The organism is Peribacillus sp. Hz7, from assembly GCF_042136355.1.
GTDB classification, from domain to species: Bacteria; Bacillota; Bacilli; order Bacillales; family DSM-1321; genus Peribacillus; species Peribacillus asahii_A.
In genome coordinates this window covers 1-57671 of sequence record NZ_JBHHJV010000020.1, presented here as the reverse complement: position 1 = coordinate 57671, position 57671 = coordinate 1, and the positions used below count along the sequence as shown (strand labels likewise).

45 protein-coding genes, 1 tRNA gene, 3 rRNA genes, 2 pseudogenes and 2 riboswitches (1 of these 53 running past the window's edge) are annotated in these 57671 nt (G+C 38.8%); of the genes and pseudogenes, 10 read left to right on the top strand and 41 right to left on the bottom strand.

Annotated features, from left to right (window positions below):
• The 9 genes from ACE199_RS19465 to ACE199_RS19425 form a co-directional block, all read right to left on the bottom strand.
• A 16S ribosomal RNA gene (locus ACE199_RS19465) occupies positions 1-47 on the bottom strand; its annotated part reaches 24 nt to the left of the window's first position; the annotation flags it as partial.
• Between the two features lie 406 nt (positions 48-453).
• Positions 454-1755: an NCS2 family permease gene (locus tag ACE199_RS19460; protein ID WP_375351233.1), complete on the bottom strand. Its 1302-nt coding sequence runs from the start codon at positions 1753-1755 to the stop codon at positions 454-456.
• 103 nt (positions 1756-1858) lie between these two features.
• Positions 1859-1960, bottom strand: a riboswitch (purine riboswitch).
• Between the two features lie 323 nt (positions 1961-2283).
• A complete protein-coding gene (locus ACE199_RS19455) occupies positions 2284-2433 on the bottom strand; it encodes a hypothetical protein (protein ID WP_053594876.1) in 150 nt (49 codons plus the stop codon).
• 377 nt (positions 2434-2810) lie between these two features.
• Positions 2811-4331 (bottom strand): glutamine-hydrolyzing GMP synthase, encoded by a 1521-nt coding sequence (gene guaA, locus ACE199_RS19450; protein ID WP_375351236.1) that lies wholly within the window; start codon positions 4329-4331, stop codon positions 2811-2813.
• A gap of 171 nt (positions 4332-4502) precedes the next feature.
• A riboswitch (purine riboswitch) is annotated at positions 4503-4604 on the bottom strand.
• A 29-nt stretch (positions 4605-4633) separates the two neighbouring features.
• The gene (locus ACE199_RS19445) at positions 4634-6772 is read right to left on the bottom strand and encodes a transglutaminase TgpA family protein (RefSeq protein ID WP_375351232.1); all 2139 of its coding nucleotides are present in this window, start codon (positions 6770-6772) and stop codon (positions 4634-4636) included.
• The gene (locus ACE199_RS19440; protein ID WP_375351235.1) at positions 6762-7913 is read right to left on the bottom strand and encodes a DUF58 domain-containing protein; all 1152 of its coding nucleotides are present in this window, start codon (positions 7911-7913) and stop codon (positions 6762-6764) included. Before ACE199_RS19440 ends, ACE199_RS19445 begins: the two co-directional genes overlap by 11 nt.
• Positions 7913-8869 (bottom strand): AAA family ATPase, encoded by a 957-nt coding sequence (locus ACE199_RS19435; protein WP_375351231.1) that lies wholly within the window; start codon positions 8867-8869, stop codon positions 7913-7915. Before ACE199_RS19435 ends, ACE199_RS19440 begins: the two co-directional genes overlap by 1 nt.
• 424 nt (positions 8870-9293) lie before the next feature.
• Positions 9294-9488, bottom strand: coding sequence for a hypothetical protein (locus tag ACE199_RS19430; RefSeq protein WP_252282906.1), 195 nt, complete (start codon positions 9486-9488; stop codon positions 9294-9296).
• 40 nt (positions 9489-9528) lie between these two features.
• Positions 9529-11010 (bottom strand): aldehyde dehydrogenase family protein, encoded by a 1482-nt coding sequence (locus ACE199_RS19425; RefSeq protein WP_375351230.1) that lies wholly within the window; start codon positions 11008-11010, stop codon positions 9529-9531.
• A gap of 279 nt (positions 11011-11289) precedes the next feature.
• On the opposite strand from ACE199_RS19425, the gene ACE199_RS19420 reads away from it, so the two are divergent.
• A complete protein-coding gene (locus ACE199_RS19420) occupies positions 11290-13140 on the top strand; it encodes a sigma-54-dependent Fis family transcriptional regulator (RefSeq protein WP_375351229.1) in 1851 nt (616 codons plus the stop codon).
• A 33-nt stretch (positions 13141-13173) separates the two neighbouring features.
• On the opposite strand, the gene ACE199_RS19415 is transcribed toward ACE199_RS19420, so the two are convergent.
• Together ACE199_RS19415 and ACE199_RS19410 are read right to left on the bottom strand one after the other, a co-directional pair.
• Positions 13174-13389 (bottom strand): hypothetical protein, encoded by a 216-nt coding sequence (locus ACE199_RS19415; RefSeq protein ID WP_375351228.1) that lies wholly within the window; start codon positions 13387-13389, stop codon positions 13174-13176.
• A 95-nt stretch (positions 13390-13484) separates the two neighbouring features.
• Positions 13485-14990: a DHA2 family efflux MFS transporter permease subunit gene (locus ACE199_RS19410; RefSeq protein ID WP_375351227.1), complete on the bottom strand. Its 1506-nt coding sequence runs from the start codon at positions 14988-14990 to the stop codon at positions 13485-13487.
• Positions 14991-15154: 164 nt separating this feature from the next.
• Between ACE199_RS19410 and ACE199_RS19405 the strand changes: the two genes are divergently transcribed.
• Positions 15155-16027: a TetR/AcrR family transcriptional regulator gene (locus ACE199_RS19405; RefSeq protein ID WP_252288637.1), complete on the top strand. Its 873-nt coding sequence runs from the start codon at positions 15155-15157 to the stop codon at positions 16025-16027.
• 262 nt (positions 16028-16289) lie between these two features.
• On the opposite strand, the gene pyc is transcribed toward ACE199_RS19405, so the two are convergent.
• Positions 16290-19724 (bottom strand): pyruvate carboxylase, encoded by a 3435-nt coding sequence (gene pyc, locus ACE199_RS19400; protein ID WP_375351226.1) that lies wholly within the window; start codon positions 19722-19724, stop codon positions 16290-16292.
• 57 nt (positions 19725-19781) lie between these two features.
• A complete protein-coding gene (locus ACE199_RS19395) occupies positions 19782-21458 on the bottom strand; it encodes an L-lactate permease (RefSeq protein ID WP_375351234.1) in 1677 nt (558 codons plus the stop codon).
• Positions 21459-21718: 260 nt separating this feature from the next.
• Between ACE199_RS19395 and ACE199_RS19390 the strand changes: the two genes are divergently transcribed.
• The 4 genes from ACE199_RS19390 to ACE199_RS19375 all read left to right on the top strand — a co-directional run bounded on the left by ACE199_RS19390 (position 21719) and on the right by ACE199_RS19375 (position 25521).
• Positions 21719-22447, top strand: a complete 729-nt coding sequence (locus ACE199_RS19390) for a FadR/GntR family transcriptional regulator (RefSeq protein WP_375351225.1) — start codon at positions 21719-21721, stop codon at positions 22445-22447.
• 178 nt (positions 22448-22625) lie between these two features.
• Positions 22626-23342, top strand: a complete 717-nt coding sequence (locus ACE199_RS19385) for a (Fe-S)-binding protein (RefSeq protein ID WP_375351224.1) — start codon at positions 22626-22628, stop codon at positions 23340-23342.
• A 35-nt stretch (positions 23343-23377) separates the two neighbouring features.
• On the top strand, positions 23378-24802 hold the full coding sequence (locus ACE199_RS19380; protein WP_375351223.1) for a LutB/LldF family L-lactate oxidation iron-sulfur protein: 1425 nt from the start codon (positions 23378-23380) through the stop codon (positions 24800-24802).
• A gap of 2 nt (positions 24803-24804) precedes the next feature.
• The gene (locus ACE199_RS19375; RefSeq protein ID WP_375351222.1) at positions 24805-25521 is read left to right on the top strand and encodes a LutC/YkgG family protein; all 717 of its coding nucleotides are present in this window, start codon (positions 24805-24807) and stop codon (positions 25519-25521) included.
• Positions 25522-25677: 156 nt separating this feature from the next.
• Here the strand turns inward: ACE199_RS19375 and ACE199_RS19370 are convergent, their stop codons facing one another.
• The 18 genes and pseudogenes from ACE199_RS19370 to ACE199_RS19285 form a co-directional block, all read right to left on the bottom strand.
• The gene (locus ACE199_RS19370) at positions 25678-26451 is read right to left on the bottom strand and encodes an IclR family transcriptional regulator (RefSeq protein WP_375351221.1); all 774 of its coding nucleotides are present in this window, start codon (positions 26449-26451) and stop codon (positions 25678-25680) included.
• 133 nt (positions 26452-26584) lie between these two features.
• Positions 26585-27727, bottom strand: a complete 1143-nt coding sequence (locus tag ACE199_RS19365; RefSeq protein ID WP_375351220.1) for a CaiB/BaiF CoA transferase family protein — start codon at positions 27725-27727, stop codon at positions 26585-26587.
• A 279-nt stretch (positions 27728-28006) separates the two neighbouring features.
• Positions 28007-28813 carry an enoyl-CoA hydratase/isomerase family protein gene (locus ACE199_RS19360; RefSeq protein ID WP_252288630.1) on the bottom strand — a complete coding sequence of 269 codons (807 nt, stop codon included), beginning with the start codon at positions 28811-28813 and terminating at the stop codon, positions 28007-28009.
• Positions 28814-28826: 13 nt separating this feature from the next.
• On the bottom strand, positions 28827-29885 hold the full coding sequence (locus tag ACE199_RS19355) for an acyl-CoA dehydrogenase family protein (RefSeq protein WP_375351219.1): 1059 nt from the start codon (positions 29883-29885) through the stop codon (positions 28827-28829).
• Positions 29882-31027, bottom strand: a complete 1146-nt coding sequence (locus ACE199_RS19350) for an acyl-CoA dehydrogenase family protein (protein WP_127758822.1) — start codon at positions 31025-31027, stop codon at positions 29882-29884. The genes ACE199_RS19355 and ACE199_RS19350 overlap by 4 nt, the downstream gene beginning before the upstream one ends.
• Positions 31028-31519: 492 nt before the next feature.
• On the bottom strand, positions 31520-32572 hold the full coding sequence (locus ACE199_RS19345) for a HupE/UreJ family protein (RefSeq protein ID WP_375351218.1): 1053 nt from the start codon (positions 32570-32572) through the stop codon (positions 31520-31522).
• A 98-nt stretch (positions 32573-32670) separates the two neighbouring features.
• Positions 32671-34209 carry a CehA/McbA family metallohydrolase domain-containing protein gene (locus ACE199_RS19340; RefSeq protein WP_375351217.1) on the bottom strand — a complete coding sequence of 513 codons (1539 nt, stop codon included), beginning with the start codon at positions 34207-34209 and terminating at the stop codon, positions 32671-32673.
• Between the two features lie 509 nt (positions 34210-34718).
• Positions 34719-35486, bottom strand: a complete 768-nt coding sequence (locus ACE199_RS19335; RefSeq protein WP_375351216.1) for an ABC transporter ATP-binding protein — start codon at positions 35484-35486, stop codon at positions 34719-34721.
• Positions 35487-35616: 130 nt separating this feature from the next.
• Complete coding sequence (locus ACE199_RS19330) at positions 35617-37971, bottom strand: ABC transporter permease (protein ID WP_375351215.1); 2355 nt, start codon at positions 37969-37971, stop codon at positions 35617-35619.
• Between the two features lie 633 nt (positions 37972-38604).
• Positions 38605-38919 (bottom strand): annotated as a pseudogene (gene groEL, locus ACE199_RS19325) (chaperonin GroEL); the annotation flags it as partial.
• A 21-nt stretch (positions 38920-38940) separates the two neighbouring features.
• Positions 38941-39702 carry a twin-arginine translocase subunit TatC gene (gene tatC, locus ACE199_RS19320; protein ID WP_375351214.1) on the bottom strand — a complete coding sequence of 254 codons (762 nt, stop codon included), beginning with the start codon at positions 39700-39702 and terminating at the stop codon, positions 38941-38943.
• Positions 39703-39940: 238 nt separating this feature from the next.
• Entirely contained in the window at positions 39941-40147 is a 207-nt protein-coding gene (locus tag ACE199_RS19315; protein WP_127758817.1) for a twin-arginine translocase TatA/TatE family subunit, read from the bottom strand.
• Positions 40148-40242: 95 nt separating this feature from the next.
• Positions 40243-41997, bottom strand: a complete 1755-nt coding sequence (locus ACE199_RS19310) for an alkaline phosphatase D family protein (RefSeq protein WP_375351213.1) — start codon at positions 41995-41997, stop codon at positions 40243-40245.
• 801 nt (positions 41998-42798) lie between these two features.
• A complete protein-coding gene (locus ACE199_RS19305) occupies positions 42799-43356 on the bottom strand; it encodes a DUF5381 family protein (protein WP_375351212.1) in 558 nt (185 codons plus the stop codon).
• A 13-nt stretch (positions 43357-43369) separates the two neighbouring features.
• Positions 43370-44167, bottom strand: a complete 798-nt coding sequence (locus tag ACE199_RS19300; RefSeq protein ID WP_375351211.1) for a hypothetical protein — start codon at positions 44165-44167, stop codon at positions 43370-43372.
• Positions 44168-44176: 9 nt separating this feature from the next.
• Positions 44177-45424, bottom strand: a complete 1248-nt coding sequence (locus tag ACE199_RS19295) for a glycine zipper domain-containing protein (protein ID WP_375351210.1) — start codon at positions 45422-45424, stop codon at positions 44177-44179.
• Positions 45425-45685: 261 nt separating this feature from the next.
• Positions 45686-45853 (bottom strand): hypothetical protein, encoded by a 168-nt coding sequence (locus tag ACE199_RS19290; protein ID WP_157831085.1) that lies wholly within the window; start codon positions 45851-45853, stop codon positions 45686-45688.
• A gap of 35 nt (positions 45854-45888) precedes the next feature.
• Complete coding sequence (locus tag ACE199_RS19285; protein WP_268572502.1) at positions 45889-46191, bottom strand: WXG100 family type VII secretion target; 303 nt, start codon at positions 46189-46191, stop codon at positions 45889-45891.
• 398 nt (positions 46192-46589) lie between these two features.
• Between ACE199_RS19285 and ACE199_RS19280 the strand changes: the two are divergent.
• A pseudogene (locus ACE199_RS19280) lies at positions 46590-47432 on the top strand (tyrosine-type recombinase/integrase); the annotation flags it as partial.
• 73 nt (positions 47433-47505) lie between these two features.
• On the opposite strand, the gene groL reads toward ACE199_RS19280, so the two are convergent.
• Both groL and groES read right to left on the bottom strand, forming a co-directional pair.
• Positions 47506-49137 (bottom strand): chaperonin GroEL, encoded by a 1632-nt coding sequence (gene groL, locus ACE199_RS19275; protein ID WP_375351208.1) that lies wholly within the window; start codon positions 49135-49137, stop codon positions 47506-47508.
• 63 nt (positions 49138-49200) lie between these two features.
• Entirely contained in the window at positions 49201-49485 is a 285-nt protein-coding gene (gene groES, locus ACE199_RS19270) for a co-chaperone GroES (protein ID WP_119118294.1), read from the bottom strand.
• Positions 49486-49789: 304 nt separating this feature from the next.
• Between groES and ACE199_RS19265 the strand changes: the two genes are divergently transcribed.
• Positions 49790-50512: a CPBP family intramembrane glutamic endopeptidase gene (locus ACE199_RS19265; protein WP_375351207.1), complete on the top strand. Its 723-nt coding sequence runs from the start codon at positions 49790-49792 to the stop codon at positions 50510-50512.
• Positions 50509-50715: a YdiK family protein gene (locus ACE199_RS19260; RefSeq protein WP_127758811.1), complete on the top strand. Its 207-nt coding sequence runs from the start codon at positions 50509-50511 to the stop codon at positions 50713-50715. Before ACE199_RS19265 ends, ACE199_RS19260 begins: the two co-directional genes overlap by 4 nt.
• 121 nt (positions 50716-50836) lie before the next feature.
• Here the strand turns inward: ACE199_RS19260 and ACE199_RS19255 are convergent, their stop codons facing one another.
• Positions 50837-51523: a redox-sensing transcriptional repressor Rex gene (locus ACE199_RS19255; protein ID WP_375351206.1), complete on the bottom strand. Its 687-nt coding sequence runs from the start codon at positions 51521-51523 to the stop codon at positions 50837-50839.
• Between the two features lie 405 nt (positions 51524-51928).
• On the opposite strand from ACE199_RS19255, the gene ACE199_RS19250 reads away from it, so the two are divergent.
• Positions 51929-53851, top strand: coding sequence for an ABC-F family ATP-binding cassette domain-containing protein (locus tag ACE199_RS19250; protein WP_375351205.1), 1923 nt, complete (start codon positions 51929-51931; stop codon positions 53849-53851).
• A gap of 379 nt (positions 53852-54230) precedes the next feature.
• Here ACE199_RS19250 and tsaD read toward each other — a convergent pair whose 3' ends face one another.
• From tsaD to ACE199_RS19215, 7 genes are all read right to left on the bottom strand, one after another.
• Positions 54231-55247: a tRNA (adenosine(37)-N6)-threonylcarbamoyltransferase complex transferase subunit TsaD gene (gene tsaD / locus ACE199_RS19245; RefSeq protein WP_375351204.1), complete on the bottom strand. Its 1017-nt coding sequence runs from the start codon at positions 55245-55247 to the stop codon at positions 54231-54233.
• Entirely contained in the window at positions 55244-55696 is a 453-nt protein-coding gene (rimI, locus tag ACE199_RS19240; protein WP_127758807.1) for a ribosomal protein S18-alanine N-acetyltransferase, read from the bottom strand. Before rimI ends, tsaD begins: the two co-directional genes overlap by 4 nt.
• Positions 55689-56417: a tRNA (adenosine(37)-N6)-threonylcarbamoyltransferase complex dimerization subunit type 1 TsaB gene (gene tsaB / locus ACE199_RS19235; RefSeq protein ID WP_375351203.1), complete on the bottom strand. Its 729-nt coding sequence runs from the start codon at positions 56415-56417 to the stop codon at positions 55689-55691. The genes rimI and tsaB overlap by 8 nt, the downstream gene beginning before the upstream one ends.
• Positions 56414-56869 (bottom strand): tRNA (adenosine(37)-N6)-threonylcarbamoyltransferase complex ATPase subunit type 1 TsaE, encoded by a 456-nt coding sequence (gene tsaE, locus ACE199_RS19230; RefSeq protein ID WP_375351202.1) that lies wholly within the window; start codon positions 56867-56869, stop codon positions 56414-56416. Before tsaE ends, tsaB begins: the two co-directional genes overlap by 4 nt.
• Positions 56870-57139: 270 nt before the next feature.
• A tRNA-Met gene (locus tag ACE199_RS19225) sits at positions 57140-57213 on the bottom strand.
• Positions 57214-57365: 152 nt separating this feature from the next.
• Positions 57366-57481: ribosomal RNA gene (rrf, locus tag ACE199_RS19220) — 5S ribosomal RNA — on the bottom strand.
• A gap of 65 nt (positions 57482-57546) precedes the next feature.
• Positions 57547-57671, bottom strand: a 23S ribosomal RNA gene (locus ACE199_RS19215); the annotation flags it as partial.

The following is a 57671-nucleotide window of genomic DNA, read 5'->3' as shown; positions in this document are numbered from 1 at the left end:
GCACGCCGCCAGCGTTCGTCCTGAGCCAGGATCAAACTCTCCGATAGAATTTGACTTGCTCATGTTGCACTTTTTTATAGTGTGTGCTCACTTAAAAAATTAACGTTGGCGCTTTGTTTTGTTCAGTTTTCAAAGAGCAATTTCCGCTATCTTGCAGAAGCGACTTTCTAAATATATCATTTACTCGAAATTAAGTCAACACTTTTTTAGAAGTATTTTTCTTAAATATTGTCTCGTAAACGCTGTTTTAATAAGATAACATTTTATTTTCACTCCGTCAACCGAAATTTAAAAAAATCTATCCATTTTATATTTTCATCATTCTTACATTAATAAAATTTTTGTTTTCAAAGCATTATGTTATCCACAATAAAAAAGGGAATTGAATAGAGAAAACTCGCAATTTCCTTGCGTCTCTCCATCCAATTCCCTTTTAAAAACGTTTTTTTCGTATTATTTCAAGAAGATGAAATATAGAACAAAGACTACAAACAGTCCATACATGATTGGGTGTACTTCTTTCGCTTTCCCTTTCATTATCATTGTGATTGGGTAAAATACGAAACCACAAGCAATACCAGTAGCAATCGAATAAGTTAATGGCATCATAACAACTGTGAAGAAGGCTGGAACAGCTACTTCAAATTGATCCCATTTAATTAAACGAAGTGATGAAACCATCAGTATCCCAACAATAATCAACGCCGGAGCTGTTACAGCTGATGTAACAACCGCTAATAACGGAGCAAAGAATAAGGCTAAAATAAAACAGATACCTGTTACAATTGCTGCAAAACCACTACGAGCACCTGCTGCAACACCAGAAGTTGATTCAACATAAGACGTTGTTGTAGATGTACCAAGAATTGAACCTGATACAATGGCAAGTGAATCTGCAAGTAACCCTTTACCCGCTCCCGGAAGTACGTTATTTTTCATAAGTCCCGCTTGTTGAGCAACAGCTACTAATGTACCAGCTGTATCAAAGAATGAAACAAATAAGAATGTTAAAATCACGACTAGTATATCTACTGTAAACAAGCTATTTACATCAGTAAATGCTTCAAACGCCGCTCCAAAAATTGGAGCAAGACTCGGAGCAGTACCTACAACCGCTTCAGGAGTAGAAACCAGTCCAAAAATCCCTCCGACGATCGCTGTAATAACCATCCCAAAGAAAATACCGCTCTTAATTCCTTTTGTTAATAAAATAACCGTAATCACAATACCGAATATAGCTAGTAGTGCATTACCTGTTAACTCTCCAAATCCAAGCAATGTATCTGGATTATCTACGATAATTCCTGAACCTTGAAATCCTACAAATGCAATAAATAAACCAATCCCAGCCCCAACCGCATGTTTTAATTCTGCTGGAATCGCGTTAATGATTTTTTCACGAATACCTGATACTGATAAAAGAACAAACACAACCCCAGAAATCAGTACCCCTGTTAAAGCCGTTTCCCAAGGAATTTTCATTCCCAGGACAACACCGAATGTAAAGAATGCATTTAGCCCCATACCTGGTGCAAGTGCAATTGGGAATTTTGCAATTAACCCCATCAGTATGGAACCGATTGCAGCTGCTAAAGCGGTTGCCGTAAATACCGCTCCTTTATCCATGTTAGCCATTCCTAATATATTAGGGTTAACAGCCAAAATATACGCCATAGCCAAGAACGTCGTAATTCCGCCGATAATTTCACGGCGATAATTCGTACCTAGTTCTTCAAACTGAAAGTATTTCTTCATTCCCTAGTCTCCTCCGCAACGTCATATACGAAAAAAGCTCCGTTCTCTACCGAACGGAGCTTAACTACATGTAAAAGAGGGGCTTTACAAATGCTACATCTATACCTAAATTCTTTTACATCGTAGTCAAGCTGTTCACGGCAGCTTGGTAGAAACTTTCGGACCATATTTCCGATATTATACGACGAAACATTATTTTAATTTAATAAATATAGGCATAGTGTAACAATTCCTAATACACACGTCAATATTCAAGACGAATGTTCAGATAATTAAATCTTCTATCGTTCGTGATTAGATTATTTTTCCTCTTTAAACAAGAATAATATACGGAATTTATAAGGAATTAACCCTATTATTCCCACTCAATTGTTGCCGGCGGCTTACTCGTAATATCATACAGCACGCTCACTAACCATTGATACATAAGTGTTTTACGCTTTTTATCAAAACAGAAAAATCCATTCAATTCATGTAATTCTTGTACTCAATTGTAGCAGGTGAACCTCTTGTATGTTTTCATTCATATTATTTATCTGTTTGCTCTTGCTTCTTTTTCAAATACTCCGCACGTATTTTTTCAAGTTGCTGCTTTTTATCAAATTTGGCAGGCTTGTGTTTTTCATGATACTTTGTCACAGCTACCTTACCTTTGGTATCCAATTGATATTTCCCCACTTTGTTCACCTACTTTTCTTGTCCTTAAAGAGAATCTATTCAACAAATATAATATACCTTATTAGTGTACTGCTAACCCTGCATATATGCGTAAAAACATTAAAAACTTAGTAAAATAATTCATCGCCAAATAGTCATTCATTATACTTATCTTTACGACCTTGAATTTGCTGATTCATTTTAAAATCATCAATCAAATCACTAATTTTGACCAAAATAAAAACTCCCCTTCTAGTTATTTGTTATAAATAACTAGAAGAGAGTTTAATTTTTGAAATATAAATAGTTGTACGTTAATCACAATATTAGTACTTAACAATTCAACTTAGACATTAGTATGACTGCGTAACCTATTTAGATTATATTATTCGCAAGTCCTACTCCCACTCAATTGTTGCTGGCGGCTTACTCGTAATGTCATACACCACGCGGTTTACATGAGCTACTTCGTTAACAATACGTGTTGAAATCGTTTCAAGTACCTCCCACGGAATACGCGCCCAATCAGATGTCATCCCATCAATAGACGTTACTGCACGAATACCGATTGTGTAGTCATACGTACGACCATCGCCCATAACACCTACACTACGGATGTTCGGAAGCACTGTGAAGTATTGCCAAATGTCGCGATCTAAGCCTGCTTTTTTAATTTCATCACGCAGGATAAAATCAGATTCACGAACAATCTCCAGTTTGTCTTCTGTAATTTCGCCTAAAACGCGAATACCTAGACCTGGACCTGGGAATGGTTGACGCCATACAATCTCATCTGGAATACCTAGTTCTGTTCCAAGAGCACGTACTTCATCTTTAAATAACGTATTAAGCGGCTCAATTAACGTAAACTGCATATCTTCAGGAAGCCCGCCAACATTATGATGTGATTTAATCGTTTGAGCAGTCGCCGTTCCACTCTCGATAATATCAGTATATAGTGTACCTTGAGCTAAGAAATCAATACCTTCTAATTTCGTTGCTTCATCATCGAATACATAAATAAACTCATTACCGATAATTTTACGTTTTTTCTCTGGGTCTGAAACGCCTGCTAGCTTGTCTAAGAAACGATCAGCTGCATCCACTTTAATAACATTCATATGGAAGCCTTCGCTAAAGGTTTTCATTACACCTTCTGCTTCCCCTTTACGAAGTAGACCGTTATCAACAAAGATACATGTTAGTTGATCACCAATGGCTTTATGGATTAACACAGCCACAACGGAAGAATCTACTCCACCGCTCAATGCACATAGAACTTTTTTGTCGCCAACTGTTTGACGGATTTTCTCCATTTCCACTTCAACAAAGTTCCCCATAGACCAATCGCCTTTACATGCACAAACTTCAAATACGAAGTTTTTCAAAATATCGTTTCCATATTCTGAATGGCGTACTTCAGGGTGGAATTGTACCGCAAATAAGTTACGCTCACGATCGCTCATCGCTGAAATCGGACAAGACGCACTTGTTGCATCTACTTGGAAACCTGCTGGTGTTTCAACAACTAAATCACCATGGCTCATCCAGACAGTTTGCTCTTTTGGTAAGTTAGCAAACAAACCTGAATCATTTTGAACATTAAGAATCGCTTTTCCATATTCACGATGCTGCGCTGGCTCTACTTTCCCACCATAATATTGCGTCATCAATTGCATCCCGTAACAAATCCCAAAAATCGGTAACCCTAATTCAAAAATCGCTTCATCGCAACGGAAAGCTGACTCATCATATACGCTGTTTGGTCCACCTGAAAAGATAATTCCAGCTGGATTCAATTTTTTAATTTCCTCAGCTGTAATCGTATGTGGATGTAATTCACTATATACACCAAATTCACGAATACGACGTGTAATCAATTGGTTATATTGACTTCCGAAATCAAGTACTACGATCATTTCTTGGTTTATTTCTGTTTTCCCCGGCACTATCGTCACCTCAACTAATGTATTTTCACTTGAGTCTTTCGAATCAAGCAATTACTTTTACTATTTCCATAACCAGAATATTATCATAAAAAAAACTAGAAATATGCCTTCATCATAACAAAAAGGCAGATTTCTAGTTTACACGTTGAAATCCGCCTTCATAGTCAAATCATTTCCGGTGATTTGGTAGATACTTTCGATCCGTATTATCGAGGATATATGAAGGGTTCTATACGTTTTACGGTCATTGTATCAGTATAATAAAAACAAGGTCAAGAGCTAGTTTTTCTCATTAAGGTTTCCCAGCTCTCTTGAAGCTCCCTCCATGCTTCTCCTTCTTCATCTCCTCTATAAAGAATTATTTCATAGCGACGTGTCAGTTTGGTCATTAGATTTGTATCATAGACCGAATCAACATAAGCAGCATATTCACGAAATGTTTGCCCATCAAGACGCTTTAATCCCGCACCATGCAGTTGTTTAACAAGCACTTCATATGCTTCAGAAAAACAAATGGATTTTCGTTTATAACGAGCAATCAGTAAACGTGGCACCCATTTTCGACGAGTAAGAAATAAGCTAATTACAACGATAACTACAGTCCCTAAGCTTATCCAAAATGGCTTCATACTCGCCATAAATTCCCCATTCGCTCCTCTTTGTTCACTGACAGCATTCTTCTCTTCTCGCTGCAGTGTTTCGGCTTGATCCTCACGTACAGTAGAATGTTCCGTATCACGATGAGTTGTCCTGTCTGAATTAATAAATTCCGATTCACTCGAAAATCCTTTCGTTGGTTCAAAAGGAACCCATCCAATCCCAGAAAAATACACTTCCACCCAAGAATGTGCATTATTATTCGTTACTTGATAAATAACCTCCCCTTCTTTAACCGTTCGCTCCCCCTCCGTATACCCCTTTGCCCATCTAGCTGGAATACCTGCCGCTCGCAGCAAAACAACCATTGAAGTCGAATAGTTATCACAATAACCAATCTTTGTTTCAAATAGAAACTGATCAACATAATCTTGATCCTTCGCTGGATAAGGAATGTCCTCTTTTGAATAGACAAATTCCGGTTGATCGAAATAATCTTCTACAGCCTTCACCTTATCGTACCAATTTGATTGATTCTCTGTCAGTTCCTTTGCTAAATCATACACTCGACTCGGGATACTATCAGGCAGCTGCGTATATAAGTCCATCAATACATCCATCGTTTCATCAGCCTCTGTTACTTTTCGGAATTGCGACAAATCATAACGCGGCTGCTCATAATTCACCATATACTCACTTATATCTTGTACAGTTCCATCCGCCGTCTGAGGTGTTAGTTTCTTTAGATTCGGTTCATATAGAAAAAATGAGACCCCATCCGCCTTCACGTTTTTCAAATAACTCCCTGCCGGATAAAGAATATGTCCTTGATCCTCCATAATAGATATTGATGCCGCAAGTGCTTTTGTGGCTACCTGCTCCGGCCCCTCGTAATTCTCTAGCTCTGTCAGCTCGTCGCCATTAGCTAGCGGGAAGGCCGTTCCTTCTCCAACCGATGAAATCCATCCTTTCCCGGTATATACATTCTTACTTTCTACCTTCCAATAATCATTCGTCGTTGCTGTATGATAAAACACAACGGACGAATCCGGCTCAATAGAACCCCCAAGTTTTGAATCATCCTCACTATATCCAACCTTACTAACGGAAGCTGCACTGTCCTCTCCCTTTGCCTGCTCAGAAAAGGATTGAATAAAAGGAATGGGGTCTGGCCACTGTGGACCAGGCTTTGGCAAGAGAAGACCCATTGATACAAAAAAGGCTACCATAACAATAAGCGACATAGACCATTTCCCTAACAGGCGGAGCGACAACGCTGGAAACAGATGAACTAGTTTCATTACTCCCAATATCATAACCCCTGCTATGACGACTCTAACGATGGCTGCGCTCGCATTATAAAAAGTAAAAGTGTCCAAAATCGCTAAAAGAATAACCGTCATACTAAAAAAGAAAAACAGATTGCTCTTCATATAAATCCAATAATGAATCAAGTACGTCACAAGCCATAACAGTGCAAAAAATAATAAGGTCCGAAACGAATTGGTCATAAGTACCCAATCGCCACTCCATACATAAGCTATATTGACTTCAAGCTCTCTTATCGAAAACAGTGTATCATCATATAACATATATACAACTGCAGCTATATACCCTATTAACACAACAGAACGGGCAAGCCAGTGAAGAGAAAAGAAGTGAACAGCTAATGATAAAATGATAAACAGAATAAACACTTTCATATTCCCTGTATCCGTTAGTTCCGAGACCGGACGCATCCATTCTGTAAGGAGAAAAAATGAGAATACATAGATGAATAGTTGTATTATATTTTCGATTCGTTTAGGCATCATTCTTACTCGCTCCCCCGGTTTGCGATATCACAAACTGAACCTGTACGCCTTGTTTCAAAGCTACTTCCTGCACTATGTAATCTTCATCTTTTACCTGTTCCTTCACGACAAAACAAGTAACCGCTTGGTTATTCCTATACGCATATATGTGTTCAAGCTTTTCAAAGGTTAACTGAGTCGTCATCACAATAAGCTTCGCTTGATGCATCCCCATTCGAATATCGCGGGGTAAACTTTGATTCAAACTCGGCTGTATACGAGCTAAATCATAAAAAATCTCTCTCTTATGCCTCTCCCCTTTACTTGTTGGCAAATATACATTCTGCATAGAATCAATCCAGCCAATCTGTATCCCTCGCTTTAGCGCCGCATGAACAAAAGAAGCAACGAAGGACACCATTTCCTCAAATGAGTCCGTATAACTTTGATCTAAAATAATATAAAAAATTTCCTTCCTTTGCTCATCGAATTCTTTCGTCATGAGCTTATTCGCTTTTGCAGTCGCTTTCCAATTAATCCAAGAGAGCTGATCGCCGGCCTGATACTCTCTCACACCAGAAATGACGGATTGGCGGGAGCGCGCTCTTTGTGAAAAGCCTTGCTCACCGCTCCATAATCGATTAAATTCCCGATAACTTAGCTCATGATAAGCCGGAAAAACAAGAATGGTATCCTCTGTTTTAAACATTTGTTCCTTGTGAAACAATCCTAGTACATCACCGGTATGTAGACGTATCCCTTGAAAAACGTGCTCCCCGCGCGGAACATGTTCTAATGTATACTGCCAAGTTAACGTTTTTGTAAAGCCAACAAATAAAAGAGATTGCGGCGGCCTAAGCGATGCCCCTTCTATCTGCTCCTCTACTAATAAATACAGAAGAGGAAATCGGCTTTTTCGTGTCACTGTAATGTAAACATCCACTGCACTTCCAACTGAATATTCTTTCTTGGTAATCTTTCGCTCCACCGTATATACATGAAATGAATGAAAAGACAACGCCAGTGAATAAAGAACAAAAGGGCACACCGCATAAAACAAAAACCAACTGACAAAACTACCTTGAAACATCGTAAATATAAACATAGCTAGAAGCAAACTAAACAGCCCTATCACTTTTGTATATCTTTTCACGTTCTTCATCACGTAGCCACTCTCTTCACTGGCACTGAAGTCGTCGAAAGAATATCTTGAAGAATAAACGCAGCATTTTCTGCAGAATATTGTGCTTCCGGTTGTAAAATTAATCGATGACCAAACACAAATGGCGCTAAATACTGAATATCATCCGGAAGCACATAATCCCGGCTGCGTAATAGCGCATAAGCTTGAGCCGCCTTCATTAAAGCTATCGATCCACGCGGACTCACTCCTAAATAAATACGGAGATCATTTCGTGTTCGATGCGCAAGGTCAATAATATATGCTTTCACTTTATCATCTACCACGACGTCCTTTACCTCTGCTTGCAGCTGTAATAACTCCTCTAAACGAAGTACTGGCTGCAGCTCCTGAAGCGGTGAATAAGAGCCTGCCCGTCGCAATACTTCCATCTCTTCCTCCACAGTCGGATATCCCATTTTCAGTTTTAATAAAAAGCGATCAAGCTGCGCTTCCGGAAGCGGGTACGTCCCTTCATGTTCAATCGGATTTTGCGTCGCCATTACGAAGAATGGCTGCTCTAATTTCCTCGTTTCTCCATCAATCGTAACACTGGCTTCTTCCATTCCTTCTAGCAGTGCTGATTGCGTCTTCGGTGAAGTTCGATTAATTTCATCAGCTAAAATAATATGTCCCATAATCGGCCCAGGACGAAAAATAAATTCCTGTTCCTTTGCATTAAAAATAGAAATACCTGTTACATCAGATGGCAGCAAATCAGGTGTAAACTGGATACGTTTAAACGTTGCTCCAATCGATTTCGCAAGAGCCTTTACGAGTACAGTTTTTCCCACACCCGGCACATCCTCAAGCAGTACATGCCCCCCTGCTAGTAAAGCAACTATACTTAATTCAGCGACTTCCCTTTTTCCACTCACAACTCGATCAATATTGTTCAGCACTTCTTCTAGTTTCAGATGTATTTGTTCTTGCATCATATTCTCCCCCCTGCCCTCTTAAACTAGTTCGACTAGCCCCAAACATAATCCTCCATACAGTATGGCTATAACTATACAATCTTATTTTTCTATTAAGCCTATCTCCTCCACTTTATTTTGTATTTGGCTTTATTAAATAACGTTGTTAATTTTTAAAACATAGAATGGACCGCGAATAATAGAATCGATGTTCTTTATTCGCGGTCCATTCTATAATAGATATTTTTGACAACAGGCAGAATACTAACGAAAATACTTTGCATAACGAATGTACTTTTACTTGATTCACCTCTGTATAAGCACAATTGCAAAATTTAATTAAACGTTTGATTAAATACTTCAACTGGAAGAATCAATTAATTAGTAGAAAACCCCGGGAAAAAGAGTAATCCTCACCTCTTTTTCCCGGGGCTTGTCTTTTCCCTTAAACACACTTCTGTGAGACTAAGTACCGCTTAACTACTTCTTCTGTTTCATCTTCTGAACTCAGTCCAAATTCATCTTTCATTGTTCGAGTAACCGCAATGATTTGGTTATCTTCTATCCCAGCCTTGATAAATGCATTGACTACGTATATAACGGTTTCACTACTTTCTTTTTTCCATACCCAGCTTGTCATTTGAATGAAACAAACCCCTCCAAATCATCAAAAGGTGATATTAATTTAAGTTAATCCACACACTCTTCACTTCCGTATAATTATCAAGCGCATAGCTTCCCATTTCTCGGCCAATTCCACTTTGTTTATATCCTCCAAAAGGAGAGGCAGCATCAAAAACGTTATAACAGTTTACCCATACCGTACCTGCTTTTAATTGATTCGCCACATAGTGAGCCTTCTTCACATCCTGTGTCCATAAACCAGCTGCTAAGCCATATTCAGAGTTGTTTGCGCGACGGATGACATCGTCTAAATCTTCAAATGGCATAGCAGACACAACCGGTCCAAAGATTTCTTCTTTCGCAATTGTCATCTCATCATTCACATCAGCAAAGATCGTTGGTTCAACAAAATATCCTTCTCCTTGACCATAAACACCACCCGCTACAACTTCTGCTCCTTCTTGTTTTCCTAATTCAATATATTTCCCTACTCGCTCTAATTGCTCCTGAGAAACTAATGGCCCGATTTGGGTAGAAGGATTAATCCCCGCCCCCTGCTTAATGTTTTTAGCATGAGCAGCTAAATCTGCAACTACATTATCATAAGATTTCTTTTGAATATAAAGACGTGAACCGGCACAGCAAACTTGGCCTTGGTTAAACATAATACCCATTAAAGCTCCAGGTATCGCTTTACTCATATCCGCATCCGGTAAAATAATATTAGGTGATTTTCCACCTAGCTCAAGAGAAATCTTTTTAACTGTTCCTGCCGCTTGGCGCATAATCATTTTTCCGACAGATGTTGAACCAGTGAACGCAATCTTATCTACGTCTGGATGATCGACAAGCGGTGCCCCAGCCGTTTCTCCAAAACCTGGTACAATATTAAGAACTCCAGCTGGGATGCCAGCTTCAAGTGCTAGTTGACCTAAATATAAAGCTGATAACGGTGTTTGCTCTGCTGGTTTTAACACAATTGTACATCCTGTAGCAAGAGCTGCTCCTAACTTCCAAGTTGCCATAAGCAGAGGAAAATTCCACGGAATAATTTGTCCTACTACACCAACTGGTTCATGACGTGTATAGTTAAAATAGTTACCTGCAACTGGAATCGTTTGTCCCATAATTTTCGTAGTCCAGCCAGCATAATAACGAATATGATCGATAGCAAGAGGTACATCCGCATTTCTTGTTTCATTAATAGGCTTCCCATTATCTAAAGTCTCTAACTGCGCTAATTCTTCTTGGTGCGCTTCCATTAAATCAGCTAATTTATAAATAAGACGACCGCGTTCAGAAGCACTCATCTTTCTCCATAGACCGTTTTCAAAAGCCTGACGAGCAGCTTTTACTGCTCTATCTACATCTTCTGGTCCTGCTTCACTCACTACAGCCAACACTTTTCCATTAGAAGGATCAAGAGTTTCAAAAGTTTGGCCTGAAGCGGCTTCTACCCATTCCCCATTAATCAAAAGCTTTTTCGTTCCCTTTAAAAACTCCTGTACACGCGGCTTGATTGATAATGTTTGTTCCATCTAAAAAATCCCCCTTAAATTAACTATGTTGGTACCGCTTACAACTATTTATATATGCAAGTCCTATGCCAAAATTAAAGACCTTTGATCTTCGCATCCCATCATTTTTAAACATATACACCTGTTCCATAATGGAACAACTTCATGTACCATCCTGGAACAGGTGTATAAATTTAGAACAGTGCACAAAAATTCTACAGTGTTCTACCATTCTGCTATAATAGTTCTTATATTTGATATTTTTCCCAGAATATTAAGCAAACTGCGAGGTGTCATTCTATGTCTATCGATCTCAACACATCTAAAGGAATAGTCCCTAATCATATTCAAGAATCATGGAAACGTTGTTATTCAAATGGACTTGACCCTGCAACAATCGATCAAGACCATATACTTGGAGAATATGAACTAACCCAATACTACGATAAATATGAGGAGCTTCTTTATTACTCCTCTTCTATTTTAGAGAACGTGCACGATTCCATTCGTGGGGCGGAATTTCTTCTATTAATTGCTACACCTGAAGGATATATCATCGATACCGTTGGAGAACCTTCTTTTATTAGGCATGCTGATAACGTCGCTTTAAGAAAAGGAGCCAATTGGCTGGAAGAATCGAAGGGAACCAATGCGATTGGTACAGCTATTGTAGAAAAAAGCTCCGTACTTGTTCACGGAAGCCAACATTTTTGGGAGAATAATCATTTTCTTACTTGTGCCGCAGCTCCCATTCTTGATTCTAAAGGACAACTTCTCGGCATTTTAAATTTAAGTAGCTATCAACAAAACTATCATCCACTCACATTAGGTTTGGTCAAAAGAACCGCTCATAGTATTGAACAAGCTCTTTTACTAGCTCATACTCAAAAGCAACCAAAAAACTTCACAAAAGATCTTGATTTTATTTATAATCATCACCCTGCCCCTCTTATTACCGTTAATAAAGAAGGCACAATTACAAGAGTGAATACGGCAGCAACCCGTACAATTGGTTATTCAGAACAAGCTGCAATTGGTAAACCGATTTCCAACATTCTAGTAGAAGTGAACCCTTTAGTACCAGAGCAAAAATTTTTGTTAAATAATCAAGTATTTACTCCCCACATTCTTACTAGTGATTATCGTGATCAGTCCTATATGCTTTTACGAGGAGAAACAAAACAACAGAATGCTGCATTAACGAATCGTTATCACTTTACCGATATTATTAGCCAAGACTCTAAAATGAATGAAATGATAGCCATTGCGAAAAAAGCAGCAATTATAGATATAAACCTTCTGATTTCTGGTGAAACAGGCACAGGGAAAGAGTTATTTGCTCAATCTATCCATGGTGCAAGCTTCAGAAGCAACCAACCCTTTATCGCCATTAACTGTAGCGCTATTCCTGAAAGTTTATTAGAAAGTGAGTTATTTGGATATGAAAAAGGGGCCTTCACAGGAGCCAAAAGCCAGGGACAAGCAGGTAAGTTTGAAGCAGCAAACGGCGGGACTCTGTTCTTAGATGAAATTGGGGATATGCCTCTGACTGCCCAAGCTGCCTTACTTCGAGTGCTGCAAGAACGTTGTATCACACGTATCGGAGGAACAACTCCTCGTCCTATTGATGTACGGATTATTGCGGCCACTCATAAAGACCTACAAAAGGAAATAGAGGCGGGACGTTTTCGTGCCGATTTATATTTTCGTCTCAATGGCTTTACGTTAAAGCTTCCCCCTCTACGCAATCGTACCGATTTGCTTTTATTAGCCGAACATATTTTATCTCAGTTACCTTTCAAAAAAGAAAATATAGAACTAACCGAAGATGCCCAAACCTTTATTACTGAATATGAATGGGCAGGGAATTTCCGACAATTACAAAATGTATTACAGCAGGCCGCCTTTCTAGCCAATGAGAGTCGTATTACGAAATCCTTGCTTCTTTCTCTTTGTCCCTCTTCAGTTGAACCAATAGAAAAAGAACAAACAAAAAGCCAAAAGATTATGAGCTTGCGAGAACATGAAATAGCTCTTATTCAGCAAGTATTGGAACAAACAAATGGAAATATTAGTCGTGCTGCTAAGCAATTGGATATTGGACGTAATACGCTTTATCGGAAAATGAAAGAGTATAATCTTATGTTGTAATATTCAAAAAGCGCCCCATTTAAGGGCGCTTAATTAATTAGCGTATTTCTTTTTCATCTCTTCTTCTTTCTCTTTAATCGATTCTTTTAGCTTTTCTCCCTCTGTTTTTAAAGTTGTGCTCAGCTCTTCATCTTTCGTTTCATAATATTCACGTATAATCTCATAGCGCTGATCGATTAAGCTGTTTACTTCTCCATATGTTTCATAGTTGATTTGTTCCTTCTTTATATTTAATGAATCGTTTAACAAAGCCCTATAAAAAAATAGAATCTCATAAAATAAACAAAGCCTCCAAGTTGGAAAGTTTAAATACTTCCATGCCTTGGAGGCTTTGTGATTTTAATTTAATTTGTAGCTTGTTCTGGTGTTTCACTTTCTTCGATTTTACGAACTGCGTCTTCACTGACATCCACTCTCTTTAGGAAGAACGCTAAAATTAACGCAACAATGTTCATGCCTAATGCTACTAAGAATGAATATTGAATACCAGCTAATAACGCTTGTTGACCTAGCAGCGTCATTGCTTGCTCCGTTGCTGTAGCTGGGTCAACACCAGCCATTAAACTTTCCGCTTCATTTGTTGTTACATGGTTCATAATCGTTACTAAAATAGCTGTACCAATTGAACCTGATACTTGTTGTGCCGTGTTGTTTATCGCTGTACCATGCGGATTTAAACGTGTCGGTAATTGGTTTAAACCGTTTGTCATAATAGGCATCATGACCATCGACATCCCAAACATACGAAGTGTATAAATCATAATAATATAGGTGTATGATGAGTCAATTTGTAGTTCTGCTAATAAATAAGTAGAAACCGCTGTAATACCTAAACCTATTAGCGCTAATAGACGAGGGCCCATTTTATCAAATAATTTCCCGGTAATCGGTGACATAATCGCCATAACAACGGCCCCTGGCAACATCATTAACCCTGAATCTAACGGTGAAATACCACGAACACTTTGTACATAAGCAGGCGTTAAGATCATCCCTGAGAACATCGCCACTGCATTAACCATCGAAATAATCGAACTTAACGTAAACATTGGATATTTATATACGTGTAAATCTAATAACGGATTCTCTAACTTTAATTGACGTATAACGAAAACGATTAACGCCACAGCACCGACAATTAAGGTTGTTACGACTAATGTATCGGTCCAACCATCTGAGCTCGCTGAACTGAACCCATATAATAAACCACCAAAACCGATTGTAGATAAAACAACCGAGAAATAGTCGATTTTAGCGTTTTTATTTGTTTCCATTACATTGTCTAACTTCCAAATCGATAATAGCAGACTAATAATAGCAAGCGGTAAAATCATTTCAAATAGTACGCGCCAATCATGATGCTCTACAATATACCCTGATAAAGTAGGTCCAATTGCAGGTGCACTAATCATGACTAAACCGAAAATCCCCATTGCTGCACCACGTTTTTCACGCGGGAAGCTAATAAGCATAACGTTCATTAATAACGGCCCCATAACAGAAGACCCTGCGGCTTGAACCATACGTCCAGCCAATAACACTGCAAAGTTTGGTGCAAAAGCAGCCATTGCTGTACCTAAGGTAAAAATCACCATCGATGTAATATATAAGCTACGGTTTGAAAAGCGTGTAATTAAAAATGCTGAAGCCGGGATTAAAATCCCACTTACAAGCATATAGCCTGTAGCAAGCCATTGAACTGTTGCATAATCCTTAATTTCTAGATCTACCATAATGGATGGCAGTGCTACGTTTAATAACGAGTTATTTAGAAATGATACAAAGGCACCAACGAATAAAACGGCAATCATCAAATAAGACGGCTTTTTCATTTGATCCATTGAATTCATATTTTCTTTCCCTCTATTTCTTTATTTAATTTTTTTGGTCACTCGAGAATTTTAAACCCTCAGTACAATTTTTTCAAGCATATTATACTAATGGTTTAAAATCATTGAGATTCAACTCGAACAACTTTATACTGAATGTATATAAAACGTTCGATGGAGGAATTATGAATAACCGTAAAAGACATGTAGCAAATGTAGCATTACGATTATTTGTTGAAAAAGGTATTCAACAAACATCGATACAAGAAATTATTGAGCAAGCAAATATATCCAAAGGAACTTTTTATAATTATTTTTCATCTAAAAACGATTGTATTGCTGAAATTTTAGAAGGATTGCGGTATGATGCCAGCCAAATCCGAATGGAAATGCAGATTGGAAAAGACGAAAAAGATCGTCAGGTTCTTATTGAACAAATCTCAATTTTAATTCAGTTGAATGAAGAGCGTAATTTAAATGCATTATTTGAAGCCATTTTAAACTCAAATGAAAAAGAACTAAAAAAATTAGTGCTGCATCACCGCATGTATGAACTGGAATGGTTAGCTAAGCGTTTTACAGAAGTGTTTGGATACCATATTGAGGAATATGCCTTTGAAGGTACCATCTTATTTTACGGGATGATGCAACATATAATGTTTACAATGCGCGTTACAAATATGCCACGCTCCATTCATCAAATTGTGGATGTTATCCTTTCTTATATGGAGCTGATTATTCCAAAAATGATTCAACAGAATAGTAAGTTACTCGATCAATCTGCCATTCATCTATTACGCGCAAATGTCGACCGACGTATTATAACAGTGGAAGAATTAATAGAACTAGCACAACATATCGAAAAAGAAGCGACTTTTACTCAAGAACAACAAGATTTATTTACCGTAATTATCTCGGAATTAAAGCAAGAACGTATTCGTAAATGTGTTCTACGACCATTACTAAAACCATTTCAACTAACATTTATGAAAACTCCTCTAGAAGCACAAGTAAATACCTTTACAAGTATGGTTTGGTATTTTTTAAAAGCATTATAAACTTTAATTGATGTAATGAAGTTTTTAATCAATAAAAGAAAAAAACTTACATAGATCGAAGAATATAAAAAAACCTCTTACCAATTTGAAAATTGATAAGAGATCTATATCGTCGAGCTAGTATAAGAATAGTTAATCGCTCATGCAACCACCGCATGTAATAAGTTCTCTTAAACCTTGTTATATCAAAGTCTTTGAGAACTTATTACATCATGCCGCTCATCTAATGTTCCATGAATTCACAGAACCCCAACCTAAAATATTATTCTAATTCAATCAATAAATCACCTGTCGAAATAGCATCGCCTGCTTGCGCGTATACTTCCTTCACAATACCATCTTTTGGTGCCTGTACGGTCGTTTCCATTTTCATTGCCTCCGTAATCAGTAAATGGTCTCCTCGCTTTACTGAGCTACCTTTTGAAACAACTACTTTCAGCACTGTACCTGGCATCGTTGCACCAATTTGATTTGGATTGCTTGGATCTGCCTTCATAGCAATACTACCATCTACTTCCATTGTTAAATCTTGAATAATTACTTCACGAGACTGACCATTGAAGTCAAAGTAAAGGACACGTGTACCATCATGCTGAGGCTCACCAATAGACACTAATTTAATAATTAATGTTTTACCTTTCTCAATTTCAACTTCAATTTCTTCTCCCAGCTTTAAGCCGTAGAAAAATGTTGGTGTATCAAGAACAGACACATCGCCAAATAAGTTGACTGTCTTCATATATTCTTCAAAAACTTTCGGATAAAGCGCATAAGCTAAAATATCCTTCTTTGTCACAGGGCCTACCATTTTTTCTTCTAAAACACTTCCTAATTGTTCGAAGTTAATATCCTCAAGAAGCTCGCCTGGACGTACCGAAATAGCTTCGCGGTCCTTCAATATAACTTTTTGTAAGGCTTCAGGGAAACCTCCATATGGCTGACCTAAATATCCTTGGAAAAATTCAATCACTGATTCAGGAAAATCAATCGTTTGTCCACGAGTCAAAACCGATTCCTCATCTAAATCATTTTGTACCATAAAGAGTGCCATATCCCCAACTACTTTAGAGGAAGGTGTCACTTTGACAATATCACCGAACAATAAATTCACGCGAGAGTACATGTGTTTCACTTCATCCCAACGGTCGCCAAGTCCAACGGCTTTCGCTTGTTGCTGTAAGTTACTATACTGTCCCCCCGGCATTTCATGAACATAAATTTCCGAATGTGGACTATTCATGCCACTTTCAAAATCTTTATAGTATTTACGCACATCTCCCCAGTAGTATGATAATTTTTCAAGTGATTCAATATCTGCACGAACTCCACGTTTAGCCCCCTTCATCGCATAGTACAGAGAATTGGCACTTGGTTGTGAGGTTAAGCCTGCCATTGAACTGAGTGTCGTATCAATAATATCGACGCCTGCTTCAATCGCTTTTGCGTACAAGTAAATCCCGTTACTGCTCGTATCATGCGTATGCAAATGAATGGGTAGATTTATTGAGTCTTTTAACTCTGAAATTAATCGATAGGCAGCTTCTGGTTTTAGAAGTCCTGCCATATCTTTAATAGCTAAAATATGCGCCCCTGTTGCTTCTAACTCTTTTGCCATGTTTTTATAATACTGCACAGAATATTTCGCGCGGGAATCATCTAAAATATCCCCTGTATAACAAATCGCAGCTTCGGCAATTTTACCTGATTGGCGCGCTGCATCAATAGCCACATCCATCCCTTTAATCCAGTTTAAGCTATCGAAAATACGGAACACATCAATGCCAGATGCAGCTGACTCTGCTATAAATTCACGAATTAAATTATCAGGATAGTTCGTATAACCCACTGCATTCGCGCCGCGTAATAGCATTTGGAATAACACATTCGGCACTTGTTCACGAAGCTTCGCTAAACGTGTCCACGGATCTTCTTTTAAGAAACGATACGCTACATCGAATGTTGCTCCGCCCCACATTTCTAGTGAGAAATAGTTATGCATCATACGCGCTGTTGCATCGGCAATTTGGAACATGTCTTGAGAACGCACACGAGTTGCCAGAAGTGATTGGTGGGCATCACGGAATGTTGTATCCGTTAAAAGTACATCCTCTTGTGCTAAAATCCACTTCACTAAGCCGGCTGCTCCTTGCGTATCTAAAATTTGCTTTGTACCAGCTGGTGGTATGATGCGTTTATCCACTTTCGGAATGCTCGGTTGTACAAAAATCGGCTTGGTTTTCTTTTCCACACCTGGGAAGCCGTTCAATGTGACATTACCGATATAGCTTAGCAGCTTCGTTCCACGGTCTTTACGCTCAGGGAAATCAAATAATTCTGGTGTTGTATCGATAAAGCTCGTATCAAATTCACCACTTAAAAACTTCTCATGTACAACAACATTATTTAAAAATGGAATATTCGTTTTGACACCACGAATACGAAACTCACGCAAGTTACGATCCATTTTGGCTGCAGCTTCTTTAAATGTCATGCCAGATGTTGAAATCTTCACAAGCAAAGAATCATAGTATGGTGTCACTACTGCACCTTGAAACCCATTCCCTGCATCTAGACGTACCCCAAAACTGCCGCTTGAACGGTACACCATGAGCTTTCCTGTATCCGGCATAAAGTTATTTGCAGGGTCTTCCGTTGTCACACGTGCTTGAATTGCAAAACCGAACATCGGAATATCCTCTTGTCTCGGAATATGAATTTCTTCGCTATGCAGACTGAAGCCATCAGCTACTTTAATTTGTGCATGAACAATATCGATGCCTGTAATCATTTCCGTAATCGTATGTTCCACTTGAATACGCGGGTTCACTTCAATAAAATAAAAATCCTCTCCTGCAACTAAAAATTCCACTGTACCCGCATTGATATATTCAATATTTTTCATCAGTCTGACCGCAGCATCACAGATTCTATGTCTTAAATCTTCTGAAATCGAATTGGATGGAGCAATCTCTACTACCTTTTGATGGCGACGTTGAATGGAGCAATCCCGCTCATACAAATGCACAATATTCCCTTCTTTGTCGCCAATTATTTGAACCTCAATATGCTTAGGCTTGATAATACATTTTTCTACATACACTTCATCTGAACCAAAAGCTGCCTTTGCTTCAGATTTAGCTCGCTCATATGCTGAAACTACGTCTTCTTTCGACTGCACCACACGCATACCGCGGCCACCGCCGCCAAGCGACGCTTTAATCATTACTGGATAGCCATATGTTTCGCCAAAGGTCATAACTTCCTCCACCGAAGCTACCGGTCCATCTGTTCCCGGAATAACCGGAATATCTGCGTTGATAGCTTGTTCACGTGCCTTGACTTTGTCACCAAACATATCTAAATGCTTTGATGTTGGCCCAATAAAGATGATCCCTTCTTCTTCACAACGACGTGCAAAATCTACATTTTCTGATAAAAAACCATATCCCGGGTGAATCGCGTCAACCCCCGCATCTTTTGCAATCTCAATAATCCCTTCAATATCTAAATAAGCATCAATTGGTTTTTTGCCGGCGCCAACTAAATACGCTTCATCTGCCTTGTAACGATGATAAGAACCACTATCTTCACGAGAATAAATAGCAACAGTCTTAATTTTTAGTTCTGTACATGCGCGGAATACTCGAATAGCAATTTCCCCACGATTAGCTACAAGAATTTTGTGAATTAACTTCAATTTACTCACTCCAATATTTGATATATCATAATCTTCTCGGCGATTTTAAACTTAAAATTACGGAATCATCCAAGCTAGTACATTACTTTGTAAAAACGTTAGAATACAAATAAATAACAACATCCACACACTATACTTTAGCGTAAAGCGGAGCAATTCAGACTCTCTACCGACGAGTCCAACAGCTGCGGCTGCTACCGCGATGGATTGTGGTGAAATCATTTTGCCTGTTACCCCGCCAGATGAGTTAGCTGCAAGTGCTAATAACGGGTCCATACCAACCGACTCAGCCGTTACTTGTTGCAACTTGGCAAATAACACGTTGGCTGAAGTATCTGAACCTGTAATAAACACACCAACCCAACCTAAGACTGGTGAGAAGAACGGGAATAGTGCACCTGTTTTTGCTAACACTAATCCAAGCGTTGTCATCATGCCCGCAACATTCGTTACATAGGCATATCCGACAACACAGCAAATTGTAATAAGCGGGTATTTAATTTCATAGATCGTTTCAATGAATATCTTACCCCAATCACGCCAAGACATTTTGAAAATAAACTTCGATACAATCGCAGCTAATAAAATAGCCGTACCTGCAGCTCCTAACAATTCTAATTTATAGAAAGCAGCTATTGGATCACCTGTAGCACCATTTATCACCTTATTATGTAAGAACGGTACTTCAGGCATAAATGTCAATGCTTGTCCTAGTACATTCACGCCTTTTAAAATGACATTTGTTCCCTCATAGTGCCCAGTTAAAGCTGTTTTAATTGTTGGAATCCCCCAGAATGAGATAAATACAGTCAAAATAATAAAAGGTGACCAAGCTTTTGCAATCGCGGCACCACTATAAGACTCTTTTGATACGGTAGAGGCAGCTGCTACTTCTCGTTCAGAAGCGAAGCGATAAATAGTTTTTGGCTGCCAAAATTTCATAAACACAGCTAGCGCAACCAATGAAACTAAAGCAGATAAAACATCTGGTAATTCAGGGCCTAAATAGTTCGAGCTTAAAAATTGTGTTGCAGCAAACGAAACGCCTGATACTAAAATAGCTGGCATTACTTCCAAAGCCTTTTTAAATCCAGTCATAATGAAAATCAAGAAAAATGGAATGAACACCGCTAACATAGGTAATTGTCGACCAACCATTTTAGAAATTTCTATTGCAGAAATACCTGTTGGTCCTTCCATTGCAGTAATCGGTACACCAATTGCACCAAATGCAACGGGTGCTGTATTGGCAATTAAACAAAGCCCCGCTGCATACAATGGATTAAAGCCAAGTCCAACTAATAACGCGGCAGAAATTGCAACAGGTGCTCCAAATCCTGCAGCTCCTTCAAGAAATGCCCCGAACGAAAAGGCAACGAGTAATGCTTGAATACGTCGGTCTTCCGTAATTGATAATACTGAATAGCGAATGATAGTAAAATTTCCTGTTTTTACAGTAATGTTGTACAGGAAAACGGACGTAACGATAATCCACCCAATCGGTACTAATCCGTAAACAGCCCCTTGAGTAGCCGACATAACAGCTGTTCCAACCGGCACTTTGAAAGCGATTACAGACAAGACTAACGAAACGAGCAATGTCGTTAAACCAGCCATATATCCTTTCATTTTTTTAATAGCTAAAGCCCAGAAAAAGTAAAGCATCGGAATGACTGCGACAATTGCCGACCAAGTCAAACTGTCACCAACAGCCGTAAAATTTTGTGTGAATATCAAAGCCCCCACCCCCAATTTAATATTTGTCCCAGATAACCCCTTCAATTTCATCCGACTTTTCCTCTTAATAACAAGAGGTTAGGTCATCAGATGACCTTATGTTAGCATTATATTGACTAAATTCTTAAAATTCAATATTTTTTTATTTTCTCGAATTCTTATAACCTTAAATTTTTAACAATGAGTAAAATTCCATCCATCATGTATAATAAGGCTAGCAATGAAGCAATCGAAAGAGATAAATGAGGTGTAGACCCTTGGAATTTAAAAAAATTAAACCCAAAAAAATATATGAAGAAGTATCAGAGGTTCTGTACGAAAAAATTCGAACTGGCGAGCTGAAGCCCGGAGATCGTCTTGATTCGGTAGAGCAACTAGCTGAACAATTACAAGTAAGCAGGTCTGCCATTAGAGAAGCACTTTCAGCTTTAAAAGCCATGGGCTTAATCCAAATTAAACAAGGTTCAGGGACATTTGTAAAAAAAATCCAACCTAATCAAATGGCTTTCCCGTTATCAACAGCAATTTTAACGAATAAAAAAGATGTCTCCCACCTGTTAGAAGTACGTAAAATTATTGAAGTGGGTGCTGCTGCTAGTGCCGCAATTCACCGAACGGAAGAAGACATACAAGCAATGATGCAAATTTTAGATGAGATGAAACGAGTACAAGGTCATGGAGAATTAGGAGAAAAAGTGGATTTCCAGTTCCATTCAGCTATCTCTGCAGCATCTCAAAATCCATTACTGGCGACTTTATTAGATCAAGTATCTGGGTTAATGATTGAAACAATGAAGGAAACGCGACGTATTTGGCTGTTTTCAAAAAAAACGACGAGCGAAAAATTATATGATGAACATATGCAAATTTTCCTTGCTATTAAACAGCAAAACGAAGAGCAAGCAAAGCAAGCAATGTTTTCACATCTTAGTAATGTAGAAGAAATTCTAATGCAATATTTTGAATTAACAGAAGCAATCAAGTAATATAAGCTGCCTATTTTTCAGATAGGCAAGCTTTTATTTTTAGAAAATTCAATATTAATACTTCCATAAATCCAAAAAGTTGTAGTATTATAAAAATCAATATCTTCACCACAAGTCATCAGATGACCTGTTGATTGGTTGTTTTTAAGGAAATAGAAATAAAAAAGGAGCAATAGATATGAAAGTAACCCTTTTTGCGACTTGTTTAGTCGATATGTTTCAAGGAGATGTAGGAAAAGCAGCGGTTGAAGTATTAGAAAGGCTTGGATGCGACATCGACTTTCCAGAAAGTCAAATTTGCTGTGGCCAACCAGCTTACAATAGCGGCTACGTGGAAGAATCAAAAAATGCAATGAAAAAAATGATTACAGCTTTCAAACATGCAGAATATGTCGTTTCACCATCTGGGTCATGTGCATATATGTTTAAAGAATATCCTGAAGTGTTTAAAGGCGACCCTGTTTGGGGGCCAAAAGCAAAAGCATTAGCAGATAAAACATATGAATTCACCGAATTTATTGTAAATGTTTTAAAAGTAGAAGATGTGGGTGCACATTTAGAAGGCAAGGCAACTTACCATACTTCTTGCCATATGACGAGATTGCTCGGTGTGAAAGAAGCACCAATGAAATTATTACGTCATGTGAAAGGCTTACAGTACGTGGAACTTCCAGGAAAAGATCGATGCTGTGGATTCGGCGGTACATTCTCAGTAAAAATGGGGAATATTTCGGGTCAAATGGTCGACGAAAAAGTACTCAATACAGAAGAAATCGAAGCAGATATTTTAATCGGTGCAGATGCCGGCTGTTTAATCAATATTGGCGGACGTATTGAACGACAAGGCAAACCCATTAAAGTCATGCATATTGCAGAAGTTCTCAACTGCCGCTAGATAACAAATCAAGCATTTCCAAGGAGGGATAACGTATGGCAATGAAAACAAGCGATGATACGTTTAAAAAGCGGGTCACAAAAGAATTAACAAATACGTTTATGCGCGGTGCTGTTTCAAGTGCACAAGAACGATTCCAAACACGCCGCCTAAAGCAAGCGGACGAACTGGGTCATTGGGAAGAATGGCGCTCGCACGGTGAAGAAATTCGACAGCATGTACTTGAAAACTTAGATTATTACTTATACGAATTAAGCGAAAATGTCTCAAAAAGGGGCGGCCATGTCTACTTCGCTCAAACAGCAGAAGAAGCAACGGCCTATATTCAAAACATCGCTAAAGAAAAAAATGCGGCAAAAGTCGTTAAATCAAAATCAATGGTAACCGAAGAAATCAATTTAAACGCGGCGCTAGAGCAACTAGGTTGTGAAGTGATTGAAACAGACCTTGGAGAATACATTTTGCAAGTAGACGACCACGAACCTCCCTCTCATATCGTCGTTCCTGCATTGCATAAAAACAAAGAACAAATTCGCGATGTATTTAAAGAAAAGCAAGGCTACAACAAAACGGAAAAACCAGAAGAACTGGCGCTTTATGTACGCGAAAAATTACGTAATGAATACTTAACAGCAGATATCGGCATTACAGGCTGTAACTTCGCCATCGCTGAAAGCGGCTCCATTACTTTAGTAACAAACGAAGGTAATGCTGATTTAGTAACAGCATTACCGAAAACACAAATTACAGTAATGGGAATGGAAAGAATCGTTCCGACCTTTGAAGAAATGGAAGTATTGGTCAGCTTATTGACAAGAAGTGCAGTCGGTCAAAAACTAACAAGTTATATTACGACGTTAACAGGTGTGAAAGATGAGGATGATACGGATGGACCAGAAGAATTCCATTTAGTCATTGTCGATAACGGACGCTCAGACATTCTAGGCGGTGAATTCCAACCAATTCTACAATGTATTCGCTGTGCAGCATGTGTCAACGCTTGCCCTGTATACCGTCATGTTGGTGGTCATACGTATGGCTCAATTTACTCAGGCCCTGTCGGTGTCGTGCTATCACCATTATTGGGGGGCTACGAAGACTTCAAGGAGTTACCATACGCCTCAACATTATGCGGTGCCTGTACGGATGCTTGTCCAGTGAAAATCCCACTGCATCAACTGATTCATAAGCATCGCCAAGTTATTGTTGAAAATGAAGGAAAAGCTCCTGTTTCAGAAAAGCTATTAATGAAAGCGTTCGGTTTTGGTGCCTCTTCCCCAACCTTATATAATATGGCGAAGAAAATGGCGTCACCAGTAATGTCACCATTTACAAAAGATAATAAAATCTCAAACGGCCCAGGCCCATTAAAAGCTTGGACAGAAGCAAGAGATTTCCCAGCGCCAAACAAAGAAAATTTCCGAGACTGGTTCAAAAATCGTCCAAAAGGAGGCCAATAATCATGAGCGGTATCATCCACAACCGAAATGCATTTTTAAATAAACTTGCCAATCAACTTGGTCGCCCACCGAAAACACACATTGAACGCCCCGTCTGGAGATATCAACCACAAAACCGCGTACTAAGAGATGCAACAAAAGACGAATTAGTTGCTGTATTACAAGAGCAATGCAAAAATATTAACACAAATATTGTCATTACCAATACAGCAAATCTTACGGATGCACTCCAAACAGTAGTCGAAAGCTACGGCGGCCATTCAGTTGTAACGTGGAAAGACGAGCGTTTTATTCAATATGGACTATCCGATTTAATGAATGAACAATGGCCGCAAGCAGGCATCAATGTGTACGCGTGGAACTCTGAACAGCCAGAAGAAAACATACGACAAGCCGAAAAAGCAAACATCGGCATCACCATTAGCGAAATTACATTAGCTGAATCAGGAACAGCCGTACTATTTAGCAACAAAGACAGAGGAAGAACGATCAGCTTTTTACCTGAAAAGTCGATTATTTTGATTCCAAAAAGTACAATTGTTCCACGCATGACACAAGCAGCACGATGGATTCGGGAAAAAATTCAAAATGACGAAAAAATCGCTTCATGCATCAATTTCATCACAGGACCAAGCAACTCTGCGGATATTGAAATGATTCCAGTAGTTGGCGTACATGGACCAATTAAAGCCACTTATATTGTCATTGAGGATCAGTAAAAAACAAAAAAACAGCCATGCACGTACTAGGTGACGTTCATGCCTGTTTTTTTGTTCGATTAATGATTCCGTATTTCGGCTTATTTTTTTCATTTAATCAATCGTTTGATTAAATATTAAGATATGCCATAATAAAGATTTTTCCATCACATTAGTTTAATACAATTGTTCTTCGATTGTACGCGCCGCATTCGTTACAAGCGAAATTAAATGTTGTTCTTCAAAATCTTTATAACGTACATCCGGAATAACGATAGTCACCGATGCAATAGCATGGCCTGCAGGTGTTAAGATTGGCGCAGCAACTGAATGCGCCCCCTTAACCCGCTCGCTGTAACTAATTGCAAAACCCTGCTGTTTGATAACCTCTAGACTATCTTCTAACGCCTCCTTCGACAGAAGCGTATTTTCCGTAATCGGGTTAAAGACGACACTAGCCATATATCGCTCGAACTGCTCCTTCGGTAAAAATGCAAGTAAAACTTTGGCTGAAGCACCTGCATATAAAGGTGCTGTATCCCCAACATAGGCTTTGGCTGCCAGCGGATACTTGCTCGCCAAATTGTAAATACAACGTCGTTCATCACCGTCCACAACACTCAGTGACACACTTTCACCAATTTCTTCATTTAATGTCTTTAAAATTGACTCAGCGGCTGTCACTATACTTGACTCTTCTTCAACAAGCCGACCTAAATACATAAGTGATAGGCCTAACTGATATTGTTTTGTACGCTCATCCTTATGTAAAAACCCTTCGTATACTAGCGTGGAAACAAATCGTTGCAAACTCGAAATGCTAATGCCTGTCTTTTTATTTAACTCTGTTAGCGAAAGACGAGGTTCCTCCCGTGTAAATGCCTTTAATACCTTAATGGCCTTGTGAAGTGACTGCATTGTATAGTTTTTATTAAAAGTCTCCTGATCCATCTCATCACCTCATTTAATAAAGCAAGTCTCCCTTTATCGTACCAAAAACGGCGGTGAATGGGGGAATATAATTTATACCACGTTGAGGCCTCCTCTCACCTAGGAGAGGGGCCTATTGATGGAAGTTTTCTCTTTATGCTCTTTTGGATAAAAGGAGCTGATCTGTGTGCTCTCCTAAAATTGGCGGTGCACCTTGATAAGCTATATTTAGTCCCGAGCGTTGCATTGGATTTTTGACAAACTTCACCTTCCCATACTGCGGGTGCTCTATTTCACCAATTAAATCACGTGCTATGACCTGTGGCTGGGTCAACGCTTCTTCAATTGTATTCACACATCCACCTGGGATTTTATAGTGTCGCAGCTTCTCAACCCATTCTTCACGTGTTCGTGTTACCATAATGTCGCTAATTTGTCTAACGAGTTCTTCTTCATTTTCTTTACGACTTGTATTTGATTTATAACGTGGATCATTTATCCACTCTTCATGCCCGAGCATCACACAAAGCTTTTCGAACTGACGGTCATTTCCTGCACATACCATCAGAGGGCCATCTGCGCACTGAAATACTTGATAAGGTGCTACATTATTATGGCTATTACCTAAGCGCTTCGATACCATCCCTGCATTCAAATAAGCACTAGCCACATTAGCAAGACTACTAATCTGTACATCAAGCAGCGCAAGATCAATAAATTGCCCTTGATTCGTTAAATCACGCATGCGTAATGCACTTAGTACACTAATAGCTACATAATGTGATGTTAAAATATCTGCAATCGGAATACCCACTTTGGTCGGCTCTCCATCAATTGGACCTGTTACATCCATTAAACCACTCATCGCCTGTACGACAGGATCGAAGCCTGGCTCATAGGCAAGCGGCCCTGTTTGTCCAAAGCCCGTTACCGCACAATGAATAAGACGTGGATTGATTTCCTTCAACACATCATAATCAAGCCCCATCTTCTTCATATCACCTGTTTTAAAATTTTCAAGAACAATATCTGCGTCCTTAACAAGTTCTTTAAATTCAGTGCGCCCACTCTCTGTCTTTAAATCTAGCGTAATTGATTTTTTATTGCGATTGGCGCATAAATAATAGGTGCTTTGCCCTTCAATAAAAGGACCCCAATCACGCATACTATCAGAGCCTTCCGGATGTTCAATCCGAATCACCTCGGCCCCTAAATCCCCTAGTATCATGGAACCTGCAGGAGCTGCATATACACGGGATAAATCTAGCACTCGAATATTTTCTAGTGGTTGTATCATCACTTTCACCCTTATCGATTATTTTCCTGTACTGTTAATTGTCCTGAGGTATTCACTTTCTCACCTTTTATTCCAATTGGAATATCTTTCACTTTCCATAAGAACTGCCTAGCACAGACAACGCCAACTACAGCTAGTGCAATTCATAGGCATGCCGTCATTCCCTTTACTTAAGACGTTATTAAACAATATTATTGATAATACGAGTTTTGGCTCATTTATGTGAAACTGAAGTTTACAAAAATGAGCCAAAAATCAATAGTTTCCTAATATAGAGTCCTACTTAAAAACAGCTTTGCGTTTCTCTACAACTGCAGCCACGCCTTCTTTATAATCATCTAACTCAGTTACAATCGCCATTGCAGATGAAATATAATCAAGGGATGATCGTAAATCCATCTTTTGACTTTGATACACGGCACGCTTAATAAACTGAAGCGTTGTTGTCGGTCCATTTGCTAGCTTCGTTACATAGTCTAATGTGAATTGCTCTAATTCGTGATCTGGAACAACAAACGTAACAAGGCCTTTTTCCTTCGCTTCTGCTGCCGTTAAGACACGTGCTGTCCAAAGCATATCAAGCGCTTGATCAATCCCAACAAGCTTCGGTAAATAATAGGCCCCGCCATCTCCTGGTACAATCCCTACATTAATGTAACTTTCAGAAAACTTAGCTGATTCAGCGACAATTCGAATATCACACATTAAGGCCATATCAAGCCCTGCTCCAAATGCAAAACCGTTCACTTGAGCAATCACCGGCTTATCAATTTCCTCTAGTAAAAGCGGGATACGTTGTACGCGTTTCCATAAGGAGTTTTTACGTGCTAAACCTGTAGAAGTAATATCTGTTTCGCTTTCAAAAAATCCTTTACCAGAAGTCATCGCCTTTACGTCGCCGCCTGCACAAAATGCTTTACCATTCCCTTTGACAATAACAGCGCGAATATCATCGGAATCTCGGACTGTTTCAAGGGCACGAATCCAGTTTAAGATCATTTCTTCACTAAATGCATTCATCTGATTAGGTCGATTTAACGTAATCGTTGCAATGTGGTCCTTTACTTCAAATAATAAATCAGCCATTCTATTTCCCTCCTTATAATTGAAAGACTTTCTCTGTCTTTGTTAAATATCCCCATAAACTATCATCTTGTACTTCCATTAAACGATTCGCCAGTTGCTTCGTCCAATAAGCCTCTCCTGCACCTTCTTCACGCCAAGACCAAAGTCTGCGAGTATATTGATGTAAGCTATGTTCATGGGTTACACCGATGGCAGCATGTACTTGGTGTGCAGATGTTGCAACGATTTTTGCTGCTTCCTCTATACGAATTCGCGTATAAGCCACTTCATTTTGTAAACATTTTCGAGTAATAGCAGCAATCATATTATCTATTGCTGAGCTTGTAATAACAGCCTCACCTGCTAAGTTTGCTAAATGTTGCTGTACTAATTGGAAGCGATGAATAGGACGACCAAACTGTTCACGCTCTTTTGTATAACGCACGGTTAACTCATAGGCTTTGTCAATCGCACCAGACATCGCAGCCGATTTTGCAGCAGATTCAAGGGCAATAAAGTACTCTAACTGCTCATTTGTAATCTTTGTTTGTTGCTGGACAGGTGCATGGACTAATGTCACGGTATCACGCGGTTCGCATGCTAGATTCATATTCGGAGAAATAGCTGCATCTTTCAGTGATACTTGAACAAGTTCAAGTCCCGATGTACCAGTAGCAACAACGACTAATTCATCGACATACCTTGCCCATGGAACATTAACGATCGTTCCTGATACTGTTCCATTGTCAATGGATACGTTCAGTTGTTCTTCAACCGCATAAGTGGCTTTTTCCTGAGTAACGTTAAGCCCAGTCTTTTCTAGTAGAACGTTGGCAAATGTCGTTTCTACAAACGGAATTGGTACAGCATATTTCCCAATTAAACGATATAAATTTAGTAAATCGTCTAAATCACCACCTGCACCTCCGTTTTCTTCTGATACAGCTACCGCCAGCATTTCATTATCCTGAAGAACTTGCCAGACATCCTCAGCCCATTTCCCCTCTTCTACTACATCCACTTTTTCCTTGTCCACTTTATCTTTAAAAATCTTCTCGACAACATTTACAATCATTTCTTTCATTTCGCTCATTGTCCAACAACCCCTTTCGCTACCATGCCATATAGCACTTCTGATGTACCACCGCGAATTGTAAAGCCTGGTGCGTGTAATGTTGACTCAGCCATAAAACGATCAATTCTGCGCTCAGCCTCAAGGCGTGGATATGTACGCACGAGTAGGCGTGTAATCTCAGGAATGCTTTGCTCAAACTTCGTACCTATACTTTTGACAAGTGCTGCAGGAATGGCGACCTCTCCACCCTCTTCAAGAACCTTCGCAACCCCGATAGATAAGTTACGCAGTCCCCATAGGCGAGAAAGTACTTTTGCCGCCTCCTTCATACCGACTGCATCACCTTGTCTTTTCAGCTCGGCGATTAACTCATCAAGTAATGGGAACGTACTTAAAATACGCTCTGGGCCGCTTCGTTCAAATGCTAGTTCAGCCAACCCTTGTTTCCATCCATTCCCAAGAGTACCTACAACCATATTATCGGGAACAAAAACGTTATCAAAAAATACTTCGTTAAAATGATGCTCGCCCGTTAAATACTTAATCGGTACAATCGTAACGCCCTCTGCATGTAAATCGATAATTAACTGACTTAACCCCTCATGCTTTTTCTCACCAAGTGGCTCAGTGCGTATAAGCGTCACCGCATAGTGTGCATCATGCGCGTTGCTCGTCCACGTTTTCGAACCGTTTATAATCCAGCCGCCCTCTACCTTTTCAGCACGTGTTTTAACAGATGCTAAATCCGAGCCACTGTTTGGTTCACTTAAACCAATACCAAAATAGCATTCTCCTTTAACAATTTTCGGTAGGAAAAATTCACGCTGCTCCTCTGTACCAAAGCGCATTAAAAGCGGTCCAGTTTGTCGATCGGCAAACCAATGTGCCGCTACAGGGGCACCAACAGCTAAAAATTCCTCTGTTAAAATGTAACGGTCAATCGTACTCCGTTCCTGTCCGCCATATTTCTTAGGCCAAGTTAACCCAATCCATCCCTGTTCTCCAATCAACTTTGAAAAGGCAGGGTCACTACCACTTAACCATGAATCACATTTCGTTTTAAATGTTCCTTTCGCTAAATGCTCCTGTAAAAACGCTCGTACTTCTAAGCGAAACTGTTCTTGCTCATCAGTAAATTGAACTGTCGGTAGACTAAACATGAATATCCTCCCTTTTACCGTTAATCGGTAATTGTTATTCTATATGTGTATTATATAATGGTAAAATATTGTAAGTCAAACAATTTATTGAAAATTTAATCTTTTTATCTTTTAACAAGGCTTCGTTATCATGCTTTTAATTTTTAGCTTACTTCCGCTCTAGCTCCGCGAAGTGCCGAGAGAAGGAAAAAAAGACTTCCTTCTATTTTCAAGAAGTAGTCTTTTTTTTTGAAAAGGTCATTTATGTGATTAGTTTCATCAGATTATGAACTTAACTAGTAGTTAAATTACATCATGCTGCCCGTAAGGTGAGAGTGTGTAATATCTTTAACGCTGTATGCAAAGGGCTCAGGGTATCAAGGTTTTACTTAATCATTTATGACTGTTTTTATTTTTAGCATTGAGATTCTCAGTGAAAAGGAAACTCCCCAAAACCACTAGAAAATCTAAATTGGCTTTGGGGATTGTTTATGTTAACGGGTGGTAGCTTTGTTAAAAAGCTCTTTCAATAAACCAAACTAGACCAAATGCTAAAATAGCTACTGAAGTTCCGGGAATTACCCATTTTACAGGTTTAAATGTTAATCTCTTTAACCATAGTAGGATAGGAAATACTAATGAAACAATGATCAGTTGTCCGATTTCAATACCGATATTGAAAGATAATAGTGAGATGGCTAAGTGACTTCCTTCTAAGCGCATTTCCGATAGAATTCCTGCAAAGCCGAATCCATGGATAAGCCCAAAACCGAAGGCAAGCCAGGATTGATGTTTCGACTCAGGATTAAAAATATTTATAAGTGCTACGTAAATAATACTCAAGGCAATAGCTGATTCTACAAACCTGCTAGGTAACTGTACAATCTCTAAAGTCGCCAGGATTAAAGTAATACTATGTGCGACTGTAAAAGCAGTGACCAGGGCCAGAATGTTTTTGATGGTCTTTGCCCCAAATAATAAGCTAATGACAAACAGAATATGATCATAACCTGTGAAAATATGCTCTAAACCAAGCATTAGGAACTGTGTAGTGGCTTGAAAAAAAGAAGTTTCTCCAATTTCAAGCTCTCTTGATTCGTATGTAAGAATCGCCTCTTGTTGTTTTCCATCTAATTTAATTGTTGCATAATTGGCATGACTTGGATCAGAGTCATCTAAGAACATATTATAATCTAAAATTAATTTTTGAGGTTTTTGTTCCAGCTTGTAATTCAGGTTAATCACTGCAAACTGACGGTCATCTATCATTTCGACGTCCGATTTCTCTATAGTGCCCTCCATCTTTACACTATCTACATAAAGCTCAATATGAGAATTGATATAATCTTGAACCGCTTTCGTGTCAAAATATTGCTTTTCAGTCATTTCTTTATTCATTGAATGCCCTAATTCTGTAAGATCCAGCTTTAGTTCATAATCGAGATTATTCCCATTCACTTCAATAAGAGAATACCCTTCACTGTTATTGGTGTGGGCATATGCAGAGGGAGATTGTATAGAGGTTATCGAAATGATAAGCATCATTAATAAAAAAAGCTTTTTCATAGAATTCACTCCATTTTTCATTTGTTACTTTCTTGTTGTTGAAAAAATAATGAAAAACGAGGAGACTTAAATCTCCCCGCCCTATTAATTTCAAAGACTTACTTTGCAGTCTTGATAAATACTGGGTTAGAGTAGAACCAAAGGTCAGTCCATGGATCTTCGCCACGCGGGTCAATTTTCGGTTCTGTTTGTTGAGTATTTGTCCCACGTAAGCGGATATAACTGTCTTCATCCACATTTTTTAACGTATGAGTAATCTCAATGTATTCACCATCTTGTTTCCAATCTTTTTTGGTAAACGTTTTAACGACTTTCGTTGTCGAGTTTGTTGCTGTTGAACGATCTTCAACTTTTCCAGTAACTTCTCCCATAATTAAGTCTACATGGTCAACCTTTGGTGTATCTCCATTGGAATTTGCAGCGTTTGGATCTTTCATACGAATCGTTACCGTTATATCCTTAGATTTTCCTGGCAATGTAAGAGTTTCACCAATTGTAGCTGAGTTTCCTTTCGATTTTGCAAACCAAGGTGATTTGCCTCCAGCTTGAACTTTCACATCCAGCTCAGAAATTAGATCGCCGGTTGTAACGAAAACATTCCCTTTACGAATGCTCTCCATAATATCATCGTAGTCTTTCTCTGCTCTGACATAGGTTTTAGAATATTCACCAGGCCAGAAGTCGCCGCCGCCATCACGCCAGTTAACATGTGAGTCCGAGGTAGCTGTAATCCACCAATGTCTTCCTTCACCAAGCATAGAATCCCATAGTCCGCCAACCTTTGCCGCCATTTGGTCAAATCCACCCATTGTTGGGTAGTTGCCATATGATCCACGAGCGCCATTAGGGTCTTGAGAACCATCTTTATTTATAGCATTAGCCTGGTGACCAGGGGCTCCTTCCATCCCAATCGAGATATTAGGTGCGACATCATTCCAATTACGGAACTCCTGTGGTGTATCTTGTCCCCACACACCATCACCTGTTGCTGAACGTGAAGGGTGATGAGCAATATGAATCGGCTGCTCGTCATCGTCCAATTGTTTCATATAGTTAAGTGCTTCGATCATTGTAGACTCAGTATCTCTGCTGCCGTCATTTGGATAAGGTTCGCGCTTATTAAATTTGCTTTCAATATCGTAAAGAATTTGTGATTCATTATCGACTTTCGGAATCATTAATGTACTATGGTCAGCAGCAGGTGTGTCAAACTCCATCCCGTAGAATTGAAGAACTTCAGGAACAGCTTCACGAGATTTTAATAATTCAGGATAAGCTTGTTCTAGGTTAACCTTGGAATGATTAGGCCCCCCATGATCTGTTGTCATCACCCAATCAAGTCCGTACTCTTTTGCTTTTTCCGCATTTTTCACAATTGGATAAATGGCATCTCCACCTCGGATTGGTGTTGGAGGATTTGTAGAGTTGTCCCAGCCAACACTCCACTCACTATGTACGTGGTGGTCACCTGCAAGCCAGCTTGCATTCTTTTGTTTTGATTCTTCCTTTGAAGATTCATTTGCTGCTGCTTTTTGATTATTACCATCATTGATAAAAGTTTGGGTTGTAAAAGCCGTTGTAGCAAGAACCGTTGTGGCAAGCAGCGGAATTGCCTTCCTTTTAATTTTAGATCCCATCTTTTATGCCTCCTAGTAAACTATTTAACAATTTGAATTATAAGCAGTGATTATGTGCGATAAATGAATATTATATTAATTTTCCGTAAATAAGGAAAATTAGGAAAATTAAACTAGATAGAAAGACATGATATATAAAGCAATGTCTTACCAACTGGGTAGAGCTTATTAACTACTAACTTAGCAGGATTTCCCCCAATCAAATTTTATTATTCTTGATATGCGGATTTTAACAGCACAAAAAACCACTCCTTAAATTTTTATAGGAAGTGGTTCTTTCTATATAATATAAATTATTTACATGACTACTTCTCAAAATGGTAGGAAATAGCCGTAGCTATTGACTTAAAAAGCTTACATCCTGCCGCCCATAAGGTGATAATAGCTTTAACTTAGTGTGTTATATCGAGTTTTTGGCTAATCAAATGTGTAGCATTCTTAAGAACTTTTCCTTTAGAACGTATTTAATAAATTCCCCATATGAACTTTATTCAAATGCCAAGGAAAAATTAGAATCCATTTTCCACTAACCATTTCATAATGCTTTCTTCTCTTCCCCTAATATCGTCATGCTGCGCATCGTATTTACGCATTTTCTTCTGTGCAACAATATTTCCATCTACCATAAATAATATTCTTTCAGTTTTTGCTGCCACCTTTGCATCATGTGTAACGAGCATGATGGTTGTTCCTTTTTTATTAATCTCTGCTAGAATCGACATAATGTCTGCTGACGATTTGGAATCTAATGCTCCGGTCGGTTCGTCTCCAAATATGATATCCGGATCATTTATCAATGCTCTGCAGATGGCGACTCTCTGCAGCTGGCCGCCAGATGCCTGAGTGATAGTATTATCTGCAAGCATGTAAATCCCTGTCATTTCCAACAGTTTCTTTGCTTTTTGATACACTGCATTTTTATCCGCATCTTTTGATACAAGTCCAGGAAACATAACATTGTCAATCAATGACAGATTCTTTAATAGATTAATATCCTGAAAGATAAATCCCATGTGATTCAGCCGGAGCTTCGCTAATTCTTCTTCTTTTAGTGTGCCGATTTCACTATCTTTAAATTTCATACTGCCGGAAGTAATTCTATCCATACCGCTTACATTATATAGCAGCGTTGTCTTCCCGCTTCCGGATGGCCCCATGACCGATACGAATTCACCTTCTTCTATCTCCAAGTTTACATCCTTTAAGATATGAAGCTCATTATCTTTTCCTAATTCTACTTTTTTGTTCATACTTCTTGCTTCTAATATTTTGCTCATATATACACCTCCAAAGTCCGATATTTAAACCGAAGTCTATACCGCAGAGGCTCCTCGGAATGCCTTACTTTTCAAGAATCTGCATTCCATCTTCGGGAATATACCTCAACCGCGACCTTTTTCATCCGTTCTAACTTCTTAAAACTGTAGATAAATCATCTTCTACTGTTACCTTACAGCACACAGAAATAGTAAATCCAACGACTACAATCATTGCTAACGGACATAGCAGCCAAGTCTGCCATGCAACATTAACTAATTCAATTTTTGCGGCTCCCATAGAGGACATGGCCATACTTACAAGAAATTCCCCTAAATAATTAGAAGCCAGCACTCCAACTATGATTCCCAATATGAGTACCATCATAGTTCCTGCCATATATTGATGTTTAATATTTTTAGAAGTTAATCCCACACTTCGCATGATGGCAATCTGAGACATATCCTTTGATAATAACATCCGAAGGAATAATGCAGTTATCAATACAGCAATGATTACTGCTATTGCGATTCCGCCTATAACAATCAGGCTCATCTGATCAGTGATATTTCCAAGAGTCTGCCCAGTATATTCTTTGATATCATTTACCTGCGCAGAATCGTAAGCATTCTGGTAGTAGTCCATTTTTTCACTAATATCAACGCCTTTGGCCATATCCATGCTCACAATATACCAAAGAACGGCCGCTTCATTTACCCCAAGACTCGTATGCGCCTTTGCTGTTTTTCCCCCATTTGTAATATCCTGATAAATACCCGTGACTGATAAAGTCTGTTCTTCCCCGCCAATCCTGACGGTTACTTCATCTCCTACTTTCTTGTTTAATCCGTCTTTTGCGGCATTGGCAAAGGAAAGCGAGATTTCTCCCTCACCCTCCGGTGCTCTGCCTTCCAGATATTTTAATGGAAATACGGAAAAATCTCCGATTTCAATATTAATATAGTCCCAGGAACCTTCCGCGTTTTTGACCTGGTAGGAACTTGTGATGTAGGCCGCATACTTTTCGATATCCGAATCATTTTTCAACTCTTCCTGCAGTTTTATAAAATCTTCTGTAATACTATCAGTTCTTCGAAGATCGATTCTCATGTCGTATTCCCCTATTCCCATATATGTGGAAAACTCCGATGAATTCATGGTGTTATAAATATTTAAGGGGAGTATGACAATAAACGTACATACGATAAAAATACCAAACAGCAACCTGTATAATTTGAATCGTTTCCATACATCCCTCAGCCCCATGTACATATTAGTGCTGAAGAATTTGTTCTTTACCAGCGGGAAACTGTACTTTCGTTTCTTTCCGCGCTTCATGATATCTGAACGTAAAGCTTCCGCCGCAGAAATCTTGTCGATTCTTTTCAGTACTTGCTGGCAGTACATCACAATCATGAAATATACAAGTAATGGAGCTATAAGCGATAGTACATATTTTAAGCTGCCTGATAAATCGGAAGATATGTAAAGTCTCATATTACCGTTTAACAGATTTACCGCTGCAAAGGAAAGCAGATAACCGATAATGCCGGCTGCTACTGAGATGACTCTGTATTTGTTAAGATGGACCTTTTTTATATCTTTTTTGGATATCCCCATTGCTTTCATAACACCGATTTCTCTAATATCTTCATCAATCGTCGCCAGAAATGTTAGTCTGATACAGAGCGAAGCAATCACAAGAAGCAGAACACTAATAAATATAATAACAATCGCAACTGCCATATCTGACATGGCATTAAACATCGTAAATATCTTTCCCTCGATTATAGGACCGTTTGCCGGAAGACCCGCTTCGATATAGGCAGTCTGAATAGCAGCAGAATCCCCGTTTTCATACAGCTTGAATTCAATCAGATATTCCAGTTCCCCGGCCTGCATTTCAAGCATTTCATCATAGTCATTCTGATTTATCACAAACCGTTTCGAAGAAGTAAGGGAAGAGTTCATCTCAAAATCTCTTGCATAATCTGAAATGACAAACTCTTTCTCATACCCGCCGCTTTTCACCGTAATCGTATCACCTATTTTTAAGTCATGTTGTTCCATAAAATAGATGGGAACAGCCACTTCACCTACCTTTACATCCAGCTTTTCATTATCCAGATCCAATATAAAATCAAATTTCTTATTCTGTACAACAAATGAAATGTCCTGTATAGTTCCAGCCATCGTTTGATTTTGACCAAAATGAATATTGCTTCCATCAATATTCTGAAGAACCATCGTCTCCTGCATTGCTATATGGTCACGGTATTGTTCTGTGAATTGGTCGATTTCTGCCTGGTCATATTCTCCAGCATGCATCACCGTAATTTCAGCTGGTACTGCACTCTCCTGAAGATCTGACATCGCCTGAATCAGATTAGCAATGTTATTAATGGCACTGGCTGCCAAAATAACTGCCATCGTGATAAATACAAATACTGTCATCGTTACAATTTTGTTTCTGAGAAAATCATTCTTGATTATTTTCAAAAACATTATTTTTCTCCTTCCTGCATCGATAAAATTTTTTCTATTGTATCCTTGTCTCTATCAATCTTTGTCATTTCTTCAGAGGAATAACTCCCATCTACTTTTTGAATTGATAATATTCTTACATGCTGGCTTCTTAGTAAACTTGACCTGAGTGATTATTAAACTTACTAAAGCAATCATACAAAATGTAATTTATTGGGTATACCTGCTTAAGCCTAATTATTTACTAAGCCCTCAGTCGTATTTTAGTAAACTAACTATGGGAATATATTAGAAAATAACGGAAGTGAAGGAAGGCAGTGTAAGAAGTAACAATTGATTCAACTGCAACGGACAATCACGAAGAGCTAATTGATGAACTAATGGGTACATAGGGTCAAGATTGGGAATTTAACTCAAACATATTGATAAGCAATGGGTCTAGTAATCTTTATCATTTGATTAAATTACAAAGAATGTATATCTCCATGTAACTCAAGAAATGAAAAAAGAAGCTTCCCATAAGCTTGGTCAACTTATGAGAAGCCTCCTTTAATTTACCTCAATGTTAGCATTTCACTTTTTACTTAAGTAAAACCCTTAAATATCAAGGGTTGGAGCGGCAAATTACATCATGCCGCCCATGTCAGGCATTCCAGCAGCACGAGTAGAGTTCAATGCATCTTCAATACGAAGTTTGCGTTCTTTTAATTCTGTTTCGGTAGCCGTACCAACTTTGATAACCGCTACACCACCAGCTAATTTAGCAAGGCGTTCTTGTAATTTCTCACGGTCAAATTCAGAAGTTGTTTCTTCTAATTGAACGCGGATTTGGTTTACGCGAGCTTGGATTGCTTCTGCGTTTCCAGCACCTTCAACGATTGTTGTATTTACTTTTGTAATAACAGTCTTGGAAGCCTGTCCTAAAGATGAAATGGCAGCATGATTTAGGTCACGGACAAGCTCTTCAGATTGCTCCAGTTGAAGCCATCATCATGAGTAGGACTGGCCACTCTCTGCCACGCCGTGGTTCTCCAAAGCTGCTTCCAGCAGCAATTTTTTTCTGTAAACAATCCTGGAGAGAGATACACTTACTTCATAAAGCACAAGCAATGGCACGATCACCAGAACATCGGAAATTAAATCCGGTGGAGTGATTAGAACGGATATAACACTCAGGCAAAAATAGGAAAGCTTCCTCGCCTTGGCCAGCCTAATTGGATTAAGAATCCCCAGTCTCGTTAAAAACATGACAACGAGCGGCATTTCAAACAGAAACCCAAACGGCAGTGTAAGGTTAATCATGAACCTAAAATATTTTTCAGCCGTAAACATCGTTTCAAATTGCCCGGCTGACAGATTGGTTAAAAATCCGAGCACAATTGGAAACAGCACGAAATATCCAAATGAAACCCCTAAAATAAACAACAGGAATAGTCCAGGAATAAACCTTAATGTAACCTTACTTTCTTCAGGATTCAGCGCCGGTGCTACAAATCGCCAAGTCTGGTAAGCAGCGACCGGAATAGTTGCCGCGATTGCAAATACTGCAGCAATCATCATGTAAACCCAAAGGATGTCACTTGGACCAAGGATGGCCAGTTTCCCATTAAGATCCCTTATGAGCCACTGATAAATATCTTGGACAAAAATAAAACTGATGATTAGAAAAGCAATAAATGCCAGTAACGTCAAAATGATTCGCCGGCGAAGCTCCTCTAAATGATCAGCCAAATTCTGCTCTTTGTCTTTCATCCCAGAAGCCTCCTTTTTTATGAGAAAAGCGCAAGCGGCGTATCGCCTGGGGATCTCCAACCGGGATAAAGGAAACACGAAGAGCTCAAGCGTTCGATGTTGACTTATCGTAGGGCGGAGAGCGAAGGACACTAGCCGCTAGGGCGCTGGAACTGGACAATTCTCAAAGTCAAAATTTATACTTTCATATTAGCCAAAGAAAGAGAGCGGACAGGCGGCGCCGCCAGCTCTCTTTCTATTAATTTTCCTTTTTCACAGCGGTTAGCTCAGGTCTTTTCGCCTCCTCTTTGTTATCATCAGATACTAATTCCTTTGCGGCACTTTTAAATTCGGTTAATGTACGGCCAAATGCACGGCCGATTTCCGGCAGCTTAGAAGGTCCGAAAATAATAAGAGCGATAACGAGTACTAAAATTAACCCTGGAATACCAATATTAGAAAGCATTTAGGTTCATCTCCCTTTTTCAAGAAAATGGCAGTCAGTTGGTATTGCAGCGTTCTTTCTGCCATTTCCCCTGTTCCTTCATGTTTTGCTTAAGTTTAATTAGAAACTGCTTCGCGTTTGCGTTTTTTCTCCATTTGCTTCTGATGCGCACGGTCATGGGCACGATGACGGTCTTCTTCCACTTCACTAGACATTTGGACACCCATAGGCACCGTAGTAGTAGCTACTTCCTTCAGACCTTGCTGATTTTTTTGAAAAACAAATGATGCTCTTGTGGAGATATCGGCTCCAGGCTTGGTCACGAATGGAACAACACGATAATCGGCACGCCATTGTTCCGGAGTGACCTGGCAGCGAACGTAACCGCGGTAATTATTAAAGAATTTGATGTGCGGGTTGTCCGATAAAGTTTTCTCCGTATCTGCACGCACATCTGAGCCATCTCCTCCTGATGTGATTGAGGTTCCGACAAACTCCGCTCCAAAAATGGGGGCCTCCGGATTGTTGTAATCAGTCGTCAGGTTCGAAGCCCAGCTTGCATGGACATCTCCAGTTAGAACAATTATGTTGTCGATGTCTCTGCCGGCAACAAAGTTGGTAATATGCTGGCGTGCGGCCGGATAGCCGTCCCAGGAATCCATGCTGAATTTTGGTGCTGTGCTGGACCCTGATTTACGCTCTGCAAAGAAAATCTGCTGGGCAAGGACATTCCATTGGGATTTCGAGTTTCCCAGATTATCGAGCAGCCATTTTTCCTGCTCTGGTCCAAGAAGAGTCCGGTTTGGATCCAAGGATTCTGCTGTATGTGCTTTCGATCCATCGCCATTTGCTTGATCATCACGGTATTGACGAGTGTCAAGAACATAGAAATTTGCCAAATCACCATAGCTAAAATCGCGGTATAATTGCATGCCGCCATCGTGAGGCAATGAAGACTTGCGCAGCGGCATATGCTCGTAATAGGCCTGGTAAGCAGCGGCACGGCGCTTGATAAATTCTTCAATCGATTGGCCTTTTTCAGGAATAACATTGGCGTAGTTGTTCTCTACTTCATGGTCATCCCAAGTCACAATCCACGGGAAAGCAGCGTGTGCAGCCCTAAGATGTTCATCTGAACGATACTGGGCATAGCGGTTGCGATAATCTTCAATCGTAATGATTTCATCGCCACGATGGGCACGCACATTGCCTGTTGGCGATAGATATTCGTTTGTACCGTATTCATATATGTAATCTCCGAGATGGAACACTAGATCAAGATCCTCTTTTGCCATATGCTTGTACGCCGTATAATAGCCGTGCTCAAACTGCTGGCAGGAAGCAAAAGCAAACGTCATGCTGGCTACGCTGGTGCCAGGCGCCGGAAGGGTTTTTGTTCTTCCAACAGGGCTAAGTTCATTTCCGCTCTTGAAACGGTAATAATATACGGTATTCGCCTTCAGGCCGCTTACTTCAACGTGGACAGAGTGTGCAAGGTTTGGTGAGGCATGTTCTGTTCCCCGTTGAATGACGTTGCGGAAGTTTTCATCGGTCGCAAGTTCCCATTGGACCGGAACGATATGAGACAACATTCCCCCGCCATTTAACGGATCCGGAGCCAGTCTTGTCCACAATACAACACTGTCAGATAACGGATCACCAGAGGCGACACCAAGCGTAAAAGGATATTCCTTGAAAACCGGAGCAGCCTCTACCTTAAATCCACCCATTGAATTAGCGATAGCCAGTCCCAGGGACAATCCTGCAATCTTTCCTGCACCTTGAAGGAAGCTGCGGCGGTCAACATTCTTGTTCAAATTTTCTTGGGTAAAATTTCCTACCAATTCGTCCAAAGATCTCTCATTCGTCATGATTCTCTTCTCCTCTCGGATTGAATTTCTTAACCACAACGTTGATTATAGTGAATATTTGTTAATCGGTTGTGAATATTTGTAAATTAAGGAGTTAGCCCGATAGTAAAGGATAATAAAATAGTAGATTGGGCTTTCAGCTTATAAGAGGATATTTTTCACAAAAACAGGTAATCAGTTTGCTGTTCAACGGGAATTTTTCCCGATTATTGATGGTCTTTTTTTCCTGTTTTTTTTAATGTTTTCTTCAAAGGAAATTTACAAACTGGAATTCTGTACATCCGTTTCTCTAATGCTGAATCATTACTAAAGAAATCATACAAAAAAGATCTACTCCAAATAGAGTAGATCTTTTCGTGTCATAAGCGGATATTACATCATGCCGCCCATGTGGTTTCAAAGTGTAATATGTTTAACAACAGTAGAAAGAAACAGCATGAAATCAAAGTTTTGCTCGTGCTAGCTGTAACATCTTTAACTTGGATTTAACATAATTTATTATATTTCGTTAGCAAAATGTTAGCAGATATTCGATATGGAATTACTCACAAATCAACAAAGCGATGCAAATTCTACATGCATCGCTTTGTTGCAATGATTACACACTCTACATGACTTGTAGAGACCGCAAACAAATTGATGTAGAAGTTGTTTTTACCGCTCAATTTTTGTTTAAACTCTTTGACATAAAAGTACTAGCATATGAACAATCCTTTTTACATTGTGTATCATCGATAATAAAAAAGACAATTGGACGCGAATCACCAGCTTTGGACTGAGATCTTTTAATTTGAATGATTGTTAATCAATTTTCTGCTCTTGCCGCTCGTATTTGGCTACTCTTTGCAATTTATCTAAATCCACCTTACGATCCCATACTTTTTTTGCATTTTCTGTAATATAGGGATAAAGATATTGATCAACGACCACCTGATAATCCAGGTCATCAAGTAAATTATACGTACGAATTTTTATGGTTTTGTTATCAAGGGTGTCAATGACTATATCATTGATTAAATTCAGTGGATTTCTTACTAAATCGATATTCCGGATATTCTTAATATAAACTGTACCTTTCTTCGACTTAATCGTACCATTTTCACCTTGGACAATCGTTAACAGGACCTTTCCTGGAATAAAACCTGGAAGTGACCAGAGCGTTAGGTAAAGGTAAAAAGGAGTAAAGATGAGACCACCACCAAGGTAAAATAAAGAATACTTGGACTCAAATTTCAAACCGTGTATGATTAAGAAAAAACAAGCAATTAAAAAACCTACAGTCGCAAGAAACGTCCACCCGTACATGAACTTTGACCCTTTTATCTGAATGGCGTTATTTTCTTTCTTAACGTTTACCAAATAATGCACCTCCTTAAGCTGGAAGAATCTTGTTGGTTAATAATAGTTGATTAATAGATGCCTCATTTGCTCTCTGAATACTCAGGTCAAGGTTGTTGTCCCTTGTAACTAGCCAACATTCATTCTTTCCTGGAATCATAAAATAAAGATCTTTTAGGTCAGGGTTATTCTCTGAGTCATACGTTAAGCTTACTAAACTATCCATTTTACCGTTTCTATTCGAAATATCATTTAAAAACTCTAAGATACTAGTAGACTCTCCCTTTTTACTTACCCACTTCTGAACAATTGACTCCGGTAAAGAATGAGATTGACTTACATCTTCTAAAAGTTCTTCAAATTCTTCACTTTTTAACTGAAGAATAACTTCACCTTGCTTTTCTAACGTATGGAAATGGAAAAAACCGCTTATAACTGAAAGGATTTCTTCTTTCGGCAGCTTAGAAATAGAGTGAACTTGATGATCGTACAATACTTTATGTAAATAGACCTCTCCATTTTTAAAATGAAAGGAAATACTATCTTCTCCATTTAAGTCTGGCTGATGTTTAGAAGCCTTTACGGTACTTTCTGCATTATTCAATGTATGAATATAGGCAGCAAATTCATCTTTTAACTTATATTGATTATCTACTTCCTTTAACATATCTTTTGCTAACAAAGAGCGAGAGGCAATTTCTAGCATTAATTTCAACTCGGCATCTTGAAGCGTTGGAAAATAGGCTCCCTTAATCGACATTCCTTGTTCAAATAAACCTTCACTATAAAATGAAAAAAGTAACTCTTCAATACTTAATTGAATGGTATTCATATATCCTCCTTAAAAAAATGAAAATTTATCCTCAAAAAAATCTTTTGCTCCATCGGCAAGGGAACTCGCTGTTTCTTTTGCTTTCGATAATCCCTTACCGATTTCTCCCACCTTCCCTATTGGGTCAGCAATAGTATCCTTAATTTGATCATTTACGAAATCAGCACCTTTATTAACACCTTCAACAACTTTCCCAGCTTTCTCCAAACCACCTTTAATCAGTTCAAGCCCATCATGTATAGGTTCTTTAATGACAATCGCTGCTTTCTCTGCTATCCCTGCCGTAAGTTTAGCCGCTTGCTCTCCAACAAGTCCTCCTACAAATGAACCTGCAGCGGCTCCTACAACCGTACCGACTGGGCCTACTAAACTTCCTAGAGCACCTCCTACGAATGCTCCCGCAATGGAACCTCCAGAAATCGCTACGGTATTATTCACTGCATTTCCTACCGCTTTTGCATTTTCTCGCTTTAAGACCTCTGGATTATTTCCATATTTCGCATAGTTTTCGGAAATTTTCAGTCCCATTCCGCCTGCTTCCATTACTCCTGTTACTAGTACTGCACTAACAGCGTTGGTTTTGGCAAATTTCGCTCCCGTCTGAAGAAATGATTTAAACGTTGTAGAGTCCAATGCTCGATGCTTAATCCCTTCAAATAATGCCTTTGAACTATCTGTATACTTAACAACATCACCAGGAAGATATTTAGCAACCTTTTTGTGAACTAAATCAGCAAATGGAACATCTCTATATTTTTTCAATAAAAAGGTTGGATTTAAATAGGCTCTTGCTACATTACGAAATTTGGAATTATCGACTACATCTGTTAGTTTATTTAGGGCATTCATATGTTTATACATATAGACATCATCACTATTTTTGATAAATTGCGTAAAACCTAGCCCATAAAATGCCAGCTGTTTTGATACTAAAGCACCCATCGCAGTGAGCGCTCCATACTTCTCATGCAGTTTATAAAGTTGACCGACTAAGTTATCAGCATCGGAAAATTTATTGGCGGTCATTCGAAGGTCGATCTCCATTTCACTCAGAAGGTCAACTAATTGATTTCCTGTTCCCCACGGATCTCCTACTTGATAAAAACAATGACTATACTCTGCTGGAGCACTGCTAATTAGGTTCACTAGTTCCAAATGAAGACTCTTGTATTCTTCTTCAATTTTTGACAAGTACGAGACAAACTCATTTGCTAAATCTTCTAAACGATCTGGGTCTACTGAAATTTTATTCCCCACTGCATCATCCTCTTTTCTTTTCCTTTATGAACTATTTTATCTATATACTATGAAAAAAGTGATGTCCTAATAGAATAATCTGTAAAGGCAGGATAAATAGGTCGACACAACCCGGTACCCAATTTTCATCCATTCCTTGCTTACCGTCATCTTCTTTTTTCTTTCCTTGTCTCTACTTATTACGAGCCATTTTAAACCTCTCAAAACAATTATCATTATTGGCAAGTACAGTTGTAAAACTTTAGCGGACATAAGGTAGACTTAAAAAAGAGTGATTATTTGATGTGCCAAAACACCAAATTGAATGAACAAAATAAAAAAACCACCGCAGCCGGGGAGTAAACTACCATCTTTATTTTGCTTATTCTTATCCGGAAGAATCCAGCCTTCCTCTTCCAAACTTTTACGATCCCTATTCTTCGGTTTCATATGACACCTCTTTATATCCTTCATTCATTTTGTTTCTACTCATCCTTCATACAAGCAAGCCGCTCTAATTCTCTTTGTCTTTCAATCTCTTCTCTCACTCTGTCAACATCATTTGCTGCGCTTTCTAATTCTCTACTTATTTGATAAAGATTGTCTGAATGTCTTTGAAATAGGACAGCTGCTTCATCTAGTATTGAATCAAATTTTTTCCGGGCTTCGCCAGCCCATGTCTCCGTATTTGTATGTATACTCTGCATTAATTTTGATTCATCTAATTTTAACTCCTCAGAAGATTCCTGAAACACTTTTGTTAATGCTCTGACTTTATCCGAATTCATCTTTTCACCTCATTATTGAGTCAACGTACTTTTTCTCTATTTATTCTCAAATACCATTTTAATACAACAATTCCTTATTATAGATAAGTAAATGTTACTATAATTACTAAGTCACTTCCATAGGCCCCCAGTATTAAAATAAGAAATAGATATAGGAATAATGTTTTGTTTTATTAACATAACGAGTGTAGTTGGCAAATATGCCATGATATAACGAGGAAAACTGGAATTTTCCTCATGCAGAGGAAGAAGGTTTATCCATTTCTGCCGTTAAAAATGAAGGTGGTTGGAAAGCTATAGAAGTATTCGGTTGAGGAACTTTTGAGTAATAGATGAATTGAGACTTGCAGTTTCATTCAGGAGGGGAACAGTTTGGTTCCTTATTTAGGCAAAACAACTCTCTTTTGAAACTAAAAGATATCACAGCCAAAAGATATCAGGATGCTTTAAATGATTTAAAAGAAAAAGGATATGCTGATAACACATTGGATGGTGTACATCGCACCGGAAGAATGATTTTCAAGAAAGCAATTGAGATGAGAATTATTAAAAAGGATCCAACAGAATTCGCTTACCTGAAGAAACATAGAAAAACCATTGAGGAATTAGAGGAACAAGAAATCCCTAAATGTATGGAAAAGGAAGAGCTAGCGTTACTATTGCAAACATCTGCTCAAAAAGGATTAGATTTGGATTACTTAATCTTCCTGACTCTTTCCTATACAGGGATGCGTGTTGGTGAATTAGTGTCGCTTAAGTGGAAAGACATTGATTTTGAAGAACATACTATCAGTATTACTAAAACGTACTATAACCCAAATAATAACACGATTGAATATCAATTAGTGCCACCTAAGACTAGAAGATCTAAACGGAGCATAGTCGTTGATGAAGATGTTATTGTAGCTCTTAAGGAACGATTGAGTGACGTTTATCATGATGAAGGATTCATTTTCGCTAAGAAAGACAGACAACCAGGCTACCCTATTTTCATTAAGACCGTTGAAAACAGAATGGCTCGATTATTGAAGTTAGCCGGTCTAAACACAGAGCTTACTCCCCACTCTTTACGCCATACTCATACATCATTACTCGCAGAAGCTAGAGTAGGATTAGAAGAGATTATGGATCGGTTAGGCCACTGTGATGATGAAACAACCAAAAACGTTTATCTGCATGTAACGAAAGAAATGAAAAAAGAGGCTTCTCATAAATTTGGTCAATTAATGAGAAGCCTCTAATCAGGCAAGAAATGTTAGCATTTCAATTTACCTTTATTCAAAACCCTTATATATCAAAGGTTCTAGGGCGTTATTACATCATGCCGCCCATGCCGCCCATACCGCTCATGTCAGGCATTCCAGCAGCACCAGCAGGTTCTGGCTTGTCAGCAACAACTGCTTCAGTTGTTAAGAACATAGCTGCAACAGATCCAGCGTTTTGTAGAGCTGAACGAGTTACTTTCGTTGGGTCAACGATACCAGCTTCGATCATGTTTACCCACGCACCAGTAGCTGCGTTGAATCCAGTTCCAACCGCTTCACCTTTAAGGCGCTCAACGATAACAGATCCTTCAAGACCAGCGTTGTGAGCGATTTGACGTACAGGCTCTTCAATCGCACGAAGAACGATTTTCACACCTGTTGCTTCGTCGCCTTCAGCTTGAAGCTCAGCCACTTTATTGTATACGTTAAGAAGCGCTGTACCACCACCAGCTACGATACCTTCTTCAACCGCAGCACGAGTAGAGTTCAATGCATCTTCAATACGAAGTTTGCGTTCTTTTAGTTCAGTTTCAGTAGCTGCACCAACTTTGATTACTGCTACACCACCAGCTAATTTAGCAAGGCGTTCTTGTAATTTCTCACGGTCAAATTCAGAAGTTGTTTCTTCTAATTGAACGCGGATTTGGTTTACGCGAGCTTGGATTGCTTCTGCATTTCCAGCACCTTCAACGATTGTTGTATTTTCTTTTGTTACAACAATTTTAGAAGCGCGTCCTAATGATTGGATTGTAGCAGATTTCAGATCAAGACCTACTTCTTCTGTAATTACTTCTCCACCAGTAAGAGCTGCGATATCTTCAAGCATTGCTTTACGACGATCACCGAATCCAGGAGCTTTAACTGCTACTGCATTGAATGTTCCGCGAAGTTTGTTCACAACAAGTGTTGCAAGTGCTTCACCTTCAACGTCTTCAGCGATGATTAATAATGGTTTACCTTGTTGTACAACTTGCTCAAGTACAGGAAGGATTTCTTGAATGTTACCGATTTTCTTATCAGTAATTAAGATGTACGGATTATCAAGAACTGCTTCCATTTTATCTGAATCTGTTACCATGTATGGAGATGCATATCCACGGTCGAATTGCATACCTTCTACAACATCTAATTCAGTTGTGAAACCTTTAGATTCTTCGATTGTGATAACACCGTCGTTACCAACGCGTTCCATTGCTTCAGCAATTAGTTTACCAACTTCTTCGTCAGCAGCAGAAATTGCCGCAACTTGTGCGATAGATTCTTTGTTTTCAACTGGTTTAGAAATCGCTTTTAACTCTTCGATTGCAGCGTTAACCGCTTTTTCGATTCCTTTACGGATACCCATTGGGTTCGCACCAGCTGTTACGTTTTTCAATCCTTCACGAATCATTGCTTGAGCAAGAACTGTTGCTGTTGTTGTACCGTCACCAGCTACGTCATTTGTTTTGCTTGCTACTTCAGCAACCAATTTTGCACCCATATTTTCGAATGCATCTTCAAGCTCGATTTCTTTTGCGATTGTTACACCATCATTTGTAATAAGCGGTGAACCGAATTTTTTCTCAAGAACGACGTTGCGTCCTTTTGGTCCTAATGTTACTTTTACTGCATCTGCAAGCGCATCTACACCACGAAGCATTGCGCGGCGAGCTTCTTCACTAAATTTAATTTCTTTAGCCATGTATAAGTACCTCCCTAATCATTTTTCATTAAAATTTTCGTTCAGTTAAGTATTGTTGTATAATTAGCCAATAATTGCTAAAATATCGCTTTCGCGTAAAATTAAGTATTCAGTACCCTCGTACTTGACTTCCGTACCAGCGTATTTTGAGAAGATAATACGATCGCCTTGGGCAACCTCTAAAGTAACACGTTCGCCATTTTCAAGAACACGGCCTGTACCAACTGCTACGACCTTACCTTCTTGTGGCTTTTCTTTTGCTGTATCTGGAAGTACGATACCGCTAGCTGTTTTTTCTTCTGACTCAACTAGTTCAATAATAACGCGATCACCTAATGGTTTTAACAAGTGAAACAACCCCCTCAAATTCTTATGATTAACTGTTTTGAATTATTAGCACTCAACACCTGTGAGTGCTAACACAATTATTATATTAAATAAATCATTCCTGTTTTGCAAGTATCTTCATCAAAAATTTTTACATTAATTTTGATAATAGATTCTCATACTAAAAGTAGCCCTACCCATTCTATTAAATCCCTACAACAAATATGATTGAATAGCACCTATAAAAGTGGAGTTATTCAATATTTTTTGATACCATTTTCACTGTACCTATGCATGAATGATTTCACTTAAAGGAGAATTATTTTTGAGAAAAGAATACTGGTATGTCATTATTACGTATCTTGCCATGCAGCTCTCTGGATTTATTGGACTGCCGCTCTTTATGTTCATTGGAAAAACGTTAGGAGTACCTAGTGGAGAATTGAGATTAACAGCTTTTGCTTACTGGTCCATTTTTAGTTTTTTATTAGCTCTTCTGCTTACTCTCTTTTTCATGCGACATGATATGAAAGAATCAGCACTCACTCGCGATAAAGCGTCCATCTCCCTTTCTACCTTTTGGGCAATATGTGGAGTCTTTCTCGCTTTCTTTGCACAAAGTATCGCGATTACAATTGAACAGTGGATTGGCATTCAAACTCAATCAGCGAATACGCAAGAAATTTTATCTGTCATTGATAAGATTCCATTAATGATAGTAGTGAGTTCTATTATTGGTCCCATATTAGAAGAAATTATTTTCCGAAAAGTTATTTTCGGTTCCTTATATAAGCGATTTAATTTCTTTATTGCAGCTTTGATTAGCTCCATCATTTTTGGTTTAGCACATATGGAACTAGAGCATTTGTTATTATATTCGGCAATGGGCTTTACCTTCGCTTTCCTTTATGTACAGACGAAACGAATTCTAGTCCCAATTATTGCTCATGTATCTATGAATACATTCGTTGTCATTTTGCAAATGTATTATGAAGACATCCAAAATTTCATGCAAAATATGCAAGCTTTCATCGGAGGATTTTTATGAGACATCAATCACCTTTAAAACTAAGCATTATTTATATATGTTTAGGTATCGTATTCACTGCTTTCGCCATCCAAACTGTCACATCATCAGGTTGGGGATTCTTTGCTTATTTCCTTATCTTTATTGCTACATTGGACTTCGGCTCCGGTATCCGAATGCTTTTACTACATGTAAAAATAAAATCGATTCAAAAGAAGAAATAAGCAGCTGTCATCAGCTGCTTATTTCTTTGGCTATGTTAGACACTGTTCATCTTCAACTCATGTACACGGTTTCATATGCATGAACCAAAAATCGTTTCATTAGCCTTAAGAATATATTTATTTATTTATTTATTGGTATTCCATCCTCTATATCAGCGGTTTCTTCTTCTAATACTGGATAATGTTTCAGGAAGTAAATCAATGACTGTAATTCAACAGCCAAGTCGATATGATGAATTCTAATAGAAGAAGGTACATTTAATCGTGCTGGGGTAAAGTTTAAAATTCCTTTTACTTGAGCAGCAATTAAACGATCTGTAACGGGCTGAGCCACATGCGCTGGAATGGTTAAGATTGCAGCTGTAACATGCTCTCCTTGTAGACGGCTCTCAATTTCATCCATATGATAAATCGGAACATTGGCTATATTCGTACCGACTTTTCTTTCATCCACATCAAAAGCCATACTAATTTTTGTATTATTATTTTTCAAGAAATTATAATTTAAAAAAGCAGTACCTAGATTCCCTACACCAATTAACGCTACTTTCGTCACTTCATCTTGATCCAATGTTTTTCTAAAAAATGATAATAAATAATTAACATTATATCCATATCCTTTTTTTCCAAGTGCGCCAAAGTACGAAAAGTCACGACGTATCGTTGCTGAATCTACCTTAACAGCTTCACTCAACTCTGCTGAAGAAACCCTTTGTTTCCCAGAGGAATGTAGGTTTTGTAAAAATCGATAATACAAGGGTAGTCTTTTGGCCGTAGCCTGCGGTATTTTTAATTGTCCTTGATTCATTATTCTCCCTCGCTTTCACACGCGCTTTTCAATCTATTCTTCTGCCTATATTCCATAGAAGCATGATATGCATTCAAAATATCACTGATAACGCTTCCATTCCCAACTTGCTCGTTCTTCTAAAAACAATGGGGACTCTGTCATCTTACTCTTAATAAACTGCACTATGTTCGAAAGTGTACAATCTTACGTTATAATATCCCTATTATAAATCATACACCATTATTCCACATAATGTAACATCTTGTTTTGAAACGAAATAACCATTCTATTGCCGATAAGTTCAATGATACGGTACACTAAGAAGAAAAGCTTAAACGTCTAGAGTCAAAAAACAGTATATCTGAAAACTGATAGACGTTCTATAACAATTTGTTCGGGATAATGCTACCTGAGGTGAAATTCATGATTTTATTACAAGTTAATCAAGTATCTAAATATTACGGAGCGGAACTCATTCTATCGAATATGAAGCTCGAAGTTCAACATAAAGACCGGATTGCTCTAGTAGGTCGTAACGGTGCTGGGAAATCTACACTATTAAAAATTATTGCTGGACAGTTGTCTTATGATGGTGGAGAAATTATTCAACCAAAAGGGGTCACAATCGGCTATATGGCCCAAGATACAGGCCTTGAATCAGAACTATCCATCTGGGATGAAATGTTAACCGTATTTAACCATCTCATTTCACAAGAGCAAACCTTACGCCAATTAGAAGAAAAGATGGCAAATCCAGATATTTTCTCTAATGAAGCCGTTTATCAAAAAGTACTGAGTGAATATGATGCCCTGCAAGTTCAATTTAAAGAGTCCGGCGGCTATCAATATGAAGCAGATATTCGCTCTGTTTTGCACGGGCTTCAATTTGGCAGCTTTGACCCTTCTACACCTATCTCCACCTTAAGCGGGGGTCAAAAGACAAGACTGGCCCTTGGTAAATTACTTTTAACAAAACCAGATATTTTAATCCTGGATGAACCGACAAACCATCTAGATATTGAAACACTTTCTTGGCTTGAACAATATTTACAAGGCTATCAAGGTGCTGTACTCATTGTTTCTCATGACCGATACTTCCTTGATAAAGTTGTTAATCAAGTATATGAAATCTCACGACACTCAATGAAAAAATATCACGGCAATTACAGCTCTTATTTAATCAGAAAAGCGGAAGATTTCGAACGAGATATGAAGCAATTTGAAAAGCAGCAAGAAGAAATTGAAAAGCTGCGTGATTTTGTCCAACGAAATATTACACGAGCTTCTACCACCAAACGAGCACAAAGCAGACGAAAACAGCTTGAGAAAATGGAGATTTTAGATAGACCCCAAGGCGATCAAAAATCCGCTTCTTTCTCTTTTCAAATTGAGAAGCAAAGTGGAAATGAAGTGCTGCAGCTAAACGAGCTGGCAATTGGCTATCAAAACGAAAAGGTTGCCCAACACATTAACGTTCGAATCACAAAAGGCGAAAGCATTGCACTCGTCGGTCCGAACGGGGTCGGCAAATCAACACTATTAAAAACAATTATTGATAAGATGCCTGCTCTTTCAGGTGACATTCACTTTGGCACAAATGTTCAGATCAGCTACTATGATCAAGAGCAAGCGAACCTCGTTTCCAACAAACGAGTACTTAACGAATTATGGGATGAACACCCCTTGAAGCCGGAAAAAGAGATACGCACCGTACTTGGAAACTTCCTATTTAGCGGGGATGACGTTTTAAAAACAGTCTCTACTCTTAGCGGCGGTGAAAAAGCACGACTTGCTTTAGCAAAAATGATGATGGAAAAAGGTAATTTTTTAATACTCGATGAGCCAACAAACCACTTAGATCTCGATAGCAAACTCGTCCTTGAAAATGCTTTAATCGATTATCCAGGAACATTGCTTTTCGTTTCACATGATCGATACTTCATTAACCGAATTGCAACGAAGGTCATTGAACTCTCTAAAGAGGGCAATGTAGAGTTCCTTGGAGATTATGACTACTATGTTCAGAAAAAACAAGAACAAGCGGAACATGAAGCACTCGAACAACAACAAACCCAAAGTAAACAACCAGAGCAAGTAACGGATAAAAACAGCTACATCATTGATAAAGAAGCGAAAAAAGCAGAGCGCCAACGCAAGCGCCGCATTGAGGAGATTGAAGGAGAAATAGAAAGATTAGAAGCAGATATTGAAGAGTGTAATCAGCTTCTTTGTGATTCTGAAGTATTTCAAAATCACGAAAAAGTGATAGAAATTCAAACAAAGCTAGAGCAGGCACAAGCAGCCCTTGATCTTCTATTAGAAGAGTGGGCAGAGCTGGATATATAAAGTGAAACTTCCGTCAGCGGGGGCTCTTACTGCCCATTAAGTATGAGATAAATATAGATGTTAAGAAGGTCGACCTTTTATTTAAGTCGGCCTTTTTCTATATCCGCATCTTAAAGCATTCGTTTCTTACTAAAATAAACTTTATCCACAAAAATATACACAACCTTCTCCTTTTCATTCAAGCTTTATTCGAACTTTTCCACATTATCCACAAAAATTATGCTACTTATCAACAAAAACGCAAGTTATTCACATTCAATTTTTAATTATCAGACTTTTTTATCCACAGATACAATCCAAATCACTTTTATGAATAAGTAAAGCAGAGCTATATACATAGCTCCGCCGTATCAACCCTTATCAATATATGTGCACATTCTTAAAAAGCCTCAATATCTAATCCTGGGTTTCCATTTAACGCTAAATTAGAGCGTTTTCCTTTTTCGAATAAAATGCTTCCTGCTGCTCCAATCATTGCCGCATTATCTGTACAAAGACTAAGCGGAGGAATAATTAATTCTACTTCCGGCACTTCCTTAAAAGCCTCAGTGAGCGCAGCACGCAGCCCTTTATTAGCTGCTACTCCCCCTGCTAGTAACAATTGCTTTACACCGTATTCTTTTGTTGCAGAAATCGTTTTTGTCACTAATACTTCAATTACACTTTGTTGAAAGCTTGCGGCAAGATCTTCGGGTTTAATCTCCTCGCCGCGTTGCTCTGCGTTATGAAGTGTGTTAATAACAGCCGATTTTAATCCGCTAAAACTAAAATCGTAACTTCCCTCCAGCCACGCACGAGGTAACTTAATGGACGGTGTTCCTTCATGTGCTAATCTATCAATATGCGGACCGCCTGGATAAGGTAAATTCAATGTTCGCGCTACTTTATCATAGGCCTCGCCCGCAGCATCATCACGAGTCTCACCAATGACTTGAAATGAGCCAGACTCCTTCAATAACACTAATTCTGTATGCCCTCCTGAGACAACAAGTGAAAGCGCTGGATATTGAATCTCTTGAATCAAACGGTTTGCATAAATATGTCCTGCAATATGATGCACACCAACTAATGGAATTCCATGTGCAAACGCAATCGCCTTAGCTGCATTTACACCAATTAATAAAGCTCCAACTAATCCCGGCCCTTCAGTCACCGCAATGGCATCTATATCTTCATACGTAATATTCGCTTGTTGTAATGCTTCTTCAATTACTATTGTAATTTGTTCAACATGATGGCGAGAAGCAATTTCAGGCACGACCCCACCAAATCGCTTATGACTTTCAATTTGAGAAGCCACAACATTGCTTAATATATCCGTTCCGTTTTTTATCACGGCTGCAGCCGTTTCATCACAACTTGTCTCAATACCTAATATAATTTGCTCTTGTTTCACGAGAAATTCACCCACATTACATATGCATCTTCACGATTATCAGTATAATATCCTTTACGGATACCACCTTTTTGAAAACCTAATTTTTCATATAAAGAAATTGCAACTTCATTACTCACTCGAACTTCTAATGTCATCCGAACCACACCTTTACTAATCGATATTTCAATCATCTTCAGGAGTAGAGCTTCACCTAATTTTTGCCCTCGATATTCAGGTAAAATCGCAATATTCGTGATATGTGACTCATCTAATACAATCCAAGCACCGCAGTACCCTACAACTTTACCGTTATCCTCAATAACTAAATACACTGCATACTGATTATGATCTAGCTCATTATAAAAAGCTTCTCTACTCCACGGCAAAGTAAAAGACTGTCGTTCTACTTCTAATACTTGATCAATATCTTCTCGATTCATCAGCCGAAACGTCATCGTTTTACTCATTGTTATCGTTCGCTTTCATCATTTTTTGGTTCTCCTGCTGTTCAAGCCACTTTGCTTCGGCTTCAGCCATACGTACATAATTCGGAACAAACAAGTGAATGTCTTCTTCCTCTTTATCTTTTCCAAGAAGAGCTAGCTCACTTGGTCTTGGATTATACAAAGAAGGCGGAACAAACACCGCTAGCTCCCCAAGCACCTCACTAAGCGCTTCACGATGAATTTCTATATCTTGTCCTATAAATAAAATAGGACGATTCCACTCTTTAAGACGGGCAGCCCATTCTGACGATAAGATATTGCAATCTGCCACAATTTCTTTCAATTGCTCATTCTCATCATACTCATATAAACCGGTATACACTTGTCCCCGCCTTGCATCAAATAATGGTGAAATCAATCCGTTAAAGTAGCGACCATTAGCAGCTAAAGCTTCTAAGCTCGAAATCGCTGATAATGGAATATTTAATGTCCAAGCTAATGTCTTCGCAATGGTTACACCAATTCGAACACCGGTATAAGATCCAGGTCCTTTCGCTACAACGATTTTATCTAACTCTTTTGGCAGGGTGTCACAATCTTTTAACAACGTCTCAATAGCCGGCATAACCCGAACAGAATGATTTTTCTTTAAATTAGTAATGTACTCGCCAATGACTCGATTGCCATCGATTAAAGCAATACCTAGCGTAAAATTAGACGTATCAATAGCTAACACTTTCATTCTATAATCTCCTTACACAACTGGACGTAACGATCTCCATGAGCTTCTATGACAAATCGGCGACTATATTCGTCTACACGATAAATATAAATAACTAAAAGATTCTCTGGAAGTTGATTTTTAATTAAATGAGCCCATTCAACAACGGTAACACCTTCACCTTCAAAATACTCATCAAATCCTAAATCTTCTTCCGCCTCACTTACACGATACACATCCATATGATATAGCGGTAAACGCCCATGATATTCTTTAATAATCGTAAAAGTAGGACTATTTACATTTCGCGTGACCCCTAGCCCCTTCGCTAACCCTTTTGTAAAAGCGGTCTTGCCTGCTCCTAAATCACCCTCTAAAGCTAATACATCTCCACCTTTAAGATGTTCTGCTAACCGACCTGCAAAACGAGCAGTCTCTTCTTCACCTCGTGAAACCCATTCAAATTGCTCCATATCTTAATCACCTTTATGTAACTAGTTATTTAAATAAGATTAGAAAAACACGACTTACCGTCAATCATGGTGAAAGTCGATGTCCCTTCCTATATACTATCGTCTGTTTACTATAAGTTCTAATAGTATAAAAAATCCTTAGGACCGTTCTCCTAAGGACAGAAAACATTCTATATGTAGTTTACCTGTTTTTTCATCAAGAAACAAATACGAAAATAATCATGCTGAAAAACCAAAAAAACGAAACAATGTTTCGTTTTTTTGGTTTGATTGCGGGGACAGGATTTGAACCTGCGACCTTCGGGTTATGAGCCCGACGAGCTACCGGACTGCTCCACCCCGCGACGATAAAAATATTGATATTTTGCTTATGCACCTAATTTTGTGTCGACTGTTTCTTCCCCTTCTAGAATTTCAGGATGAGGATATGTCGAAACAACTTGATGATAATATATAGTATATACTCTTTTTATAAAAAATATACACAAAATATATAGCTTGGCGACGTCCTACTCTCACAGGGGGAAACCCCCAACTACCATCGGCGCTGAAGAGCTTAACTTCCGTGTTCGGAATGGGAACGGGTGTGACCTCTTCGCTATCGTCACCAAACAATATAAGGAACGTTGTTCCTTCAAAACTAGATAATAAGAAAGCATTGCGTATTATCAAAACAATAGGTTAAGTCCTCGACCGATTAGTATCAGTCAGCTCCATGTGTCGCCACACTTCCACCTCTGACCTATCAACCTGATCATCTTTCAGGGGTCTTACTAGCTTGCGCTATGGGAAATCTCATCTT

What these genes read in the sequence shown, in the direction of transcription:
- ACE199_RS19460 (WP_375351233.1), bottom strand. Translation starts at nt 1,755, where the DNA reads ATGAAGAAATACTTTCAGTTTGAAGAACTAGGTACGAATTATCGCCGT.
- ACE199_RS19420 (WP_375351229.1), top strand. Translation starts at nt 11,290, where the DNA reads ATGTCTATCGATCTCAACACATCTAAAGGAATAGTCCCTAATCATATT.
- ACE199_RS19370 (WP_375351221.1), bottom strand. Translation starts at nt 26,451, where the DNA reads ATGGATCAGGAGACTTTTAATAAAAACTATACAATGCAGTCACTTCAC.
- ACE199_RS19385 (WP_375351224.1), top strand. Translation starts at nt 22,626, where the DNA reads ATGAAAGTAACCCTTTTTGCGACTTGTTTAGTCGATATGTTTCAAGGA.
- tsaE (WP_375351202.1), bottom strand. Translation starts at nt 56,869, where the DNA reads ATGGAGCAATTTGAATGGGTTTCACGAGGTGAAGAAGAGACTGCTCGT.
- ACE199_RS19375 (WP_375351222.1), top strand. Translation starts at nt 24,805, where the DNA reads ATGAGCGGTATCATCCACAACCGAAATGCATTTTTAAATAAACTTGCC.
- tsaB (WP_375351203.1), bottom strand. Translation starts at nt 56,417, where the DNA reads ATGAAAGTGTTAGCTATTGATACGTCTAATTTTACGCTAGGTATTGCT.
- ACE199_RS19405 (WP_252288637.1), top strand. Translation starts at nt 15,155, where the DNA reads ATGAATAACCGTAAAAGACATGTAGCAAATGTAGCATTACGATTATTT.
- ACE199_RS19430 (WP_252282906.1), bottom strand. Translation starts at nt 9,488, where the DNA reads ATGACAAGCTGGGTATGGAAAAAAGAAAGTAGTGAAACCGTTATATAC.
- ACE199_RS19380 (WP_375351223.1), top strand. Translation starts at nt 23,378, where the DNA reads ATGGCAATGAAAACAAGCGATGATACGTTTAAAAAGCGGGTCACAAAA.
- ACE199_RS19445 (WP_375351232.1), bottom strand. Translation starts at nt 6,772, where the DNA reads ATGATGCCTAAACGAATCGAAAATATAATACAACTATTCATCTATGTA.
- guaA (WP_375351236.1), bottom strand. Translation starts at nt 4,331, where the DNA reads ATGATCGTAGTACTTGATTTCGGAAGTCAATATAACCAATTGATTACA.
- ACE199_RS19310 (WP_375351213.1), bottom strand. Translation starts at nt 41,997, where the DNA reads ATGACGAATGAGAGATCTTTGGACGAATTGGTAGGAAATTTTACCCAA.
- ACE199_RS19255 (WP_375351206.1), bottom strand. Translation starts at nt 51,523, where the DNA reads ATGAATCAAGGACAATTAAAAATACCGCAGGCTACGGCCAAAAGACTA.
- tatC (WP_375351214.1), bottom strand. Translation starts at nt 39,702, where the DNA reads ATGAAAGACAAAGAGCAGAATTTGGCTGATCATTTAGAGGAGCTTCGC.
- ACE199_RS19440 (WP_375351235.1), bottom strand. Translation starts at nt 7,913, where the DNA reads ATGAAGAACGTGAAAAGATATACAAAAGTGATAGGGCTGTTTAGTTTG.
- ACE199_RS19435 (WP_375351231.1), bottom strand. Translation starts at nt 8,869, where the DNA reads ATGATGCAAGAACAAATACATCTGAAACTAGAAGAAGTGCTGAACAAT.
- ACE199_RS19250 (WP_375351205.1), top strand. Translation starts at nt 51,929, where the DNA reads ATGATTTTATTACAAGTTAATCAAGTATCTAAATATTACGGAGCGGAA.
- ACE199_RS19260 (WP_127758811.1), top strand. Translation starts at nt 50,509, where the DNA reads ATGAGACATCAATCACCTTTAAAACTAAGCATTATTTATATATGTTTA.
- ACE199_RS19345 (WP_375351218.1), bottom strand. Translation starts at nt 32,572, where the DNA reads ATGAAAAAGCTTTTTTTATTAATGATGCTTATCATTTCGATAACCTCT.
- ACE199_RS19360 (WP_252288630.1), bottom strand. Translation starts at nt 28,813, where the DNA reads ATGGCTGATTTATTATTTGAAGTAAAGGACCACATTGCAACGATTACG.
- ACE199_RS19350 (WP_127758822.1), bottom strand. Translation starts at nt 31,027, where the DNA reads ATGTTTAGTCTACCGACAGTTCAATTTACTGATGAGCAAGAACAGTTT.
- ACE199_RS19285 (WP_268572502.1), bottom strand. Translation starts at nt 46,191, where the DNA reads ATGAATTCGGATAAAGTCAGAGCATTAACAAAAGTGTTTCAGGAATCT.
- ACE199_RS19315 (WP_127758817.1), bottom strand. Translation starts at nt 40,147, where the DNA reads ATGCTTTCTAATATTGGTATTCCAGGGTTAATTTTAGTACTCGTTATC.
- rimI (WP_127758807.1), bottom strand. Translation starts at nt 55,696, where the DNA reads ATGAGTAAAACGATGACGTTTCGGCTGATGAATCGAGAAGATATTGAT.
- ACE199_RS19330 (WP_375351215.1), bottom strand. Translation starts at nt 37,971, where the DNA reads ATGTTTTTGAAAATAATCAAGAATGATTTTCTCAGAAACAAAATTGTA.
- groL (WP_375351208.1), bottom strand. Translation starts at nt 49,137, where the DNA reads ATGGCTAAAGAAATTAAATTTAGTGAAGAAGCTCGCCGCGCAATGCTT.
- ACE199_RS19340 (WP_375351217.1), bottom strand. Translation starts at nt 34,209, where the DNA reads ATGGGATCTAAAATTAAAAGGAAGGCAATTCCGCTGCTTGCCACAACG.
- ACE199_RS19365 (WP_375351220.1), bottom strand. Translation starts at nt 27,727, where the DNA reads ATGATACAACCACTAGAAAATATTCGAGTGCTAGATTTATCCCGTGTA.
- ACE199_RS19355 (WP_375351219.1), bottom strand. Translation starts at nt 29,885, where the DNA reads ATGAGCGAAATGAAAGAAATGATTGTAAATGTTGTCGAGAAGATTTTT.
- ACE199_RS19410 (WP_375351227.1), bottom strand. Translation starts at nt 14,990, where the DNA reads ATGAATTCAATGGATCAAATGAAAAAGCCGTCTTATTTGATGATTGCC.
- ACE199_RS19290 (WP_157831085.1), bottom strand. Translation starts at nt 45,853, where the DNA reads ATGAAACCGAAGAATAGGGATCGTAAAAGTTTGGAAGAGGAAGGCTGG.
- ACE199_RS19425 (WP_375351230.1), bottom strand. Translation starts at nt 11,010, where the DNA reads ATGGAACAAACATTATCAATCAAGCCGCGTGTACAGGAGTTTTTAAAG.
- ACE199_RS19300 (WP_375351211.1), bottom strand. Translation starts at nt 44,167, where the DNA reads ATGAATACCATTCAATTAAGTATTGAAGAGTTACTTTTTTCATTTTAT.
- ACE199_RS19335 (WP_375351216.1), bottom strand. Translation starts at nt 35,486, where the DNA reads ATGAGCAAAATATTAGAAGCAAGAAGTATGAACAAAAAAGTAGAATTA.